Here is a 57671-nt window from a genome sequence, read left to right on the forward strand (position 1 = left end):
AATGCATAATCATTTTATTATTATTGGATCTTCGGCACTGGCTTCACAATTAGAAAAAGGATTAAGAGAGCAAGGAAAACCAGTTATTGCGATTTGTACTGATAAAAGTAAAGCTGTCTATGATGCGCAAGCTAATATTATTGAAGGTGATCCAACTAACCTTAAAACGTTGCAATCCGCTAATATTGCTAAAGCCAATTGGGTAGCAACTTTATCTGAAAGTGATGCTGAAAATACGTTTATCTTACTTACTATCCAAGAGTGCTCTAATGTCGATGCCAAGTTAATTACTATTATTAATCAAGATGAAAATAGAGATAAGATCAGTCGATTACGTCCTGATATGCTGTTTTCTTTAGCGTCGTTAGGTAAAGAAATTATGATGAAAGTTTTATGTGGTGAATCTATTTCTTCATCAGATGTGACGAATTTGCTTTTAAATAAATATTTAAAATCATAATTTTGAGCAGAGTATCTTTACGAACGATAATGATTGCCATAAGATGTATTTAAAATGCATCTTAATTGAGGTTGGATTATGGAACTTGTTAGTTATAAAACAATGCCAGAGTGGACACGAACATCAATTCCTTTAGCGTTATTAGAACGTCACAATACAAAGGAAGGTACTTATGCTCAAATGCGTGTCCTACAAGGGAATATGACATTTGTCGTATTTAATGAGGATGGTTCACAAATTTCGGTGGACTGTGATACAGAAAATCAACCCCCTTTAATCCAACCTCAACAGTGGCATAAAATTGATAAAGCGAGTGATGATGTACGTTGCCAACTGTCGTTTTTATGTGCGCCAGAAGATAAACTCTTTAAAGAAAATGACTTGTCACTACCGCATTCTGAAGTGCGCTATATGGCAACATTAACTCACCCTTGTAAGGTCTTGGATTTAGGTGCAGGGCGTGGGCGAAATAGTTTTTATTTGGCGTCTCAAGGGTATGATGTCACGGCATTAGATATTAATGCCTCTCATATTGAGGCGATTGAAAGCGTTAAAACTAAAACAGGTTTGTCAGTAAAAAGTGGTTTATACGATATCAATGAAGCTTCACTGACTGAAAAATACGACATTATTATTTCAACTGTTGTGTTGATGTTTTGTCAACGAGAACGTATTGCAACTATTATTAAAAACATGCAAGCATGTACCAATAATAATGGTATTAATGTGATTGTTTGCCCAGTTGAAACAGAAAATAGTGATCCTGCTGAAATTCCATTTAAGACCTTTTTACGCCAAGGAGAATTAGCGGATTACTATAAAGACTGGGAAATCATCAAATATAATGAAAATCCGGGTCATTTACATAAAACCGATGCCAATGGTAATCGTATTGCTTTGAATTTTGCGACGTTAATTGCCCGTAAAAAATAATTCAATTCATATCATTTATTTTTAAATACCCCAATTTAGTTGGGGTATTTTTTTATCTGTTTGAGCACGTTTATTGTTGTAGTGATTTAGTATTTTTTATGTCATTAACTTGGTCTGTTTGTTCTTTTGCTTCAGACTTTTGTAAAATGCGTTCTAATAAAACGGTGTAGATAGGGCGGCCACCTAATAGCTGTGCCAACATAGTAGCACCCAAGCAGGTGATTATCATAGGCAGGATAAGCTGATAATTATCTGTCATTTCTAATACTAAAACTATTCCTGTCAGTGGCGCTCTTACCGTTGCAGCGAATAAAGCACCCATACCGGCAATGGCAAAAGTACCGATTTGAATTTGATAATCAGGAAAAAGTAATGTTGCCATTAATCCGAATGCACTACCAAATAGAGTACCTAATGCGAGAGTGGGGGCAAATATGCCACCAGGGGCGCCAGATGCAAAGCTAATAATGGATGTGATAGTTCGTAAAATAAAGAAAAGTAACACTGCAATAAGTGAATATTGTCCAGTGCTGAGTGCTGGAATAATGCTGAATCCACCGCCAGTAATTTCAGGCATAATTAGTGCTAATAGGCCACAAAGCCCACCAATAATACCGCCGGTTAAAACAAAACGTGAAATTTTATCTTGATAAAAATGCTGAAATTGAGTTTGAACATAAAAAAGTAATTTACTGAATATGACACCGATAATGCCAAATAGCATACCTAAAACTAAATATAACCAAAGCGTATTGAGTGGGGCGGATGAAAATTTACCAATATGAATCACACCGCCTTCGCCATTAAATAAGCGAAAGACAATGCACGACATAATAACACCGATAAAAACTGCTTTAATTGAAATAAGGCTGTATTTAAATTGAGGTCGCATCTCTTCAATAATAAATAAAATACCCGCAAGAGGAGCATTAAAAGCTGCGGTTAACCCAGCGGCTGCACCTGTTGCTAATAATGTGTGGCGTGATTCTTTATCTTTTAAGTGAGAAATGTCATTAACCAATTGGCCAATATTGGCACCCAATTGAACTGTCGGGCCTTCTCGTCCTAATACCATCCCTGAACCCAATGTTCCAATACTGGCAATGAATTTTACCGGTAATACTCGCCACCAACGAACAGGGCGAATATCTATCATTGCTCCTTCAATTTCAGGGATACCAGAGCCACCTGATTCAGGCGAGAATTTCTTGACTAAATAGTAACCTAACATGGCTAAAATAGAAGAAAAAAGTAATGTGCTAATAGCTAGAATATAAGGATTAGTGAAGGTTTTGACGAGTTCTTCTTGCCTGAAGTTTATAACCCAGCTCACACTTTTTTCAAATAAAACACCCACTAACCCAGCAAGCGAACCGACTATGGCAGACAGTAGCAGGACTTTCAGTGGTGCGAGATTGGTTTCTTGTGCTTTTCTGAATAAATTAAAACGTCGTTCATTTTGGCTATTTTGGATAGATTTACGGTTATGCATAACTTTGATTTATGTATTGTAACAATGAACATAATGATAGCGTAATTTTGTATTGAAGTGATATTTCTCACATAACGTAATCAATTTTAGAGTTAGTCGTTTTTTTTTCTAGCATATTTCCACTTTTTCATCTTTAGTGTAATTGATAACAAAAAATACATATTTATATAACATTTGGACGAGAAAGGGTAACTTATGGATTTCATCACGAATATATTAAGTGCTATAAATGGCGTGGTATGGGGAGTACCGATGCTTGTCGGTATTCTTGGTATTGGTCTTTTTATGCAGTTCCGGCTCGGTTTTTTACCTATACGAAAATTGGGTACAGGGTTTAAGCTTCTATTTGAAAAAAATGATAAAAGAGGTGAAGGACAAATATCGCCCTTTAATGCCCTGATGACTGCACTTTCTGCAACAATCGGAACAGGTAATATAGCTGGTGTTGCAACAGCTGTTGTATTAGGTGGTCCCGGCGCGTTGTTTTGGATGTGGATGACGGCATTAGTGGGGATGGCAACGAAGTATTCAGAGGCCGTATTAGCAGTACGTTTTCGTGAAGTTGATAAATACGGAAACTATGTTGGTGGCCCAATGTATTATATCAAAAATGGTTTGGGTAAAAATTGGATTTGGTTAGGTACACTGTTCGCTATTTTTGGTAGTTTTGCTGGCTTCGGTATTGGTAATACAGTACAAGCTAACTCTGTCGCGGATGTATTACAGAGTAATTTTGGTATTTCAACCACGATTACCGCTATTGTGTTAGTTGTCTTAGTCGGAGCGGTGTTAATTGGGGGAATTAAACGTATTGCTGATGTTGCAGGTAAATTAGTTCCAATTATGACTGTCGGTTATTTTGGTGCAGGTATTGTGGTTTTAGCACTCAACGTGACAGCCATTCCTGATGCCATTGTTCTTATTGTTAAATCAGCATTTACACCAATTGCTGCTCAAGGTGGATTCGCCGGTGCCGCGGTTTGGGCTGCTATCCGTTTCGGTGTCGCGCGTGGTGTTTTCTCTAATGAAGCTGGATTGGGTAGTGCACCGATTGCACACGCAACGGCAAAAACACAAAACCCTGTTCGCCAAGGTTTGATTGCGATGTTGGGAACTTTTATCGATACCATTATAGTGTGTTCAGTTACAGGCTTAACCATAATTATTACTGGCCAATGGTTAACCGGGCAAAGCGGGGCAACGTTAACTGCGGCTTCATTCTCTGCTGCTATTCCTGGCGGTAACTACATTGTGGCGATTGCATTAGCTATTTTTGCATTCACTACGATTTTAGGATGGAGTTTTTACGGTGAAAAATGTGTGCAATATCTTTTTGGGCCTAAAGCGATTATGCCATTTCGTGTTGCATGGCTGATTGCGTTACCCGTGGGGGCTACACAATCATTAGAGTTTGTGTGGTTACTAGCCGATACTCTTAATGCAATGATGGCTATTCCTAACTTAATTGCATTAGCCTTATTAAGCCCTGTTGTTTATCGCTTAACAAAAGATCATATAAAAGATGTTAACGCCGATCATATTGGGTTAGATAAAGAAACTGATGCAGTGAGCAAAAAAAAAGCTGAAGTAGAGTAACTCGTTCTTACTTATTGGCTAACAACACAACATAAAACCGCATGCTTTATAGAGAGAAGTATGCGGTTTTTTAGGATCACAACTTGAAATATGACGGGTATAGATAATAAAAAGCCTTCTGGGGAGAAGGCGAAGAGATGAGTATAGATATTATATTTATAAGAATTTAGAAAAAAGAGAAAATTTATTCTTTCATACTGATGAAGATGTTTTTCACTTGACTATAAGCATCTAGCATCATTTTGTGTGTTTCACGACCTAAACCTGACTTCTTGTAGCCTCCAAATGGAGCATGGGCAGGGAGTTCGTGATAAGTGTTAACCCACATACGGCCTGTTCTTACCGCTTTTGCAACACGTAAAGCACGGTTAATATCTTGCGTCCAAACACCACCACCGAGACCATATTCAGAGTCATTAGCCATTTCGATTACTTCATCTTCGTTATCGAATGGAATAACACACAATACAGGTCCAAAAATTTCTTCGCGAGCAACACGCATTTGGTTAGTTGCATTGATGATAATGGTCGGACGAACAAAGAAGCCGTCGTCGTAACCTTCACCTGTAATGCGTTCACCTCCTGTTAAAACGGTGGCACCTTCTTTCTTCGCGAGTTCAATATAGCCTAAGATAGTATCCATTTGATCTTGGCTAACTTGTGTACCCATTTGCGTATTAGGATCAAGCGGATCACCAACACGAATACTCTCAAATTCAGTTTTTAATGCTTTCAGAAATTCATCATGGATATCTTTATGTAAGAACAGACGTGAACCTGATTCACACGCTTGTCCTTGGTTCATTAATATTGCCAATGCTGAATATTTGACTGCTTTTTTCATATTTGCATCAGGGAATACGATATTGGCTGATTTACCGCCTAATTCCAATGTCGCAGGAACCATTTTTTTCGCAGCCGCTTCTGCCACGGTATAACCCACATTGGTAGAACCTGTAAATGCAAGTTTATCAATATCTTCGTGTTCTAAAATAGCTTGTCCTACAACAGAACCACGTCCTGTAACAATATTAATCACACCTGCCGGTAATATTTCATTTAAAATACGACCTAGCTCTAATAATGAAAGGGAAGTCAATGTTGCTGGGTTAATCACAACAGTATCACCTGCTGCAATGGCTGGTGCTAATTTCCATGCTGCCATTAATAGTGGGAAGTTCCATGGAATAATTTGTCCTACAACACCAATCGGTTCACGAATAACAAGACTAATGGTATTTTCGTCTAGGACGGCACTTTCATCGGTATGAGAGCGTATCACGCCTGCAAAATATCGAAAATGGTCAATAGAGGCAGGTAAATCGATGTTTTTCGACTCATTGAGTGGCTTACCATTATCTAATGATTCAATCCAAGCAAAGCGTTCTTGTTCTTGCTCTAAGCGATCTGCAATTTTTAATAAGAGGGCTTGGCGTTCTGCCGGAGAAGTTTTACTCCATGTTTTGAATGCGTTACGTGCAGCCGTGACTGCACGGTTGACATCTTCTGCACTTCCAGATTGGTATTCACTTAATAATTCACCGGTTGCAGGGCTATAGGTTTTGGTTGTTTTTTGTGATGTGCTAGTTACCCATTCTCCACCAATTAGCATTTTGTAGCTTTCTAGAGGACGAAATTCTGATGGAACATTATTTAATTTAATCATTTTTAATCTCCAATGTAGGGGTGAGTATCATTTAAATTTATAGTTTCATTTTGTAATACTCGTGCTAATAACATATATCAAATGAAATAATTTGATTAGCTATTGATGCAATAGGTGATATTAACGATAAAAAATAGTAATGAATATTACTGATTTAACAAAAATGAATAAACTTAATCGTTTCATCTCTCAGCTTTTATATGATTAAACAAAAAACACCCATCAGTTATTCTTAAATATTCTTTCTTATTTACTCATTAACGATTTAATGCGATTAATCAATTTGTTTAAAAAAAAGGTTTTAGATTTATGTGAAATCAAAAGATAAAAAAAGAGATATTGAAAGATTTGCTAGAAATTGCGTTAGATCAAACAACATTTAAATTGTTCAATATTGCACTTTCGCTCTTATAAAAATGGCGTATTCTTATGTTGCATCTGTAATGCAACTTATAAAAATAAAGCGTTATCTCTTATTAGAAGGAATACGATATGTATTGTGTGCAATGTGAACAAACAATGAAAACGCCTGTAGGTAATGGTTGTGCCTATGCGCAAGGTATGTGTGGTAAAACAGCAGAAACTTCAGATCTTCAAGATTTACTGGTTGCAGTATTAGAAGGACTTTCAGCGTGGGCATTAGCAGCACGTAGTGTTGGTATTATTGATCATGATGTTGATAGCTTTGCGCCTCGCGCTTTTTTCTCTACGTTAACCAACGTCAACTTCGATTCTGATCGCATTGTCGGTTATGCGAAAGAAGCTATCTATTTCCGTGAAAGTTTGAAATCTCGTACTGTAGCGAAAAATGCCGCAATTCAAGTCACTAATCCAAGAGCTGAAATTCAATTAGCAGGTAACGATTTAGACAGTTTACAAAAACAAGCCCAGCTTTTTGCCTTAAATGGTGATAAAGCACAAATCGGTGATGATCTTCATGGCTTACGTATGCTGTGTTTGTATGGTTTAAAAGGGGCTGCTGCTTATATGGAGCATGCGCATGTTTTAGGTCAATACGATAATGAGATTTATGCAGAATATCACCGTTATATGGCGTGGTTAGGAACGGATCCTGCTGATATGAATGAATTGTTAGAAAATGCGATGGGCATTGGCCAAATGAACTTCCGCATTATGGCGATTCTGGATAAAGGCGAAACTCAAGCTTACGGTAACCCAACGCCAGTTACTGTTAATGTGCGTCCTGTTGCGGGTAAAGCAATATTAATTTCAGGCCATGATCTGAAAGATTTACAAATGCTACTTGAGCAAACGGAAGGTAAAGGGATCAACGTTTATACTCATGGTGAAATGTTACCAGCTCATGGCTATCCAGAACTTAAAAAATATAAACACTTAGTGGGTAACTATGGTAGTGGCTGGCAGAATCAGCAAATCGAATTTGCGAAATTCCCCGGCCCTGTACTAATGACATCAAACTGTATTATTGATCCTAATGTCGGTAATTATGGCGATCGTATTTGGACTCGCAGTATTGTTGGTTGGCCGGGTGTAAAACACATCACTGGCGATGATTTCTCTGAAATGATTGAACAAGCACAATCATTAGAAGGTTTCCCATACAATGAAATTGAGCATTTAATTACTGTCGGTTTCGGTCGTGAAACACTATTAAATGCTGCTGATACTGTGATCGATTTAGTCTCACAGAAAAAATTACGTCATGTTTTCTTGGTTGGTGGTTGTGATGGTAGCCGTGGTGAACGTAGTTATTACACTGATTTAGCAAGAGAAATTCCACAAGATTGTTTAATCATGACCTTAGCTTGTGGTAAATATCGTTTTAATAAATTAGATTTTGGTACTTTAGAAGGGTTACCACGCTTACTTGATGTGGGTCAGTGTAATGATGCTTATTCTGCGATTATGCTAGCTGTTAATCTAGCTGAAAAATTAGGTTGTGGTGTCAATGATTTACCACTGTCCTTAATTTTGTCGTGGTTTGAGCAAAAAGCGATTGTTATTTTATTAACTCTGCTTTCATTAGGCGTAAAAAATATTTATACCGGTCCTACAGCCCCTGCGTTCTTAACAGACAATTTGCTTGCGGTTTTAAATGAGAAATTCGGTATGCGCTCAATCACTACACCAGAACAAGATCTTAAAGAGATCCTGTCAGCTTAATCGTTTAATTCATCATCATTGCCGAAGCCTGAGGGCTTCGGTAAGGAATAAATATCCATGACGATGCCTAGTTCCCTTTGCCCTAATCGTATGCAAGTTCACTCAATTGTTCAGGAAACCCCTGAAGTGTGGACACTAAATTTAATTAATCATGACTTTTATTCATATAAACCAGGCCAATTTGCGTTGGTGAGTATTAATAATAGTGATGAAGTAATGCGAGCTTATACTATTTCATCTTCGCCAGGGCTAAGCCCTTTTGTCACTTTAACTGTTCGCCGCTTAGAAAATGGCGTCGGTTCGGGTTGGTTAACATCACAAGTAAAACCGGGTGATTATCTTTGGTTATCTGATGCACAAGGTGAATTTACATGTGCAGGTAAAGAAGATGCCCGCTATTTAATGTTAGCCGCAGGGTGTGGTGTTACCCCTGTGATGTCAATGACACGCTGGTTGCTTAACAATCAACCTAAAGCGAATATCACCGTTATTTTTAATATTCGTGAGCAAAGTCAGTTTATCTTTGAGAAAGAGTGGATCGAATTAGCCAATGCGTATCCCTATAATCTCAATTTTATTATGATGCCTAAATTACCTGACAATAAAGGGATCTTTAGTGGTCGTATTTCTCAAGAAAAATTAGCTGTATTAGTCCCTGATATTGCGAGTCGCATTGTTATGTGTTGTGGCCCAAATAGTTATATGGAAGACACTGGACGTTTTGCAAGAAATCTTGGTGTACCTGCTGAGAATATCTTTATGGAACGTTTTGGTGATGAACCCGTTTGTGTTGATGAAAATGAACAATTAACCATGACTATTCGTCATCCATTATCGCAAATTAAAGTTCCTGTTGGTGTCACTTTGTTAACGGCAATGGAAGAGAATAAAGTACCCGTTTTTGCTGCTTGTCGTGCAGGTGTTTGTGGCAGTTGTAAAACGAGAATTGTTAGTGGTGATTATGATGTTTCCAGCACCAGTACATTAACGCCTGAAGAGATTGCGCAAGGTTATGTGTTAGCGTGTAGTTGCCGTTTAAAAGGTGATGTTGAGCTAGCATAATCGCTTTTTATTAAACTCTTTCCTTCTATTCTTCTATTTTTTGCCCTGTTAATTTATTAACGGGGTTTTTTATGTCTATTCTTCCCATTAAATGTGGCATTAATCTGGAAAATACCCCCCTTTATTTTAATTTAAACTCCATTTTTATTTATTCAGAATAATAAGAATATTGAAATGGGAGAGTTAATAAAAATATATTTTAATCAGTGTGGAGTTTCCTTATAAACATTCTGCTATTATTTAAACCATTGATTGGGTAAGGGGGGATATATGAAAAAATTGTTAGTTATTTGTTTATTTAGTGTCATGTTATCTGGCTGTGAAAAACCTCAACAAACCCTTGATGGCTCTAATGTAGAGTCATTACGTATGTCAATTGTTGAAATGCGTAATTCTCTCCCCCTCGATGAGCAAGCGCGTTTTGACGAAGCAATAGAGTTGGCTATTCTTAATGATATTAATTTTAATGATTTAGTGATTGCGGGGCGTCATAAGAATGGCGATATGATCACCCGCAAAATGTGCCAATCATTAGATGGTAAAACAGTAAAAGAGATATTTTCACAGGCAGAAGAAATAAGAGTGCAAAAATTAGCATTTAAATAATCAATTAATAAACAGATTATCTCTGATTATGCGATTTTCACTTTCGTAGAAGAGGTTTATTTCTTTTTTATATATTAATTCCAAATGGAATTATATTATTTAGTTGTATGATGAATATTCTTGGCGTCATTTTCAATAGAACTTAAACAAAATCGTTATCGTGCTTTCCATTATAGTGTGAGTGGTTATAATGCGCGCCGCATTCGCAAGAAAATGGCAGTATCTCGTTAGGCGAGGCTCCTATACAAACACAGGTTACTGATCTGACGACGTCGAGAGACGCCCAAGATTAGGACAGGATATATCGACCGAAGGTATATCCCCATGTAACTTCCAGTATTCATCGGATACGTTGTATAGTGCTAAAACCGAGACGTGTAGATAGCTTTTGCATTCTCGCTTCTGGTTTCGCCCCTATGGAGAACTGATTTGCTAAACACAAACAGTAATAGGGAACCACAAAATGACTTTCAATACTCAAAACAAAATGGATGCTGTCTTAGTTGCAGATGCATCCTTAAATACACCACAAAATAATTCCACTCAAGACCAATATCATCGTTTAAAAGACGATGCAACTGTTAGTGCGTATATGAGCCAGTCTTATATTGCGGTTTCAGTTGCAGATTCGGTTGAAAATGTAAAAAACCAACTGGTTAATGATTTAAAAGATGAATTAATTCCAACCTATCTCTATGTTGTTGATAAAGATAATTATCTTAATGGAATTTTACCTGTTAAATCATTATTAACCGCGACAAATGATCTGTTTGTGTCTGATGTTATGCGTCAAACTTTTTTCTCTGTATCACCTGAACAGAATCGACATGATGTGTATCAATTGATTAGCCATAGCGGTTTAGACAGTGTACCGGTGATGCATTTTGGAAAATTAGTGGGTGTGTTACGTCCTCAAGATATTGCGGAATTGATTGAAGATGAAAATACCCTTGATGCACAGATGCAAGGGGCAACGTCACCATTAGAGCAGCCTTATTTAGAAACCAGTCCAGTAACATTATGGCGTAAACGTGTTGTATGGTTATTGATGCTGTTTGTGGCAGAAGCGTATACCAGTACGGTATTACATGCTTTTGAAGATAGACTAGAAGCCGCTATTTCATTGGCATTCTTTATTCCATTACTGATTGGTACTGGGGGAAATAGCGGAACACAAATTACCTCAACGCTTGTTCGTGCGATGGCGTTAGGTGAAGTGAGCTTACGCAATGTGTGGTCTGTTTTAAGAAAAGAGATAACAACATCTATCATGGTTGCGTTAACCATGGGGATCGCGGGTTTTGTCCGAGCTTGGTTCTTAGGTGTTGGAATGGAAGTGATGATTGTTGTTGGATTAACGCTTATTTCAATCACTGTTTGGAGTGCTATTGTTTCATCTGTTATTCCAATGGTATTAAAGCGTTTAGGTATTGATCCAGCCGTTGTATCAGCACCGTTTATCGCAACGTTAATTGATGGTACAGGTCTTATTATTTACTTTGAAATTGCATCTCATGTGATGAGCGAGTTTGCTTAAGACGAATTAACCTATTCTTTTTAAGATCAAGCCGATGTGATTTAACCAATACATCGGCTTAATTTTTATCAATTGGCTTTAATCTTCTATAAATTGCAAAATAGCCTGACAATGGCGACAACGGTACTGTGTTTCCCCACGTAATACCTTGTTATGACGACGAATGGTGAGTTGATGCCCTTCTTCACAATGACAAGCATAGGGAAAGGTTTTGGGTTTAACGGCTGTAACATCAAAATGATGAGTACGTTTAGCTGAAACTTGTAATACTGTTTCCATCATCCACTTCCACTCTTTTCCATGAGGTGCTACACGACCGAAATGGCGACTAACTAGTAAATGCGCTAATTCATGAGGAATAACTTCTTCAATAAAATTCTGTTTATTTTCAATCAATAATGTAGGATTAATACGGATTTCCCAATTTGCATAATAGGCACTGCCTGCAATAGTTCCTCTCTGATTATAATGTAGAGTAGGTTCTGGGTAATTTGTATTAAGATAAAGATTCGCCTGCTGCAATTTTTCACGCAGTGTTCGCATAACGCTTTGCACTAAGGCGATGGGGACTCTTACCGTTTTCATGTCACAGAGCATATAGCGCCTTATACAAACACGCAATAAAAAGAAAACTTGCACAATATATAAATTAACATATTATTAAAAAGTATATTGATTATGGAGTTTACCATGACACAACGAGTTCAACCTGATTTATTAGATGCAATGAAACTGGCAGCCAATGAAGCGTCTAGCATACTTAAGACCTTAGGAAATGGCGATCGCCTCTTGTTATTGTGTCAACTAAGTCAGGGCGAAAAAAGTGTGAGTGAATTAGAAGAGAGTTTAGGGATCCGTCAGCCTACGCTTTCTCAACAGCTGACTGTTTTACGCAATGAAGGATTAGTGAATACTCGTCGTGATGGGAAACGTATCTTCTATTCTATTGCTGATGAAAAAGTATTAGTGCTTCTCAATACGCTTTATCAGCTTTATTGCCCTATAGCAGGTTAAGTTATGAATATAGATTGGGTTCACTTTACGCCTTTAAGTGCGGCAATTGGTGGGCTTATGATAGGTGCAGCCGCCGCTATTTTTTTGTTATTTAATGGTCGCATCGCCGGAATAAGCGGTATTTTAGGCGGGGTTTTAACAACAAAACAACAGGGGAATGGTTGGCGTTGGGCATTTTTACTTGGCATGTTAATCGCGCCCACACTCTTTTATTTTTTTGATAAGCCTTTAGCGCCAGTGATTGAAACATCACCTTGGATGTTAATTATTGCTGGTGTACTGGTGGGAGTTGGTACACGTTTAGGGAATGGTTGCACTAGCGGTCATGGTATTTGTGGATTAGCACGATTATCACACCGTTCTATAGTGGCAGTTTTAATCTTTATGGTGATGGCATTTATCACCGTTTATATTCAGCGTCATGTGATAGGAGGCTAAAAAAATGACAAAGCTTGTTGCTTTTTTTTGTGGTCTTCTATTCAGTGCAGGATTGATTGTTGGTGGAATGAGCAATCCGCAAAAAATCTTAGGATTTTTAGATATTACTGGAAATTGGGATCCTTCTTTATTGATAATTATGGGCGCTGGACTGGTTGTCAGTGTTATTGGCTACCAATTAACACGCCATAGACAACAAAGCGTATTAGCGTGCCCTTTGAATATTCCAACGAATAAAGCTATTGATAAACCATTAGTGTTAGGCAGTGTACTATTTGGTATTGGTTGGGGATTAGCAGGGATTTGCCCTGGTCCTAGTTTAGTATTAGCGGGGGCTGGATTTTATCAAGGTATTTTATTTGTTCTTGCCATGATTGCTGGGTGGTTATTAGTCGGACTTTTGCATAAAGCACCGTAATGATAATTTAATATCGTAATCGCAGTATTCGCGAAAAAGTTAAACGGGAAGCCTAGTGCCTCCCGTTTGTGTCTTACTATTTGAATATTATTTAAAGTCAGCGTAAGGAATAAGTGGATTAGGAGGTAAATCTAAATCTCCGTTCCAGCCATCAAACGAATAGCGTAAATACATTAATGCATGGCTTGGGGTATAGTTTTTAGCTTGTTGAATATCGATAGCTGCACCAATAAACCAGTGTGGTGTAATACGATGTTCAACTAATGCTCTTGCGGTATAACCAAAGCCAGTACTGGAGTCACCATCATCAACCTCATTATGTTCTTGATAATAAAGCCTCATCATTTCTTCTCGATCTTCAGGGCTAAGTTCATTCATATAGCGATTAAACTTATCGACGGAGACGAGATTGTGTAAGGGATAGCGTTTTCTGTCATCAGTTTGAGAGTATGACCAAGAAACGGATCCTGATAACTCCCAAGACCAATCTTCAGTGCGTTCACGATAATTAATAGGGATCCCTAAAGAAACATATTTTTGAGGACTATAATAGCCACCTTGACCTAAGGTATAGCCACTTAAATCTTTATCGTAATGCCAGAGCATTGAACTTAATCCAATGGAAACTAGACGGTTATTTTCATTGATCACTTTATAATAGTAGCCCCCCATTCCTCGAAGACTACTATTATCTTCAACATTTTTTCCCGTCAATTTATCGACAGAAACCTCGCCCCAATAACCGTCTTTTCCACCTAAATCATAGCTTCCACTTAAACGAATACCGGTTCTTCTAACTCCGCCCCATGTTTTATTTGTCCAAATATCTCGTTGACCACCAAAAGCAAGCAAAGAGCTATTAACTGGGCGGCGGTGAACATCAAGTGTCCAACCCACATTAAAAAGATCATAGCTATAGGCAATTCTACCGACCCAATCAGTGACTTCAAAACCTAATGGTGTTGTTCCCAGATCCCATTGCCATTGTTCATTTTCCCAACCAATTGCAGGGCTGACGCCAAAGGCTTGTTGTGCTAGAGGAGAACAACCGGTACGGTAGCAAGTCCCAAATTTAGAGTCATAAGGTGATGTGCCAAGTTTGCCACTATTGAGGTTGACTAAATCTGCCCGCCAAAAAAAACGGCCATCATAAACAGGATGATCAAGTTGTAACATCGTAGTGTGGGCGCGTAGTTTTGAATAGCCTTCGCTACCACTAGCGCCCCAATAATCATGCTCAAGAGTAAAACGCCATTCTTGTTGACGATAAAGAGAGTGAGTATCAGCTCGTAGACTTCGAGACAGCCAATTATCTTTATCGTCATTACGCATTAATGTCGTGTACTCAATATTATCTTTTGGCAACTTATCTGTGATCCCATCCTTGATCATCGCTTGTTGATAATAATAGTGAGCTTGCTGACGATGTTGGCTATCACGCTGAAAACGGGCAATATCGCGTAATACTAAAGGATCAACACTCTCTGGCTCTTTTTCAATTTGCTGTGTTAAATACGCAAAATAGTGTTGTGATTTTTCTGTATTACCCACCTCTTTTTCTGCATTAGCAACACGTCTAAGAGAATTACTATCAAACTGGTTGGGGGAAAGGGTTTCTATTTTCGCAAGATAGTATTTTGCCTGTATTTTTTTCCCTTGTGCTAAGGCAATATCTGTTGCGCCTAATAATGCTGCTTCGTTGTTAGGTTCTAAATTTAAGGTGGTATGGTAATAACTTAAGGCTTGTTCAACGTTATTTCGCTCTTGAGCCCAGTCAGCTAAGAGTAAATAAGTCTGTGCTTTTTGTTCTGGCGAGATGTGAGCAAAAAGGTAATCAACAGCTTGTTGTTCTTGTCCTTTTTCGCGCAAAGATCCCGCGTGTGCTAATGCTTCATCAAAACGTAATTGGCTGTCTAACGCTTTCATGCTTTCACTACGTTGAGATAAGGGAATTTTTTTTAGCGTATCGAGCGCTTGTGTTTCTCGATTTGTTTTGTTCAGGTATAGCGCATAAGCGTAAAGGCGAGATACGTCATTAGGGAGGCGACGATTTAGTTGATTAAAATATTCTTCGGCAATTGGTGCTTGTTGCGTCATTAATAAATCATCAGTAAGACGATAAATATTCCATACATCATTAGGGTAATCTTTAGCGATGGCTTTACGCTTTTCAATTGCACTAAAATATTGCTCGTTATGCTCATCATCGGCCGCTACATCTTGCTTTATACCTGAAATTATATAGCTATAATCTTCTGCTAAATTTTTATATTGTCTTGGCGTTAAATGAGAAATAAATTGTAGTGCTTTTTCATGGGACTGTTGGCGATAAAGTTTCGCTAAACTATGTAAAGTGGCTGGGTGATTGGGGTGATATTTTAATGCCTGTAAATAATAATTTTCAGCTATTTCCAATTGGTGCTGTGCAACAGCAATATCACCTAAGCCAATATAAGGCTCACTCTGATAAGGGCCTAACTTATTGAGTTGGTTGAAATAGCGCTGTGCTAATTCATAATCCCGTTTTAGCAGGGCATCATCTGCTTTTGACAGCAAATACCAATATTGATTAGAGTGCAATATTGCTTGCCATTGACCGCTATTATCATGATTAGGTGCTAATTTCAGCGCCTGAGAAAGATAATAAATTGCAGCGCTACGTTGATCAGCGCGGGAATAGCGTACCCCCAAGGCACCCACAATATCGGCATTATCAGGTTGTTGCCGTACTTTTTCCCTCAATGTAACAAGAGGTAATGACGAGACATCAGATTTGGACTTTATACTTGCCATGGTGCTTGTTGTCGCCATGGTTGTTTGTTGCTGATAAATACTCGCAATTTTTGCATTTTGAGAGTATTGACTGTAAATATGATTAAGTCGGTCTATTTTATCCTTGTGTGAGGATTGCATTAGCACTTGGATATACTCTAGTGCTAAGGTTTCATCAGGTGGTATCCCCTGATAGATTTCATCGTATAAAGTTAAGGCATCATCATAACGCCCAGCGGTACGATAAAGCTGAGCTCTTTGCTGTTTTTGCCGATTTACATCTGTTGTTAATGATAACGTTTTTATTGCACGTTGATATTGCTCTGATTGTGGGAATTGAGTGCCTAATTGAGTAAATAACAGTTGTGCTTTTGCATTGTCTTTTTGTTTTACAGCAAATTGAATTTGCATTAATAGGATATGAGGATCATTGGGTTTAATTAAAGATAAACGATGTAGAGATTGAGCCACCAAAGCTTCATTTCCTGTGGATGTCCCTAATCTCACTTGCTCTTGCAAAAAGGCTTCGGTTGTCTCATTGCCCGCTTGTGTGACAGGCAAAAAGCCTGTCAGCAAAAAGAGGGTAATAATAGACTGTCGATGCGAGTGACCAAAATGCCACATAGCTTAATCCTTAGCCGCTAAACGACGTTGGCTTCTTATTTTCATTGCTCGCCAAATAAGAAGAGAGACAAGAATAATACCGATGATTGCCGCTAAGCCAAGCCATACAGGGTGAGAGGCAAAGACGTACCAAACTTCTTCCCACCAAGGTAAGTAACCGACGTAATAAGTATCACCGACACGTAAGCTATTGACGCCAGATCCTCTGACTAATACTACGGAGCCATGCATTGCATCACGCTTACCACTATCACTGATAGCTTCATTTAATAATTTGTAACCTTGAGTGCTATCAGCTAACAGAGCGACTACGCTACGTTGCGAAAAGAAGGGTGATTGGAATCCAATAATGGCACCCATGGATCCTTTTGAGGTCAATGAAACTCGGCTATCAGAGCGTTTATCTGTAGGTTGATAGCTTGTGTGGCTAAATATGCTGATTTCACGAGAAGGTAATATGATTTCACTGCGTGCCTTATCGATCAATACGTTCATCTGTTTGTCATTATTTAATGCGGGTGGAATGGTTCCTATTAGTAATAGATCCGCATCTCTTTTTTGTACCTCTTCTAATGAGTCTGTTAATGAGACATTAAGAGCAGGATAGCCTGTCTGAGCACCTATATTTCCCATTGATATCAATAAGGTTGATAATTGAGTTGGAGAAGGTTGCTGATTAACAAAAATGAGAGTTTCAGAAAGGTCAGCATAACGACTAAATGGAAAACCTGCGTGGCTATAAACACGTAAATCAGGTAAGGCGATATAATGCCGATAATCGCCTGTAAAATTGAAACTTGATAACTCATCAATAGCAACTGCGTTTGGAACAGGTTGATAAGTAATGCATTGATCTAGTGAACCACCCGGAATTGGGTTGGTGTAATCAAAGGCAAATGTAATTTGGTTACGTTCCCCCAGTTTTACTGCAGGAATATTCAATAAATTCTTATGCTCAATCCAGCCTTGAATAAGCGGTAAATAAGCGATAACAAGGTTATCTTTTTTATCTTTTTCAAGAGGATAAGCTTTAATGAAATGGTCGTTTACTGAGATAGACATACGAGAGTCATCTTGAAATGCAGGTGCGGTATAGCGATAACGCAATTGCATTTGTAATCCCGTATTATTAAACATAAAGAGATCAGGCGGTAAGGTCATATTTAACGTAATCGGATTGGGTGTTAATCCCCGAGATTGCAATTGACCTTCATAATCTTGTAACGTATTAAAATAAATAGGTTTATTTAATTGTACCCATTTTGGAGCATCGTAAGGCTCACGAGGGATTAATGCTTCTACTTCATTAATCGTGACAACATCACCTCTAAAAATAACTTGCCCACGAGCAATACCATTTACAGCCGTGATCAAATCATTATCATCACGTCCCATAATAAGAAGTAACTTAATATAAGGATTAGTTGGATGTGTCAGTATTTCGATGGTTGGCTCTTTAACATCAGGATGCTGTTTTAAAAATGTGGGTTTTTGTTGATTCGTTGCGAAAATAATGCTGTGTTGATTTGGTAACTCATTGTAATAAACAGGATAATTTTGTTGACGCCAATCAACTTGAGTACCAAACCAAGAAGAGAGGATCGCAGCTGCTTTTTGTTGGGTTAAATGAGGTGACTGACTAAACACCATCGGCAGTGTTAACTCACCAAAATCACGGTTATCAAAAAAGGGTTCTGGGAAATACGCTAATTCATTACCTAAACGGAGTGATTGAAAGGTCAGATTTAATTGACTGTTTTTACTCACATCAAGCCAGAGTGTTGTATTCGCTTGGTTTTCACAAATTTCACGATAATGGCCAATAAAAGAGAGTTTTATATGGTTAAAATCTTGAATAAATAAGGGATCAATCGGTATCGTAATTTGATTTTTCTTACCTAAATCTTCTTGTTTTAAGGTAATCACGCCCATCATTTCATCATTCAAATAGACATTAAGATGAGACTCTACTGGAAGTAGTGATGGAGAGGGGGTAAATTCTAAATCAAGAGTTGCCTTTGAAACATATTCATCACTACGCACACCGAATTCTAAATAGCCATCAGGGCTAACACCAGTTAAATGCATGGCGCCATAACTCGGTGCTGCATTTGCAAATTTTAATATCTTCTGACGAGTAGACGACGTGAGCTCACCAGAAGGTAATTGTGTATTTCCAGGCTCTGCTTGAGAAGTAACATCAAGAGCCACTTCAGTTAATGTAACAGATGGTTTTGAAATGGTTGTTTGCACTTCTTGTGTTTCATCTCCATAAACTGAAGAAGTGAGCATAAATAAGGCAAATATGAGAAAACGTTTTTTCATTATTGTTACCCATGATCTTATTGTTTATTAATAAACTCCCAGAAAAGTGAGTTTTTCCTTCAAGATTGATGAAATATTTGTGAAACATTAACGCGTTGAGGGAGTAATGATGAAAGCCACAGTAAAAAGAGACCGAGTAAGCGAAAAGTGGCGTAAATAAAGTAAGGAGCACGCTTTAACAAGGTGTTATAACCTTGCATGCTGATAAAAATAATATTTTTGAGGCTACTTAACGGTTTGTCGGCTGGAAGTTCGTTTTGCCAATCAGCCCAAGTATCAGCCCGCTCAAAAGTACAGGCGGTAAAATCGATCGCTTTTTGCGTTGTCATCTCAAGGAGTTGCAACCCGATGATTTGCCCTTCAATACGTGAAATATTGGCTTTAAATGCATGTTCACGCTGATTTTGAGTGAGCAATAGTGTGATGTTTTCATTTTGAGAAAGTGAAAGTATGACGTTATCAGGCAATAAAATGGCACAGCTATTATCTGAAAAATCATAAAGATAGCAGCGGTAGAGTGCACCATTGTTTAACAACAACATAGCAGGCGCTTTTATTCGAACTCGAGGAAATCGGCGTTGTTGTTTGGTTTCAACAGAAACGGCAATAGCAACACCTAACAAGATAAGGTTATAGCAAACCCATAATAAACACATGACAGTCGCCCAAGCTTCGTCAGGATCGCCTGTTGCAATGCGCCAAAAAGCAAACAAAATTCCCAGTAAATTCAAATTGAAAAAGAGTAAGTAAGGGCGATTAATGTTCCAATCCACAAAACCTTCTTCCATCACTCCACCTTTTTCAGTGACGTTAAATTTGCCTTTATACGGGGAAAATAGTGTGCTTAATACAGGGCGAGTGGTGTACCACGCCAAAATTGTTTCATAGATCTCTCCCCAAAATGAGTGGCGATAGGCACCTTGTAATTTTGAACTTGCCAGAGAAATGTGGATCAAATACGGCACAACATATAAGGCTATAGCGATAGCAGGCGCATAAATGATATAGGCGTGAAAAATAAGAAATGTCAGGGGGGCGAGTAAGAAAATCATACGAGGAATGCCCGAGAAAAAATGCAACATAGCATTTAAATAACAGAGGCGTTGAGGAATGCTTAATCCTTTACCGAAGAGAGGATTATCAAGGCGGAATATTTGTACCATGCCTTTTGCCCACCGAATACGTTGTCCGATATGTGCCGATAATGATTCAGTTGCGAGACCTGCAGCTTGTGGTATGCGAATATAGGCAGATCGCCAGCCATGACGGTGTAAACGTAATGAGGTGTGTGCATCTTCGGTGACTGTTTCAACGGCAATACCACCAATTTCATCTAATGCAGTACGACGTAAAACTGCACACGATCCACAGAAAAAGGTAGCATTCCAAGTATCATTGCCATCTTGAACTAACCCATAAAAGAGTGTGCCTTCATTAGGTGTTTCGCGAAAATTACCTAGATTACGTTCAAAAGGATCGGGGGAGAAAAAATGGTGAGGTGTTTGTACTAAGGCCATTTTTTCATCTTGTAAAAACCATCCCATGGTAAATTGTAAAAATGAACGTGTTGGAATATGGTCACAGTCAAAAATGGCGACAAATTCACCAGAGGCGAGGGATAAAGCATGATTGATATTACCTGCCTTGGCAAAATTGTGTTTTTCTCGTGCGATATAACGAATGCCGACCTCTTGTGCAAACGCCTTAAACTCAGGACGATCACCATCATCAAGCAGATAAATAGTGAGTTTATCTTTAGGCCAATCTAAATTTAAACTGGCATAAATGGTAGGTTTAACGATTTGTAGATCTTCGTTATAGGTAGGAATGAAAATATCAACACTTTGCCATTTTGTAATATCCTCAGGCATAGAAATCGGTTTTCGATGCAGTGGCCAAATACATTGCATAAAACTGAGAAATAGCACACACCATGCGTAAGTTTCAGCAAGTAATAGTAGTAAACCGAAAAAAAGACTAATGTTATCAACCCAGTACAGGGTTGATTGATAACGCCACCAGATATATCGACATGCAATCGTTAGAGCCAACATAATTATGGCAATTGAAGCAAAACGCCCATGAATATCGCGGAGCGCTAAAGCCACTAACCAAAGAACAATCACAAAAACAAATTGAAATGTGAGATCAAAAGGTTGGGTAATACTGAGTAAAATAAAGAAAACAGCCAAAACAGCAATAGCTGAATAAAGCAGATATTGCCAAATGGATGTATTTTTTTTCTTATGCTCAATAAGTTCAATAGCGATAGGTGAAACATGGACAAAGAGTTTTTTGTACAGATTTCTGACATAAGAAATAAATTGTGTTGGTTTTTTCACTAATAATTGCACAAGGTAGTGGCAAATGAGCCAAATGCTTTGTAATAAATAGCGTAGAGGATCGAAAACTTTAGGGCAACGAGGATTGATGTGAGGAAATAACAAACGTTGTTTTCTGGCAATTTTTCGCCAAAAAGGTGATTCCATTCGTAAGAATATCCACATAATGCCCATAAATAGCTCACTAACAATGGTAGCGCTACGAGAGGCACCGTTATGACGATAGAACTTGTAGTATCGAATAAGAATGTGTTGTGGCACCTTCTTTTCTTTTTTTTTCGTGGCATCGAAAGATGATGGCATTATGGCTGTCCTTCTTTCCTCTCAAATAATGGGAAACACCATTGGGTCAGATGTGTGATTTCTTCCACTAACATGCAATTAGCTTGATAATCATATAAAGGTAAACGTGAGGCACATGCTTCTACTGACGCCTCATCTCGATGAAGAACAATAGGACATAAGGGAAAAGAGGTTGTTTGCCAAAATTGATAAAAGTCTTGGTGAATTTGGCTAGTTGCACGAAATTGATTAATGAGTATGTATTCATTTTTAACAAACTCATGTTGATTCAGACGGATATGGCAGTTGCTTTCAGCCATTGCAACGGTGAAAAAAATAGCTGCTTTTTCTATCCAAGGGGTAAATAACGTATCTTGTGTATGTTGCAAGTCCATTAAAATAATGGCGTCTGGATGCAGTTGAATAAAGGATGATAAAAAATGATTGAAATGCTGTTTTGCTGAAAATGATAACTGCAAGAGTAAATTATCCTTCGTATTAACCAAACCAAACGGTAAAACTTGATAGTGTGGTTGATAGTTAAAAATACACTCCTCTACGGGGGTTTGAGCCAATAATGCCTGACTTAATGGGGGCATTTTTTGTTGTGCAGGGAAATAAAAAGGTAAAATATTTTCAGTACAATTATCAATAATAAGGACTTCTTTGTTTTGTTGATTAAATTGTCGAGCAAGCGTAATTGCCGTGGATGTTGTACCCACTCCGCCTCGTATTCCTTTTAATACAATAAGTGGCATAGTTAGCCTCATTTAGTCATGTAATGAAATGCATTAAGTAATGGCCATCGATAAACAAGCACACTATTTTCCTCTTCTTTATTAATATCCTGATAGTGATAGTTATTTAATGAAAATAATTTTTTTAATTTATCTACATCCTTATTTAGATTATTTTTTTCTATTTTTATATTTGAGTTAATAAAAATTTCATTTTTCACATCAATAATCTCCAGATAAAAGAAAAATAAATTTCATTCCGAATTTTAACTTCCGTTAAAAGAGTGTTTAATTAATTTTTATTGCTGGTTTTTTTTAGGTTTTCATATTTAGGGTATGCTTTAAAAATAATTATTTCAATTACGTAAAAACACATAAAATAGATATTTATTATCTTTTGAATGTGAAGTTAATTGTTGGTTTTGCTTTTCGTTTTTTTATTTTTATTTCTTTTATGAAAATAATTAAAAGTAATAGAAAAGGCGCTTTACTGCAAAGTAAGGGGATAAACAATAATTGTAAATTAGTTGTTTATAACAATGTATTAAATTATTTAATTTAAATTCTAGTTATTATATATTGATTTTAATCATTTTTAATAAAATAATCATTAATTGATAATCTCCTGTTGATTATTTATGTTTTTATATCAAGTTATATATTTCTTTATTGTTGTTTATGTTGGTAGCTTGTTGTTAATTGTTATTTATATGTGGTTTATTTTGTTTTTGTTTCGAAATATAAAAATAAGATAACTCTGTGTTTCATTATTTAATGTAAATAATGAGCTGTTTTTAAAAATAGTAGCTATTATATAAATAGAAGCTTGAGTATTTTCTTTTAAATTTGAATTAAACAAGTTGGATTTTATTATTGTATTTATCAGAGAAATAGTGTTCCTCTGTTAGTTTTATTTTTTATTGATTTTTATTTAAGGGGTTTTACTAAGTGGTTAAATAAATATTCTATTATATCTTTATTTAGTAGTTAATTTAATATCAGAGGTAATGAAAAGGCAGATGTGAGTTATCATATAATTGTCGAGTTGGATTTATTTATACTAATAAGTAGGAAATCAAAATGAACAAGTCTAATTCAACCCAGTTCGATTTTTTACATTACTGGCATGGGTTGGGAGCATGGAATTTCTATTTTTTACTAAAGTTTTTTTTCCTTTGGTATGGTTATTTAAATTTTGATGCTTTTAGTAATCTACTTTTTCTCGCATTTTTATTGTTTCCATTACCTAAAAATATTTGGCATAAAATGCGTAATTGGATTGCTATCCCTATTGGGATCATTTTATTTTATCATGATACTTGGTTACCCAGTTTTTCAACGGTATTAGCGCAAGGAGGGCAACTTAAACAGTTTTCGTTTGATTATCTTGTTGAATTAGCGGTTAATTTTATTAATATCAAAATGATAGGTGTCGCCTTTATTTTGCTGGTAGCCTACCTTTTTATTGAACAGTGGATAAGGGTTTCTGTTTTTGTCATTGCGGGAGTGCTGTGGTTAAATATTGGAGGATTCACCCATTTTTCACAAGGTATGGTGCCTGCCGTTTCAGCAAATAGTTTTACCCAAGAAAATGATATTAATCCTGAAAAAATGACTGCATTAGCAAATGTCACTGAAGTCTTGCCTGAATCAGTCGAGCCAACTGCTGTTCCTGAAAACACTGTAGACATAGCATCAGTAGGAACCATTTATCCGCCCCAAAAACAGAAGGTCAATAATAAGGTATTGGATGATTGGTTAACACAATTTTATAGCTATGAGAAAAAACGCATAACACCTTTTCCTACACAGTTGTCTACCAATGCCCAACCATTCGATATTTTGATTATTAATATTTGTTCGCTTTCGACTGCGGATGCCGCCGCCGTTGGCTTACAAGAGCACCCTATTTGGGGTAATTTTGATGTGCTATTTAGTCACTTTAATACGGTTTCATCTTATAGTGGCCCTGCATCATTACGATTATTACGATCAAGTTGTGGGCAGGCTCACCATTCTGACTTATACGATCCGGCTGATACACAGTGTTTGTTAATGGATAATTTATCTTCACTCGGTTTTGCGAAGAAATTAGTATTGGATCATAACGGAAAGTTTGGTAACTACCTCAAAGAAATTCAGCAACTCGGTAATCTTAATGTCACTTTGCAAGATCAAGAAAATCTTTCTCATCAAATAACGGCTTTTGATGGTACTAAAATTTATAACGATAAAGAGACATTGATGCGTTGGTTGCAAGGCCGTGAACAATCGAATGAGAGTCGTAGTGTGACGTTTGTGAATTTAGTGTCATTACATGATGGTAATCGTTTTGTGGGGGAAAATAATACGGCTGATTATGGTAAACGCGCCAGCACTTTATTAGATGATTTAGATAACTTTATGAATGAGTTAGATAAAAAAGAAAGAAAAGTGATGGTCGTCATTGTGCCGGAGCATGGCGCCGCTTTACAAGGTGATAAAACACAAATGTCAGGTTTAAGGGACATTCCTAGTCAAAGTATTACTACAGTACCCGTCGGTATTCGGTTTACCGGGATCAAAGATAGAGCACAATTTTATCCACCAGTGATTATTGAAGAGCCAAGTAGCTATTTGGCCTTATCTGAATTTATTTCTCGTAATGTGAATGGTGATGTTTTTAATCAATCCGCTATTGATTGGAATGGATTAGCGAGTGAATTACCGCAAACAGCCAATGTCGCAGAAAATCAAGCTACTGTTGTGGTTGATTATCAAGGTCTGTCTTATATCAAGTTAAATGGTGGTGAGTGGATTAATTATCCTAATTAACCTGTAGCAGAAATAATTTCGTCATAACTCTATGTTCTTGTTTTCTCCTTTTGAGATCCCCGTATTGATTACGGGGCTTTTTTATGGAGTTAGACATAAAACAAAGAGTAATAAAAAAACCACTTCTAAAAAGAGGTGGTTTTATCAAACAATCAATAGCGTGATATTATGGATAGAGATTTATTTTAAACCTGCTGCTTCACGTAAGATTTCTGCTTTATCTGTTGCTTCCCACGGGAATTCAGCACGTCCAAAGTGGCCATAAGCGGCTGTTTTTTGGTAGATAGGATGCAGTAAATCTAACATTTGAATTAATCCATAAGGACGTAAGTCAAAGAATTCACGCACTAACAAGATCAGTTGTGATGTTGGCACTTTTTCTGTACCAAAGGTTTCTACCATAATTGAGGTTGGCTCTGCTACCCCGATCGCGTAAGAAACTTGGATTTCACAACGATCTGCTAAACCAGCAGCCACGATATTTTTAGCAACATAACGAGCGGCATATGCGGCAGAACGGTCTACTTTTGATGGATCTTTACCAGAGAAAGCACCACCACCATGACGTGCCATACCACCGTATGTATCAACAATGATTTTACGTCCCGTTAAACCACAGTCGCCCATTGGACCACCGATAACAAAACGACCCGTTGGGTTGATGAAGTATTTAGTTTGTTCATTTAACCATTCTGTTGGAAGAACCGGTTTAATGATCTCTTCCATCACCGCTTCATGCAGGTCTTTTTGTGAAATATCTTCAGAATGCTGAGTTGATAATACCACGGCATCAATACCGACAACTTTATCGTTGTCATATTGGAAGGTAATTTGGCTTTTCGCATCAGGACGTAACCAAGGTAAAGTGCCACTTTTACGAACTTGTGCTTGGCGCTGAACTAAGCGGTGAGCATAAGTAATTGGTGCAGGCATTAATACGTCAGTTTCATTCGTTGCGTAACCAAACATTAAACCTTGGTCACCGGCGCCTTGTTCTAAAGGATCTGCTCGGTCAACACCTTGGTTGATGTCTGGTGATTGTTTACCAATCGCACTGATAACTGCGCAGGAATTAGCATCAAAGCCCATATCGGAACTGGTATAACCGATTTCACGAACGGTATTACGTGTAATTTCTTCGATATCGACCCAAGCTTTGGTGGTAATTTCTCCGCCTACCATGACCATGCCTGTTTTGACGTAAGTTTCACAGGCAACGCGTGCTTTTGGATCTTGTTCTAAAATAGCATCCAAAACAGCATCAGAAATCTGATCTGCAATTTTATCTGGATGACCTTCTGAGACTGATTCAGAAGTAAATAGGTGTGTAGTCATTATATCTCGTTACCTTAATACAAACGGTTTAAGGATGGATGTTTTAACATCTAGACGTCCATTTTATGACTCTTCTCTCTTTAATTCCAGCTTTTTTTAATCAAATATAGGGATAAAGCAGAATCAAACAGTCAATCTTATTTTTTATTACGCGCTATTTTCTGATGATGAAAAATTAGAAATAAGAAAAAAAAGGTTTTTGTGCATTTTGCTTTTGCATTTTAAGTTAACTACAGGTATAAACTCGCGGTTACTGTGAAATCTGAACACAGTGTAAACCGCAGAATTTCGAATTCTGTTTCTCTGTTAGGGAAATGGCTTATAGGTTTAAGTCATGTGTGGAGTGAATGGGTAATGATCCATTGTCTACAGGTTAATCTTTTCAAAAACCAAAACAGTACTCGCCAATACTATACACGTAGTATATCTAGAGTGATTTCCTCTTTGAGCTCTTTCTCTTTAGAGCGAAGTTGTCTGTTACTTGCCAATAGGTGATTGTGTTAACTCGTTATAAGTTAACTCAAGAACTTTCTACTATTATGTCCTGCGAATAGCTGGATAATCATATAAAAATATAGTGAGTCATTACTTCCAACTGTTATTTATCAGTCGTTTCAGATTTTCAATAAATTATTGACTACTATAGTGACAGGCAAGGTATAAACTCATACTCCCTAAGGAGAATGTCATGAATGATAACATCGCTCGTAAGATGCAGCAGACCTATAATATTGCATATTGGGGTGGCGGTTACTATTTAGCGAATAATCGGGGAAATATTAGCGTTTGCCCTAATCCTGATGTTCCTGATGCCACTTTTGATTTAACTGAATTGGTTAAACGGGTTCAAGAAGAGCAATCCAATCTGCGCTTACCTGCACTTTTTTGCTTTCCTCAAATTTTACAGCATCGCTTACGTTCGATTAATGCGGCGTTTCATCGTGCACGTGAATCTTATGGTTATAAAGGTGACTACTTTTTAGTTTACCCAATTAAAGTTAACCAACAACGTCGTGTTATTGAGTCATTAGTCAATGCTGGAGAGCCTTTAGGTTTAGAGGCTGGTTCTAAAGCCGAATTAATGGCCGTGCTTGCTCATGCCAATATGACAAGCTCTGTGATTGTGTGTAATGGTTATAAAGATCGTGAGTATATTCGTTTAGCACTTACAGGCGAAAAACTTGGACATAAAGTTTTCTTAGTGATTGAAAAAATGTCTGAGATAAAAATGGTACTTGAAGAAGCTGAACGTTTAGACGTTATTCCTCGTTTAGGGGTTCGCGCTCGTCTTGCCTCTCAAGGATCCGGTAAATGGCAGGCAAGTGGTGGTGAAAAATCAAAATTTGGTTTAGCTGCGACACAAGTTCTGCAATTAATTGATATGTTACGTCAAGCTGATCGCCTAGAGAGTCTGCAATTACTGCATTTCCATTTAGGTTCACAGATGGCGAATATCCGTGATATTGCAACCGGAGTGCGTGAATCTGCACGTTTTTATGTTGAACTGCATAAATTGGGTGTGAATATTCAGTATTTTGATGTGGGTGGCGGTTTAGGTGTGGACTATGAAGGGACTCGTTCACAATCTGATTGCTCGGTTAACTATGGTCTTAATGAATATGCAAATAATGTTATTTGGGCGATAGGTGATGCGTGTGATGAAAATGACTTACCACATCCAACCGTTATTACCGAATCAGGTCGTGCGTTAACGGCACATCATACCGTATTAATTTCTAATGTTATTGGTGTTGAACGTAATGAATTTACCGCGATTACGCCACCTGAAGAAGATGCCGTAAGACCTATCTCTAGCCTTTGGGAAACATGGGAAGAGATGCAAACCAAAGGGCATAGCCGTTCATTACGTGAATGGTTACATGATAGTCAATTAGATTTACACGATGTGCATACTCAATATGTTCATGGCATGTTAAGTCTGACAGAGCGTGCATGGGCAGAAGAGTTATATCTAAATATTTGTCGTCGTATTCAATACGATTTAGATCCAAGTAATCGTGCTCATCGCCCAATTATCGATGAGTTACAAGAACGTATGTCAGATAAGTTCTATGTTAACTTCTCATTGTTCCAATCTTTACCTGATGCATGGGGCATTGATCAATTATTTCCTGTATTACCGATTGAAGGGTTAGATAAACCACTGGATCGTCGTGCGGTGCTACTCGATATTACGTGTGACTCAGATGGTATTATTGACCATTATGTGGATGGTGATGGTGTTGAAACAACCATGCCTATGCCAGCCTATGATCCTGAATACCCGCCTATGATTGGCTTCTTTATGGTTGGGGCTTATCAGGAAATTTTAGGCAATATGCATAATTTATTTGGTGATACTGCGGCTGTTGACGTTTATCTTGATGAAAAAGGTAATCTTACTTACGTCCAAAGCGAAGAGGGTGATACTGTTGCCGATATGCTTCAGTACGTTAAGTTAAATCCAACGGTGTTGTTAGAACGTTTCCGTACTCAAGTAAAAAATGCGCAGTTAGATGAAGCGTTGCAAGAACAATTCCTGACTGAATTTGAAAGTGGTTTATACGGTTATACGTATCTGGAAGAAGAAGAGTAATTCTTAATTTTCCAATGCAAGAGTGATGTTATTAAACATCACTCTTTATCTATCATATTGATTTGTATGTTACTTATTTTAAATAAGTGACAGAGGTAATAGCATGAAAAATAGTACGTTAGGTAATGAGACAGATAATTCATTGATCTCTAATGCATTTGGTTTTTTACGTTTTCCACTGAATTTTCAGCCTTATAGCAGTGATGCAGATTGGGTTATTACGGGTGTACCTTTCGACATGGCAACATCGGGTCGTGCGGGAACTCGCCATGGACCGGGTGCAATCCGCCAAATCTCAACCAATTTAGCGTGGGAAGGAAATCGCTGGCCTTGGGATTTTGATATGCGTGAGCGCTTAAGCGTAGTCGATTGTGGTGACTTAGTTTTTAACTTCGGTGATGCGCAGGATATGAGCGATAAACTACAAGCTCATACAGAGAAGCTATTAGAAGCCGGAAAAAAATGTTTAACTTTTGGTGGTGACCACTTTGTCACATTACCTTTATTACGTGCTCATGCTAAACATTTTGGTAAAATGGCATTAGTCCATTTTGATGCGCATACAGATACTTATGGTAATGGCAGTAAATTTGACCATGGTACCATGTTTTTTCATGCGCCAAATGAAGGGCTAATTGATCCTAGTCACTCTGTTCAAATTGGTATTCGCACTGATCACGATAGTGATAATGGTTTTACCGTGTTAGATGCAGCACAAGTTAATGATCGTGGCGTGGCTGATCTTGTTGATCAGATCAAAAGTATTGTTGGTGATTTACCTGTTTACCTGACTTTTGATATTGATTGTCTTGATCCTGCATTTGCGCCAGGAACGGGTACACCCGTTGTCGGTGGCTTAACAACCGATAAAGCCCTGAAGATCTTACGTGCATTACAACCGTTAAATATCGTCGGTATGGATTTAGTTGAAGTTTCTCCTGCTTATGATCAATCTGATATTACAGCACTTGCAGGGGCGACGATTGCGCTTGATATGTTATATCTGCAAGCAGCAAAAAAATAATTTCTGTTAATCTTAGAAATTAGAAGTAAAGCGATATCTTTTTAGGTATCGCTTTTTTATTTTTTACTCTATGAATTAATGAGTTAAGCATTTTTTGCTAATAAATTAATCTACTGCTCAAATGTCTTTTCTGCTTTTTTTAGTGTTTATTTTATCTTTTATTGAGCGCTTATTCTAAATGATAATTATTTATAGAGTGTTTAATCACTATTATTGCGTTTACTAGTGAATGATCGTTATTTTGTCACTCGCCTGTTTAATTGCTACTGTTAATCTATTAACAAAGTTCTTTTTTTAGAAGAGCTTTTTCATCTGTGAATATTCAGGAGAAAGACAATGGCTTTGAATGGTAAAGTAATTTTGGTTACAGGCGCTGCTCAGGGAATTGGCCGTGGCATTGCATTGCGTTTAGCAAAAGAAGGTGCTGATATTGCTCTGGTTGACTTGAAGGCAGATAAGCTAGCAGATGTGGCAAAAGAAATTGAAGCACTAGGACGTAAAACAACAATTTTTGCTGCTGATATTAGCCATCGTGATGAGGTTTTTGCTGCTGTTGAACATGCTGAAAAGACGTTAGGTGGTTTTGATGTGATGATCAATAACGCCGGTATTGCACAAGTTAAACCTCTGGCTGACGTAACACCCGAAGATATGGATAGGATCTTCAAAATTAACGTAAATGGTACTATGTGGGGGATCCAAGCAGCATCGGAGAAATTTAAAGCATTAGGCCATAAAGGTAAAATTATTAATGCATCTTCTATTGCCGGGCATGATGGTTTTGCAATGTTAGGTGTTTATTCAGCAACTAAATTTGCTGTGCGTGCGCTTACACAAGCTGCAGCAAAAGAGTATGCCAGCGCTGGCATTACTGTAAATGCTTACTGCCCAGGTATCGTGGGCACAGATATGTGGGTTGAAATTGATGAGCGCTTTGCCGAGATAACCGGAGCACCAAAAGGCGAAACCTATAAGAAGTATGTTGAAGGTATTGCATTAGGGCGCGCTCAAACTCCTGATGATGTTGCAGCCCTCGTTGCTTTCTTATCGAGTGATGATTCTGACTATATTACAGGCCAAGCGATTTTAACTGATGGCGGTATTGTTTATCGTTAATCACTAAAATAGAGTGTGACTTGTTAATACCCTGTGTTATTTAAGATAATGACACAGGGTATTTTTTGTGGGTGATTTATAACGAAATCAAAGCTGAAAATAACGGGCAAGCAACGGGGCTGTAAAATTCTTTTTCAAATAAAATCCTCTAGGTAATGTCATGATGCGTTGCCCATTTTCACCGATAGCCTCGGTTAAGGCTTTACTGTTTGCGGCTTTGGGGCGAATTTGTAACACCTGTCCATGACGTGCCGTAATACTTTCTACTTTGCCCAGTACAATCATATCCATTAATTCTTCCCAATCATGGCGTAATAATTCTTCTTCTAGATGATTGGGACTCCAGAGTAGTGGAGAGGCAACGCGACGTTGTGCTAATGGGATCTCTCTTTCACCTTCAACAGGCACCCATAATACTTTAGAGAGTTTACGTTTTACATGGCTATTTTCCCATGTAATACCACTGTTTCCGGTTAATGCGGCAACACACACAAAGGTGGTTTCTAAAGGCATACCGAATCTATCAATTGGAATTGTTTTAAGTTCAATACCCAATTCACTGAAGTCTTGCTCAGGTTTGCTACCTGCACTTGCACCTAAATAATACTCCAACAACATGCCTACCCAGCCTTTATCTCTTTTAAGATCAATTGGGATAGGCAATTGTGCAAAAGCTGCAAGTTCACCAAAAGTGTAACCTGCAAGTGCTTTTGCTCGTTCAAATAAAACGTGCTCATTTTCAGGTGCTACAGGTGGCGTAAACATAGTTATTATCTTCTTGTATAAATAATAGACAGAAAAAACAGGTTGTTGGTAACGTATTTAGCTTTATTTTATTTAAATCATAATAGCATGATATATCATCATTTTTTTGGGTTAATTCTCGCATTGAAATTTATAATTTCAAGTTGTGCACGGTTATCCTGAAATCATAAACAGGCTTTTACACTAGGTTATCCACAGCTTTATGGGATAACTCACAGAAAGTGAGATCACTGTTCTGATTTACAGCCTTGACTTTTGCAGATATTTGCCAAAATTATCCCATTTTGCCTAACTAATCGGCATAACCTGTGGATAAAACATTCTGTGGTTGTTTTTTGTACGATTTAAGCGAGAGGGGCTTTTAATTGTTTTATCCAATCGTAGAAATAGGCATTAAAAACTAGCTACTAATTTGAATTATAAGTGATATTTTAAAATTTATATCAACAACCTTTTTAACAATATAAAAACTATACCCTGATTATCTCACCCTTTTTCACATAGATATCCACAGAAAAAGTGAATAAATCCCCTAAGCATTTGTGTGGGTGTTTATAACTTTCAAGATTTCTGTGAATTAACACAAATAATGACTCATTGAATTATCGTAAGAGGTCGGTAGCTTATGTTAACTTTGGCGTATCAGTATCAGTATCAGTATCAGTATCAGTATCAGTATCAGGTGTAAACCATGCCGATTTGAAATCAAACCAACCAAAAGTATTCATTTTGACACCACGTATGGTTCTTTGCCCTTGTAGCTCAAGTAAATGATGAAATAAAGGATAAAGCCAAATATCGTGTGTCAGTTGACGACACCACGCTTCTAGCGGTAGTGCTTTTTGATGCCATAAAGAGAGGTCTTGTGTAAACGAACGCCCTAAACATTGATGAAAAAGGGGTAATTCATAGAGGGTTGCAAAAATAGAAAACGCTAAGGGTTTATAGAAATTTACTGTCGCTAACCAGATATCACTTTCTGCTTCACCATAATACCACTGTTCGTAATCGAGGACTTGAATAGTAAGTTCAATATCATATTGAGATAAAATACTTTCTATTAAATCTGCAATAGTACTGTATTCATGATGCTCTTTATAAAGAGTGACAGTCAGTTTGGTTAATGAAGTTGGTTTAGGATGTTGGCGGATTAATTTACTGTGATGCCAATGAAGTAATAATCCATAAGCAGGAGACCAATGGCGTTGATAGAACGGATCGCAATGCGTCAGCATATTAACCGGGGTTAGTACGCTACTTAACCAAGCTCTTATTTCTGTTTGTTGACATTGCGCTGAGCGACTGTCGTAAAGTAAAAAATAACATCCTTCTTCTTTACGGCTTTCTAGGGGATCTTTGTTGGTATCATCATCTGTTAAATGAATGGTTGAACAGACCATTTTTTTATTTAGTTCAGGTACAACCCATATATCAATTTCATCTAATAATGCACGCAAGCCAAAATAGCGATTAAAGGCTTTGATTTGCAGTTTATGTTGATCATTAGCCATGACTTGATAAGCACCAGTTCCTATTGGGTGCTGTGCAAAGGTCGGAAGTGATGCCCATTCCTTTGGCAAAATAACCGCTTGTGGACTTCCTAATAGCGTTGCAAATTGTTTGTCGGCTTCGTTTAAGAAAATATCAAGCACATAAGGTTGGGGCGAGGAAATACGTTCTATATGTGCATAAAGTGGGTTGCAGTGTTTCATGCGCATTAAAGAAGAGCTGATATCTTCAAGTGTGAGCTCGCGACCATGATGGAAATAAATAGAAGGGCGTAAATAAAATCGCCAATGTTGCTCTGTGATCATCTGCCAATGATGAGCTAATTCAGCTTCGACTTCCCCATTTTCCTCTTTTAGATGGACTAATGAGTTGAATATTTGACTCATTAAATGTAATTCAGAACGTCTTAATGGTGTTCCAGGTAATAAATTCCTAAAAGGGCGATAGTAAATAATGCGCAGTAATTGTTGACCGGGGTGAAAGCTTTTTTCAATTTGTGAGAGTACCATTTGGCGTACAGAGTCTTTATCACCCATCAGTGCAACAAGCTTTTCAATATCGTTCTCTTCTATTAAACGCTCAGCACGATTTTGTTGAATTTCTTGTGCATTAGATTGAAAACTCAGTGTGGATTTTTTGCCTCTACCTACTTCTGCTTGCCAATTTATCCAGCCTATTTCTTGCATTTTATTTAATAAAGAACGGACATGACGACGCGTACAATGTAGCGTTTGTGCTAATTCTTGTAAGGTAGTTTCAGATGTCTTTCCCTGAAAGGCTTGCCATAGGCGAATAAATTGCAACTCTAAGCGGGGGGTGGTCATAAAAGAGGAAATCCCTTAATAAAGTGATCAATTTTAATTTCCTTATATTAGACCGATAATGTTTGTGTTTAAAGTTAGCTCTTATGTTAGTTATCACAAATTATGAATACTGACAGACTCCCCATTTGAGCATTCGGTGATTGCCGGCCAGTGATAATTGATCGCTGGCTTTTTTATTTGGTAAAAAAAGCCGTAAATGAATTTACGGCAAGAATAACAAAGTAAACATCACAGAAAGTAGAAGAAGGTGAAAAATTGCCCTTATTAGCGCATAAAGGCAGGTTGTTTTGCCTCATAAACGCTAATGTCATCTTGGTGTTGCAGTGTTAATCCAATACTGTCCAATCCTTCAATCATGCAATGACGGCGAAATGAATCAATTTCAAAAGAGAAACATAATTCACCCGCTCTGACCTCTTGTGCGACGAGATCTACGGTAATTGGAATACCTGCATGTTCTTTTACCCAATCAAATAATTGTGAGACTTCATCATCACTTAATTTGATTGGCAATAATTGGTTATTAAATGAATTACCATAAAAGATATCAGCAAAACTCGGAGCGATAACAGCGTGAAAACCATAATCTGTTAATGCCCAAGGAGCATGTTCACGTGATGAGCCACAACCAAAATTTTCTCGTGCTAATAAAATAGAAGCACCTTGGTAAATAGGCTGATTCAAAATAAAAGCTGGATTAGGCTGTGTACCTTCGTCATCCAAAAAACGCCAATCGTGAAATAGATGTTTACCAAAGCCAGTACGGGTGACTTTTTGCAAAAATTGCTTAGGAATAATGGCATCGGTATCCACATTTGCAGCATCTAAAGGAACCGCAATACCTGTATGTTGAGTAAATTTATTCATCATGCTCTCCTTTAAGATGCCACTGCAAATGTACGAATATCTGCAAAATGACCATTAATGGCCGCAGCTGCTGCCATGGCTGGGCTAACTAAATGCGTTCTGCCTCCACGACCTTGGCGACCTTCAAAGTTACGGTTGCTGGTGGATGCACAACGCTCGCCTGGATTTAATCTATCGTTATTCATGGCTAAACACATTGAACAACCCGGTAAGCGCCATTCGAAACCCGCTTCAATAAAGATTTTATCTAAGCCTTCTGCTTCAGCTTGTGCTTTAACAGGTCCTGAGCCAGGAACAACAATCGCTTGAACATGAGAGGCAACTTTATGGCCTTTCGCAATTTCAGCTGCCGCACGTAAATCTTCAATGCGGGAATTGGTGCAAGAGCCAATAAAGACTTTATCAATAGCAACGTCTGTTAAATTGATGCCTTCACTTAATCCCATATAAGCCAAAGCTTTTTCAGCCGAAGCTCGTTCAACAGGATCATTAAAGCTGTTTAATAAGGGAACAATTTGGTCAATAGCAATAACTTGCCCCGGGTTAGTGCCCCAGGTGACTTGTGGCGCAATGTTAGCAGCATTAATGGTAACAGTAGCATCGAAGGTTGCATCGTCATCAGATTTTAAGGTTTTCCAATAAGCGACAGCCTCATCCCATGATTGACCTTTAGGAGCAAATTGGCGATCTTTTAAATACGCAAATGTCGTGTCATCAGGTGCGACTAATCCTGCTTTTGCTCCCATTTCAATGGCCATATTGCATAAGGTCATTCGACCTTCCATGCTTAATGCCTCAATTGCTTCGCCTGCAAATTCAACGATATAACCTGTACCACCTGCACTACCTAATTTACCAATAATGGCTAAAACGATATCTTTTGCAGTGATCCCAATGGCGGTCTTGCCTTGAACTTCAATTTTTAATGTTTTGGCGCGAGATTGTTTTAAGGTCTGAGTTGCTAAAACATGTTCAACTTCTGAAGTACCGATCCCAAAAGCTAATGATCCAAAAGCACCATGTGTTGCGGTATGTGAATCACCACAAACAATCGTCATTCCCGGCAAGGTCAAGCCTTGTTCTGGGCCCATCACGTGGACTATTCCTTGATAAGGATGGTTTAAGTCATACAGTGTGACACCGAATTCTTGGCAGTTTTTCATCAACTCTTGCATTTGGATCCTAGCCATATCACCACAAGCGTTAATATCTTTTGTTTGTGTTGATACGTTGTGATCCATCGTTGCAAAGGTTTTATTAGGTTGACGAACAGGGCGACCTTTTGTTCTTAATCCATCAAAGGCTTGAGGTGATGTCACTTCATGCACTAAATGTCGATCGATATATAAAATGGGTGTTTCATCACTCACTTCTCTGACAACATGTGCATCATAGATTTTTTGATATAATGTTTTACCCATATTATGCCCCTTCACGAATATATTGTGCGATACGATCACCCATCTCGGCGGTTGTGATTGCGTTACCATCTCCAGCTAAGTCTGCGGTACGATGGCCTTCTGCTAATACTTGAGTGATAGCATCTTCAATGGCTTGGGCCGCTTTGTCTTCATTAAAGCTGTAACGCAGTAATAACGCAGCAGACAAAATTTGTGCAATAGGATTAGCAATATTTTTACCTGCAATATCTGGTGCTGAACCACCGGCTGGCTCATATAAGCCAAAGCGTTTTTCATTAACGCTTGCGGATGGCAACATCCCCATTGAACCGGTGATCATGGCGCATTCATCAGATAAAATATCGCCAAAAATATTGGAGCACAGTAATACATCAAACTGAGAGGGATCTTTAATTAACTGCATTGTTGCGTTATCGATATACATATGCTGAATTTCAACATCTGGGTATTCTTTGGCAATGCCTGTTACGACCTCACGCCATAAAATAGAGCTTTGTAAAACGTTCGCTTTATCAATTGAGGTCACTTTATGGCGACGTTTACGCGCTGATTCAAACGCAAAACGGGCAATACGTTCGATTTCATAACGATGATAAACTTCAGTATCAAAAGCGCGCTCTTGAGCACCTTCACCTTCACGGCCTTTAGGTTGACCAAAATAGATACCGCCAGTTAATTCGCGAACACATAAAATATCGAAGCCACGTTGTGCAATGTCAGCACGTAATGGGCAATAAGCTTCTAAACCTTCATATAAACGAGCTGGGCGTAAATTACAGAACAATTTAAAATGTTTACGCAAAGGTAATAGCGCGCCACGTTCAGGTTGCTCATTTGCGGGCAAATGCTCCCATTTAGGGCCACCGACAGAGCCAAATAAAATAGCATCGGCTTGCTCGCAACCGGCTAAGGTATTTGTTGGTAAGGGGGTGCCATGATTATCGATGGCAATACCACCGATATCGTATTCTTTTGTGGTGATATTAAGTGAGAAACGTTCACTTACCGCCATCATTACTTTTTGTGCTTGGGCCATGACTTCAGGGCCAATACCATCTCCGGGTAATACTGCAATATGATAATTTTTTGACATAATTAAACCGCTTCTTGTGTTGTATGTTGTTTGCGTTTTTCTATTTCGACTTGCTCTGAGCGCCAAATGCTATTGATAACGTGGATCATGGCGTTGGCGGATGAGCCGACAATGTCCGTTTCTAAGCCCATCCCATGAAATTTACGTCCTTGATATTCAACGACAATATCAACTTGTCCTAAAGCATCTCGACCTTCACCCTTAGCCGTTAATTGGTAAGTCACTAACTTTAATGGGTAACCTGTTGCTCGGGATATTGCTTGATATACGGCATCTACGGGGCCGTTACCTGTTGCCGCTTCGGTAATTTCTTTATTGCCATGAGTAATACTAACGCTTGCGGTGGCAACGGTTGATGAGCCTGACTGTGTATTAAAATAGTTCATAACAAACTCATCAGGTTCTTGTTGTTGCTGACCAATAAACGCTAGCGCTTCTAAATCATAATCAAAGACTTGGCCTTTTTTATCGGCCAAACGTAAAAAGGCCGCATATAAATTATCCAAGTTATAATCTTGTTCGCGATATCCCATTTCCTCCATACGATGTTTGACAGCCGCTCGGCCAGAACGCGAAGTTAAATTCAATTGTACTTCTTTTAATCCGATAGATTCCGGAGTCATAATTTCGTAGGTTTCGCGGTTTTTCAGTACACCATCTTGGTGAATACCAGAGGAATGTGCGAATGCATTGGAGCCAACAACTGATTTATTCGCATGAATGGGTGTATTACATAATTGGCTTACTAATTGGCTGGTTCGATAAATTTCTTTGTGATTAATGCGTGTTTGAACATTCATCATCTGTTCACGCACCTTTATCGCCATAATAACTTCTTCTAATGCACAGTTGCCCGCGCGTTCGCCTAAACCATTAATCGTGCCTTCTACTTGTCTTGCTCCTGCTTGTACTGCGGTAATAGAGTTAGCAACCGCCATACCTAAATCGTCATGGCAATGAACAGAGATAATGGCTTTATCAATATTGGGTACACGCTCAAACAAATTCGTGATAATGCCACCGAATTGATAAGGTGTCGTATATCCCACCGTATCTGGGATATTAATTGTGGTTGCACCCGCATTTATTGCGCTTTCAACGATTCGACATAAATTATCAATATGAGTACGACCTGCATCTTCACAAGAAAACTCTACATCATCAGTATAACGACGGGCACGCTTTATTGAACTTACCCCCATGTCAATAATGTCTTCAAATGATTTTTTTAATTTATGTTCAGCATGTAATGCTGACGTTGCCAAAAAAACATGAATACGAAAAGCGTCTGCGATTTTTAAAGATTCTGCGGCAACATCAATATCGTTATCAACGCAGCGTGCTAATGCACAAATACGGCTGTTTTTGATTTCACGTGCAATAGTTTGCACCGATTCAAAATCGCCCGGAGAAGAAACAGGGAAACCAGCTTCAATGATATCCACACCTAAACGCTCTAAGGCATAAGCAATTTGTAATTTTTCTTTCACACTTAAGCTTGCTTGTAACGCTTGTTCACCATCTCTCAATGTGGTATCAAAAATAATCACGTTGTTGCTCATAATTTGTTCCTTCTCTTTTTATTTAGTGTTTGCGCTCTCCCAGGTATAAAAAAACCCGCGACTAGCGCGGGTTTTCTCTCTAAGGGCAGGTGTGTTTCACTTTTTACCCATAAGCCGACCGCGCATAAACGTTGCGAGTAGTAGTAGGCTTGATAGTAAAATTGCGTTCAGCATGAAACATCCCTAGATAAGTTCTCAATAATCTTTATTTATTGATACCTAATACCAATAAAGATGTCAAGTGTTGGAATTTATTAAATCATTTGACCTGATTATTTATAAGTTTTTCATAGTGATTCTGACTAATATCTAAATTTTTACTAATGATTATGACTATCGGTGAATCATTGATTGGGTTAATGTTCCGTGCATGGTTTAAAAAGGAGTGAAATACAAAATTAAACAATTGTTTGCTTTTTTTTTCACCAACTAAGCAAGTCAGAAAAAAAGAAAGGTAAGAGAAAGAGGAGAAGAGGAATGTGAGCAACGTTTTGAATGTAAGAATAAAAATCATTGTATTATAAAAGATAATCACTATTGATTGCCTATTTTAGGAATGAAAGTACATTATTTTATTATGATTTTTATCATACTTTGTTTTATTATTTGCAAGGCAGAAGGTAAAACAGGTTGTAATATATATTGATATAATCATTTTCTATACATTTAATTTCGATATCAATTTAAACTTTTTATATGAAGTATGTTTTTTTATTGATATGAAACTTATATGTTTAGTTATATGCATGGATGATGAATAATAAATTTTAATAAATAGTTAAAGTAATAGTTAAAACATATCTATTATTAATAATATTTTAGTTAATAATATTTATTTAGTTATTATGATAACATAGTGGAGTAAGAAATGACGGATTACACATCAGCAACAGTTACCAACAGAGAATCAACAGATATGCATTTACGTAATGTTGATCTCAATTTATTAACGGTATTTGATGCTGTCATGCAAATGCAAAATGTTACCCGTGCCGCACAGGTGCTAGGTATGTCACAACCCGCAGTAAGTAATGCTGTTTCTCGACTTAAAGTTATGTTTAATGATGAATTATTTGTCCGTTATGGACGTGGTATTCAACCAACATTAAGAGCTAAACAACTTTTTGGCCCAGTAAGACAAGCTTTACAATTGGTTCATAATGAACTTCCTGGTGCTGGATTTGAACCCGAGCAAAGTGAACGTATATTTAATTTATCTATTTGTAGCCCTCTAGATATAAAATTAGCACCCAAAATAGTTGAACAAATTAAAAACAAAACACCTAATATTAATGTTAATATTAAATCTTATTTAAATAGCAATATAGAACACCAGTTAAAATATCAAGAAGTCGAATTCTTTATTAATTATAAAGAATTTGAAAGAACAGAGTTTCATTCTCAGCCTTTATTTAATGATGAAGTTGTTTTAGTGGTTTCAAATAAACATCCTCGTATTAAAGAGAGTGTCACTCAAGATATGTTATTAAATGAGCAACACTCAATTGTTTCTTTAGATGATATTGGTTCATTTAGCACACCTTATTATAAAGATACTCATTTAGAAGATTTAATCACTTATCAGGGAACCGATTTAAATAGCGTATTAAATATTGTCTCTAAAACTTATTTGGTTGCTATTGCACCAAGATGGTTAGTTGAGTATTACTCTGAGCAATTAGATATTAAAGCAGTGTCATTACCTTGGGAAAAAACAGAACGTCCATGTTACTTAATTTGGCATGAGTCAACAGCACGTGATAAAGGCCACTTATGGATGAAAAACTTATTAAGTGAAGTTTGCCAAAACTAGAGTGTTTTCGCTCATAATTAGTATTTATTACTAATTATGCAGAAATAGTGGCAGATAACGTTAGCCATTCGGCTAATGACCAAGATAGCATTTAAAATTGGATTGCTGTCACTATTTTTGCCCTTTATTTGTCATAATAACTCTTATTCGTATTATTACTACGTTAAACCTGTTTTTTACAAGAACCTATGCTTCTTTATATTATCACTGATTAAGTTGTAACAATTACTTATTGTTATTTATCAGCTTTTCCTTTTTTCCTTTCATAAAAAATAAGATCTTAAGATCTCGTTTTCTTACTTTTGTGAGATAGCGTCTTTTGACAAAACTTTTCATAACTCACAATTTTACAAATTTATGTAAAATTGAATTCCTTTATTTTGGTGGATCACTTAGACTTTTATTCGAGTCAGCGAACATGTGTAAGCTGAAATTGTAAGTGGCGTGTTTTACCCATTTCAGTTTCATAACACGGTCGCTTTTCCATAAATAGCAGGAAAATTATGATAACTAATAATAATCTTCATGATTATCATATAATTAGAAGATTGCAAATGCAGTTTTTACACCGCGGGAATAATATTGCTTATCGTCAGTGGGATGTTAAGCACAATATCGAAATGTCATGGGAAGAGGTTGAAAAGAAAACACGCGCGCTCTCAAATGCATTATTAGAAATGGGTGTGAGTGTTCAAGAAAATATTGGGATCTTTTCTCAAAATACCATTGATTGGTCTTTGGCTGATATTGCTTCTTTGCAATTGCGTGCGGTAACGGTTCCTCTTTATGCTACAAGCAGTGTTGAACAAGCCGCTTATATTTTAAATGATGCAAATATTCGCATTCTTTTTGTTGGTGACCAAAAACAATACGATATCGCTTCTGCATTATTAGCGTTATGTCCTCAACTTGAACATATTATTGTGTTTAATTCTGATGTTGTATTAAACGCAAATACACCTTCATGTTACCTCGATAGTTTAATAAATAATACACAATATCAGCATGATGACGTGTTAGCACAACGTATTCATGAATGTAACTTAGACGATCTGTTTACCTTGATTTATACATCAGGAACAACTGGCGAACCTAAAGGTGTAATGCTCGATTATACGAGCCTTGCATCTCAACTCTATCTCCATGACGAACGCCTTTCGTTATCAGATGAAGACGTTTCATTATGCTTCTTACCACTTTCTCATGTTTTTGAACGTGCGTGGAGCTTCTATGTTATGCACACGGGGGCTGTTAATGTGTATTTAACGGATACACATGCTGTTAGAGAAGCAATGAGTACCGTTAAGCCTACCGTGATGTGTGCTGTTCCGCGTTTCTATGAAAAAGTGTATAGCGCAATTCAAGACAAAGTGTCTCAGGCTTCAATGTTGCGCCAATTTATCTTTAAATGGGCAATCAAACAGGGTGAGAAGCAGCGCGAAGCACAGCTTAGTCAGCGCAAGCTTGGTTTTATTTCTCGCTTATGTTATCGCTTTGCTGATAAGAAGATTTTAAAACCATTACGTCAAATTTTAGGTGGACGTGTTCGCTTTTTACCCGCGGCAGGTGCACGTTTAGATGATACGGTTATTCGTTTCTTTTTAGCAACGGGCATTAATATTAAATACGGTTATGGCATGACAGAAACCTGTGCCACGGTTTCATGCTGGGAAGAAAATACGTATAAGTTAGGCTCTATTGGCACACCATTACCTGGTGTTGAGGTACGGATTGGGGCTGAAAATGAAATCCAAGTCCGTGGCAGCATTGTGATGAAAGGGTATTTCAATAAGCCAGAAGATACGGCCGCAGCTTTTACAGAAGATGGTTGGTTACGTACCGGTGATGCCGGCGCACTTGATAGTGATGGTGTACTATTTATTACTGAACGTTTAAAAGACTTAATGAAAACGTCGAATGGTAAATATATAGCGCCACAAATGATTGAAGGTACTTTAGGACAAGACCGTTTTATTGAGCATATTGCGGTGATTGCTGATACGCGTAAGTTTGTTTCAGCGCTCATTGTGCCTTGTTTTGATGCACTAGAAGAGCACGCTCGTGCATTAAATCTAAAATACCAAGATCGTATCGAATTATTGCGTCATACCAAAATTAAAGAGCTGTTTGATGAACGTTTACGTGAAATGCAAAAAAACTTTTCAAGTTTTCATCAAGTGAAGCGCTTTACATTACTTCCTGAAGGTTTTTCAATGGAATCTGGTGAATTAACACCAACATTAAAACTTCGTCGTAAAATTATTTCAGAACGCTATCGAAATGAAATCGAATTGATGTATCAAGATTAAATTTAAGTGATAAAAAAGCACCGTAGAGGTGCTTTTTTCTTGTAAAATCGTTGGCTGATAGATAATGATGATTGAAATAATTGATAAAAGACATAAACGGAAACGTTGACGCATACGGTTTTATCAGTAAATTGTGTTAAAATGCAAAATCAGATCAGCATAATGACTGAAATTCATAGCAATATGTAATAAATAACACATTTAATAATTAAAAGAGGCTAATGTGAAACTGGATGAAATCGCCCGCTTGGCTGGTGTTTCACGAACAACGGCAAGTTATGTCATTAATGGTAAGGCGAAACAGTACCGTGTAAGTGACAAGACTGTTGAAAAAGTGATGGCGGTGGTCAGAGAGCATAATTACCACCCGAACGCTGTTGCCGCGGGATTACGTGCTGGTCGTACGCGTTCTATTGGTTTGGTTATTCCTGATTTGGAAAACACCAGTTATACCAGGATCGCAAATTACCTTGAACGACAAGCACGCCAACGCGGTTATCAGTTGCTGATTGCGTGTTCAGAAGACCAACCTGACAACGAAATTCGTTGTGTTGAGCATTTATTACAACGCCAAGTTGATGCTATTATTGTTTCAACAGCATTACCACCTGAACACCCTTTTTACCAGCGTTGGGCTAATCGTTCGTTACCGATTATTGCGCTAGATAGGGCATTAGAAAGTGAGCATTTCATCAGCGTTGTCGGTGATGACTTAGAAGATGCTAAAATGTTGGCAACTGAACTAAATGCTTTTCCTTCGCAATCTGTACTCTACTTAGGGGCTCTTCCTGAACTTTCCGTGAGTTTTTTACGTGAACAAGGTTTTCGTCAGGTTTGGAAAGATGATCCTCGTGAAGTAACCTACTTGTATGCAAATAGTTATGAACGAGAAGCTGCCGCGGCTGCTTTTTCTGAATGGCTAAACAACAATCCAATGCCTGATGCATTATTCACGACTTCTTTTGCTTTGTTGCAAGGAGTTATGGATGTGACATTACAACGAAGTGGCCGTTTACCAACACAATTGGTTATTGCGACTTTTGGTGATCATGAACTATTGGATTTCCTTGAATGTCCTGTTTTATCTGTTGCTCAACGACATCGAGATATTGCAGAGCGTGTATTAGAACTTGTTCTTGCTAGTCTTGAAGAAGAGCAAAAGCCACAAGCAGGTATTACGCGTATTCGTCGTGACTTATGTCGTCGTGGTAGTTTGGGGCGAGCGCGTTAATTGATATCCCTTAGTTGGCCATTATCTGCATTTATACTCATCCCTGTTTTATTAAATTAAAACAGGGATGCTTTATTTGATTTAAGAATGTCGAATAGCTTAGAGAATATTAAATTTGAGATTAATCTTAAGCCTTTTTTTACTATTTCTCTTATTTCATTAAGTGAATAGATTAAATTTTGACTTACCCATAAGTGATATTGCTTAAATTTAATAAGTAAGTAATTTTATTTTTGGAGGGATAAGAAGAAAACAAATAATTATCTTCATGATATTGAATTGTTTTTTTTAGATTGTTCAGCTTTTATTTATATAAAAGTACCCCCAAATTATTATGTTGGCTAAAGGTAAATGAACTGCAATAAATTAGTTTTTTATCATTAAAATTATTATTTACTCATTATGATTTCTTTATCTGTTTTTCTTCCTTGTAATCGTTATAAATAATTACTTTTCGTAACTAAAAATAGAAATTGAAAAATAACCTCTATTAATCATGATGTTAATATTTCTCTTTTCCTCTTTGTCGATAATTTAAACATTTCGGTACGCCTATCAAATTACTGTAAATATAAATAAAGCTTCCTATATCTGGCTTGACAACGTTTTCATACCATCCGTAAACTCTATTTGTGGGGATTTGTGGGATAATGTGGTGTAAATTATAACGCTGGGGGTAATGAGGATGTTTCGTGGAGCAACACTCGTTAATCTTGACAGCAAAGGGCGAATAACAGTTCCTTCCCGTTATCGAACAACGCTGAGTGAGATTTCTGAAGGTCAAATGGTTTGTACCATTGATCTCAATCAGCCGTGTTTATTGCTTTATACACTGCCTGAATGGGAAAAGATTGAATTAAAATTGGCCGCTTTGTCTTCCATGAACCCGTCTGAGCGTCGAGTTCAACGTTTGTTATTAGGACATGCCAGCGAATGCCAAATGGATAGTGCAGGACGTCTTTTGTTAGCTAGCACGCTAAGACAGCATGCCGGGCTAACCAAAGAGGTCATGTTAGTCGGTCAATTCAATAAATTTGAATTGTGGGATGAACAGGTCTGGTATAACCAGATTGAAAAAGACATTGTTGCCGAGCAAACCTCACAGGAACCGTTATCGACACGACTATTGGACTTATCACTTTAAATAATGACAACAAATAATTTTAGTCATACCAGTGTATTACTGGATGAAGCAGTGAATGGCCTGAACATTAAATCTTCAGGTATCTATATCGACGGAACATTTGGTCGCGGAGGCCACTCCCGTTTAATTTTATCGCAATTAGGTGAGAAAGGTCGCTTGATAGCGATAGACAGAGATCCACAAGCTATTGCAGTTGCTAAAGAAATAGATGATGCACGATTTTCTATTGTTCATGGGCCTTTTTCAAATATTGAACAGTATGTCAATGAGTTAGGTTTAGTGGGGAAAGTTGATGGTGTTTTACTGGATCTAGGAGTGTCTTCTCCTCAACTGGATGATCCTGAACGTGGTTTCTCTTTTATGCGTGACGGGCCTCTTGATATGCGGATGGACCCAACATCGGGCCAATCAGCAGCACAATGGCTAATGACAGCAGCAGAAGATGACATTACTTGGGTATTGAAAACATTTGGTGAAGAGCGTTTTGCTAAACGTATTGCTCGCGCCATTGTTGCTCGTAATAAAACAGAAGAGCCGTTGACTCGAACTAAGCAATTGGCTGATTTAATTAGTGAAGCAAGCCCTGTAAAAGAACGCCATAAGCATCCAGCAACACGAAGTTTTCAAGCAATTCGAATCTATATCAACAGCGAATTGGATGAAATTGAAAAAGCATTAAAAGGTGCCGTTTCAGTTTTAGCGCCAGAAGGGCGCTTATCGGTGATTAGCTTCCATTCGTTAGAAGACCGATTAGTAAAACGATTTATTCGTGATGAGAGCAAAGGGCCTGTGATTCCAGCGGGGATCCCACTCACAGAAGCTCAGATAAAAGAGTTAGGAAGTGCTCGCTTATCGAGTATTCACAAGATGAAACCGACAGGTATAGAAGTGGAAGAAAATCCACGAGCACGAAGCTCTGTATTACGTGTCGCGCAACGTATTGAGGAATAAATGTCTACAGAACGACACACACTACCAGGAGTTATATGGCAGGATTTACTGCGTCATAGCAAATTACCTGTATGTTTACTGATTGCTGTGATTATTTCTGCGGTGTATGTCGTGACGACAGCACATAAGACGCGTTTATTGACAGCAGAGAAAGAGCGCTTAGTGCTAGAAAAAAATGTATTGGATATAGAATGGCGTAACCTCATTCTTGAAGAAAATGCACTGGCTGATCATAGCCGAGTAGAACGTTTTTCAAGTGATAGTTTGGGAATGATTCATGTTGATCCAACAAAAGAGAACATCGTGGTTACTAAATAAATAAGGTAAGTATGAAATTTTCACGTTCGGCAAAAGCGAAAGCAAAGACAAAGTCAAATGCCAAACTACGCAAACCTGAGGAAAAAACAGGGTTTGTGAGTTGGCGTTTTGCGTTGCTTTGTACTGGTATTGGTATCGCTTTAGTCGCGCTATTAATCCGTGTTGCTTATTTACAAATTATTAATCCAGATCCTCTTATTCGTGAAGGGGATATGCGTTCTCTACGTGTGCAAAAAGTCCCAACAGCAAGGGGGATGATCAGCGATAGAATGGGTAGGCCTCTTGCAGTCAGTGTTCCTGTGTATGCCATTTGGGCGGATCCTAAAGTTGTACTAGATGCTAACCCTGATATGACCGACTCACGTTGGTTAGCCCTCGCTGATGCACTAAAAATCTCCGTGAATCAAATTGAACAGAAAATTGTCGCAGCGCCTTCTGCTCGTTTTATCTATCTTGCCCGTCAAGTTAACCCTGAAATTAGCGATTACATCAGTAAATTAAAAATTACAGGGATTAACATGCGTCAAGAATCGAAACGTTATTATCCATCAGGTGAAGTTACTGCTCACATAATTGGTGTAACGAATATTGATGGTGATGGTATTGAAGGTGTTGAAAAAAGCTTTAATCAATGGCTGACAGGGGCTCCTGGCGAGCGAGTCGTTCGTAAAGATGGTTTCAACCGTGTCATTGAAAATATCGCTCAAACGGATAGTCAAGCTGCCCATAACTTGATGTTAAGTATTGATGAGCGCCTGCAATCCGTGGTTTATCGTGAATTAACCAATGCCGTTATCAAGAATAAAGCCGAATCTGGGACAGCCGTTTTAGTTGACGTGAATACAGGCGAAGTTTTGGCGATGGCAAATAGCCCATCTTATAACCCAAATAATTTAACGGGTACGCCTAAAGATGCGATGCGTAATCGCGCTATTACCGATATTTTTGAGCCAGGTTCTACAGTAAAACCGATGGTTGTGATGAGTGCACTTAACAATCATATTATTGAAGAAAATAGTGTTATTAATACTGTTCCTTATCGACTTAACGGGCATCAAATCAAAGATGTTGGGCGATATAATGAGCTGTCGATAACAGGAATATTACAGAAATCGAGTAACGTTGGTGTTTCAAGACTGGCGTTAGCGATGCCTGCATCTGAACTTGTGGATGTTTATTCACGCTTTGGATTCGGGAAGCCAACTAACTTGGGGCTAGTTGGTGAAAGTAGTGGCATATTTCCAATAAAAAAACAACGGTGGTCCGATCTTGAAAGGGCCACCTTCTCATTCGGATATGGGCTTATGGTAACGCCGTTACAATTAGCGCGTGTCTACGCAACGATTGGTAGTTTTGGTATTTATCGTCCGCTCTCAATTACGAAAGTTGACCCTCCTGTACCGGGAACACGCGTATTCCCTGAGCCTGTGATGAAAACTGTCGTACATATGATGGAAAGTGTTGCATTGCCTGGTGGCGGTGGCGTAAGTGCGGCTATTAAAGGTTATCGTATTGCGATTAAAACGGGTACGGCGAAAAAAGTAGGGCCAGACGGAAAATATATCAATCAATATATCTCTTATGCTGCGGGTGTTGCGCCTGCGAGTCGTCCACGTTTTGCGTTGGTTGTGATAATCAACGAACCTAAAGCGGGTAAATATTACGGGGGCGCAGTATCTGCACCGGTGTTTGGCACAATTATGGGCGCAGTTTTACGAACGATGAACGTAGAACCTGATGCATTGATGCCAGACGATAAAAATGAATTTGTAATTAAAAAAGAAGAGGATACAAGTGGCCGATCCTAACTTAAGTGACCTATTAGGGGCACTCGGGATACAAGCACCGTCATTGATGCTCAAAGACATGACACTCGATAGCCGAAAAGCGGCAAGCGGTGATCTTTTTATCGCCATTAAAGGTCATGAAACTGATGGTAGACGCTATATTCCTCAAGCTATTGCTCAAGGTGTTTCAGCGGTATTAGCGGAGGCACAAGGTGTTGCAACGCATGGGGAAATTCGTGAAAGCCACGGCGTTCCTGTTGTTTACATTGATAATCTTAATGCAGAGTTATCAAGATTAGCAGGTCATTTCTATCATCAACCCGCTGAAAAATTAAAATTAATAGGTGTTACTGGGACTAACGGAAAAACGACAACAACACAATTGTTAGCGCAGTGGGCTCAAGGATTAGGCGAAACCAGTGCTGTGATGGGAACAGTCGGTAACGGACTGTTAGGTCACGTTGTTCCAGCTATGAACACCACGGGCTCGGCAGTTGATATTCAATTAGAGTTACAACAACTATTCAATCAAGGCGCGACATTAACCGCGATGGAAGTCTCTTCTCATGGCTTAGTACAAGGTCGCGTTAGTGCTTTACCTTTTGTGGCGAGCGTATTTACTAATTTAAGCCGTGACCATCTCGATTATCATGGTGATATGGCAAATTATGAAGAGGCAAAATGGTTACTTTTCTCTACACACCATAGTGGTGAAAAAATCATTAATGCTGATGATACCGTTGGTCAAAAATGGTTATCACGTGTGCCAGATGCTGTTGCAGTGACAATGGACAATAAATTGCCAGCAAATTGGCAAGGTCGCTTTGTTAAAACAACAAACATTAATTACCACGATGAGGGGGCAACCATTCGCTTTAGTTCAAGCTGGGGGGAAGGGGAAATTGAAAGTCCATTAATTGGGGCATTTAATGTCAGTAACCTTTTATGTGCTTTAGCAACATTGTTGGTTTTGGAATATCCACTAGATGCCGTGATTAACGCGTCATCAGCACTTACTCCTGTTTGTGGGCGAATGGAAGTATTTAGTGCTGATAATCGCCCTACCGTTATTGTTGATTATGCTCATACCCCTGATGCGCTAGAAAAAGCACTTCAAGCTACTCGCTTACACTGTAGCGGTAAATTGTGGTGTGTGTTTGGGTGTGGGGGTGATCGAGATAAAGGTAAGCGCCCACTAATGGGAGCGGTTGCAGAAGAATTGGCTGATAAAGTTGTTATCACTGATGACAATCCGCGTAGTGAAGAGCCACAAGCTATTATTCAAGATATTCTTTCTGGTCTAATGGATCCCGGCCGTGCAATTGCTATTGAAGGTCGTGCTGAAGCAGTGACTAACGTAATTATGCAAGCCGACGCGAATGATATGATTTTAGTCGCAGGTAAAGGACATGAAGATTACCAGTTAGTTGGTTCACGTCGCCTTGACTATTCAGATAGACTAACCGTTGCACGGTTATTGGGGGTGATTGCATGATCCCTTTATCCCTAGAAGCCATTGTACAAGTCACTGATGGTAAATTGAGCCACATGGCTCAAAGCCAAGCGAATCAATTAACGATTAAGTCAATTTCGACGGATAGTCGCAATATAGATGAATATTGCCTCTTTATTGCATTGGCAGGTGAGCGTTTTGATGCGCATGACTTTATTGCTGATGTCAAAGAAAAGGGCGCTGTTGCTGTATTGGTTAATCGTGAAATTGATATTGATTGCCCACAAATCATTGTGAAAGATACTCGTCTAGCAATGGGGGCGATTGCCACTCATATTCGTTCACTAAGCAATGCAAAAATCGTAGCATTGACAGGATCTTCAGGAAAAACGTCCGTCAAAGAAATGACGGCTTCAATTTTGCGTCATTGCGGTGAAACTTTATATACCTACGGTAATTTAAATAATGATATTGGTGTACCTTTAACACTGTTTCGTTTAACGCCAGAGCATCGTTTTGCTGTTATCGAGCTAGGTGCTAACCATATTGGTGAAATTGCCTATACCGTGGATATGGTTAAACCAGATAGTGCCTTGGTAAATAATCTCTTTTCTGCACATATTGAAGGTTTCGGTTCACTTGAAGGCATAGCTCAAGCGAAAGGTGAAATTTTTACTCATTTAAAAGAGCAAGGTACAGCCATTATTAATCTTGATAGTAATGACTTACCTCTATGGCAACACCATCTAAATGCGCGTCAAACGCAATGGTCGTTCTCTTTATCTGCGCAAAGCAACGCTGATTTTTATCCCACTGATATTGTTGTTAAGCAATTCGCCACTAACTTTACCCTACATACACCAGAAGGCTGTGTTGAAGTCACACTCCCATTGCCTGGACGTCATAATATTGCCAATGCTTTAGCTGCTAGTGCGTTAGCTCTTTCAGCAGGCGCAACGCTTGATACAATTCGCCTTGGTTTATCGACATTAAAAGCAGTACCGGGAAGATTGTATCCTGTGGCGTTAACCACAGGAAAAATGGTGTTAGATGATACCTATAATGCGAACGATGGTTCGATGATCGCGGGCTTACAAGTTTTATCACAATTGCCGGGATATAAGATTTTTGTTGCGGGAGATATGGCTGAGTTAGGTAAAGATTCAGAAAAATGTCACCGTGATGTAGGGCGTTTTGCACACAATGCAGGGATTGATTGTGTTTTTACCGTAGGGGAGCATAGCCACTTTATTAGTGATGAAAACCAAGGTGGTCAGCATTTTACATTTAAAGCCGACTTACTTGCTCAATTGATTCCATTATTACAGCAGCATGATGTTGTTTCAGTTTTAGTAAAAGGTTCACGAAGCTCCGCGATGGAAGATATCGTGAACGCATTAAAGGAGTGCTTTGAATGTTAGTTTGGCTAGCCGAATATTTGGTTAAATACCATACATTTTTTAATGTGTTTTCTTATCTGACATTCAGGGCGATTGTTGGTTTATTGACGGCTTTAATTATTGCTTTGTGGATGGGACCTCATCTCATCGCTTGGTTACAAAGAATGCAAATTGGACAAGTGGTTCGTAGTGAAGGGCCTGAGTCTCATTTTAGTAAACGTGGCACACCGACAATGGGCGGGATTATGATCCTGTTCTCTATCTCTATCTCCACGCTACTTTGGGCAAGATTAGATAACCCTTATGTTTGGTGCGTGTTGCTGGTTTTAATTGGTTATGGTGTTATCGGCTTTGTTGATGATTATCGCAAAGTTGTGCGTAAAGATACGCGTGGTTTAATCGCACGCTGGAAATATTTCTGGCAATCCGTACTGGCGTTAGTGGTTGCCTTTAGTATGTATGCCATTGGTAAAGATACATCTGCAACACAGCTAGTTGTTCCATTCTTTAAAGATGTTATGCCTCAATTAGGCATGCTTTATATTTTATTGGCGTATTTTGTGATTGTGGGAACCAGTAACGCTGTTAACTTAACGGATGGTTTGGACGGTCTAGCCATTATGCCAACTGTCTTTGTGGCGGCCGGTTTTGCTTTAGTTGCATGGGCAACAGGTAACGTTAATTTTGCAAGCTACTTGAAAATTCCTTATTTAATGCATGCGGGTGAGTTAGTCATTGTCTGTACTGCGATAGTGGGAGCTGGTTTAGGTTTCCTTTGGTTTAATACTTACCCAGCACAAGTCTTTATGGGAGATGTTGGTTCTCTCGCATTAGGTGGCGCGTTAGGCACTATTGCTGTGTTATTACGCCAAGAGTTTTTATTAGTGATTATGGGGGGTGTGTTTGTTGTTGAAACACTCTCCGTTATTTTGCAAGTTGGTTCATTTAAATTACGTGGTCAACGTATTTTTCGTATGGCTCCAATTCATCACCATTATGAATTAAAAGGCTGGCCTGAACCTCGTGTTATTGTCCGTTTCTGGATTATTTCACTGATGTTAGTGCTTATTGGTCTGGCGACGTTAAAGGTGCGTTAAGATGGCAAATTATCAGGGGAAAAAAGTCGTTATTGTTGGACTTGGAATAACAGGTCTTTCCTGTGTTGACTTTTTTATCCGTCAAGGTGTTACACCTAAAGTGATTGATACGCGCCAAAAACCAGGAGGTTTAGATAAGCTTCCTGTTGATGTTGAATATCATACAGGCAGTTTTCACCAAGTATGGCTTAACGATGCGGATTTAATTGTTTCAAGTCCTGGTATTGCCCTTTCGACACCCGAGCTCGTTGAAGCAGCAAGTCATGGTGTCGAAATTGTGGGGGATATTGAGCTGTTTTGCCGCGAAGCCCAAGCACCTATTGTGGCTATCACAGGCTCTAATGGTAAAAGCACAGTCACAATGCTTGTGGGTGAAATGGCAAAAGCGGAGGGTATTCGCGTTGGTGTTGGGGGGAATATTGGTGTTCCTGCTCTAACTTTGCTAACTGAGCCTTATGATCTTTATGTCTTAGAACTATCAAGTTTCCAACTAGAAACCACGTATAGCTTAAAAGCAGCTGCGGCAACAGTCTTAAATATTAGCGAAGATCATATGAATCGCTATCCATTAGGATTGGAACAATACCGCGAAGCGAAATTACGTATCTATGATAATGCCAACATTTGCGTTTATAACGAAGATGACAGACTTACATTACCTTTAGCGGGTAAAAATGAGCGTTGTGTTAGCTTTGGCGTAGGACAGGGCGATTATCAGCTTGATAACACAGAACGCATCTTAAAAGTAAAAGGTGAAAAAATCCTTTCAACGTCCGAAATGTATCTTTCTGGACAGCATAATTATACCAATGGACTTGCTGCATTAGCACTTGCTGACGCTGTGGGGATCTCTCGTAAAGCGGGCTTGGAAGTGCTGAAAAACTATCATGGTCTAGCTCACCGTTTTCAATTGGTTTATTCACATCAAAATGTGCGTTGGATAAATGATTCTAAAGCAACTAACGTCGGTAGCACAGAAGCTGCCTTACGTGGATTAGACGTCGAAGGTACATTGCACCTTTTATTAGGTGGTGATGGTAAATCAGCCGATTTTACTGCCTTATTGCCATATATTAGTGGCGACAATATTCGCCTCTATTGCTTTGGGCAAGACGGACAAGCATTAGCCCGTTTACGACCGGAAGTCTCTTTATTAACGGTCACAATGGAAGAGGCAATGCGGGCATTAGCGCCTACTGTCAAATCAGGGGATATGGTGTTGCTTTCACCTGCTTGCGCAAGCTTAGATCAGTTTAAATGTTTTGAACAACGCGGTGATGAATTTGCGCGCTTAGCGCGGGAGCTTGGCTAATGAGCATATTCGCAATGCGAAGACTAAAACAGTGGCTAGTGGGCAGTTATCAAACTGAGAATACGGCGTTTGTGCCGTATGATCGCACTTTGCTCTGGTTTACTTTCGGATTAGCGGTTATCGGCTTTGTGATGGTGACGTCAGCCTCAATGCCTGTTGGTCAACGCCTTGCAGAAGATCCTTTCTTATTCGCTAAGCGTGATGGCATCTATATTGTTGTCGCATTTTGTATAGCATTAGTCACTATGCGTATTCCAATGGCAATTTGGCAACGTTATAGCAGTTTAATGCTTTTCGGTTCGATAATACTTTTATTGTTGGTATTGGGGGTCGGGAGTTCTGTTAATGGTGCTTCACGTTGGATTGCTGTCGGGCCATTAAACTTCCAACCGGCTGAATTATCAAAGCTAGCTCTATTTTGTTATCTATCTAGCTATTTAGTTCGAAAAGTTGATGAAGTCAGAAATAACTTTTGGGGTTTCTGTAAGCCGATGGGCGTTATGTTAGTCCTGGCAGTTTTACTGTTATTGCAACCAGACTTAGGTACTGTGGTTGTTTTATTTGTTACTACATTAGCACTTTTATTTTTGGCGGGCGCTAAAATTTGGCAGTTCTTAGCGATTATCGGTTCTGGTATTGCTGCAGTGGTTATGTTGATCATCGTTGAACCTTATCGTGTTCGTCGTATTACTTCTTTCTTAGAGCCTTGGGAAGATCCATTTGGTAGTGGTTACCAGTTAACGCAATCTTTGATGGCATTTGGTCGAGGCGATTTGCTTGGACAAGGGTTAGGAAACTCAGTACAAAAACTGGAATATTTACCAGAAGCACATACCGACTTTATTTTCTCTATTTTGGCAGAAGAACTTGGTTATATCGGTGTGGTTTTAGTGCTTTTAATGGTATTCTTCATCGCTTTTCGCGCGATGCAAATTGGGCGACGCGCATTGATACTTGATCAACGTTTTTCAGGCTTTTTAGCGTGCTCAATCGGGATCTGGTTTACATTCCAGTCATTGGTCAATGTAGGTGCAGCAGCAGGTATGTTGCCAACGAAGGGATTAACTCTTCCTCTTATTAGTTATGGTGGTTCAAGCTTGATTATTATGTCAACGGCCATCGTGATGTTATTACGAATAGATTATGAAACACGTCTAGCACAAGCTCAGGCGTTTGTAAGGAGCCCGAAATGAGCGAGCGTAGACGCCGTTTAATGGTAATGGCCGGTGGCACAGGGGGACATGTATTCCCCGGGCTCGCTGTTGCTCATTATCTACAATCCCAAGGTTGGGAAATCCGATGGTTAGGAACGGCGGATAGAATGGAAGCTAATTTAGTACCCAAACACGGTATTGAAATTGAATTTATTCGCATCTCTGGCTTACGTGGTAAAGGTATTAAAGCATTAATAGTCGCGCCGATTCGTATTATTAAAGCTATTTTTCAGGCACGAGCCATTATGAAACGCTATCAACCTGATGCTGTACTTGGTATGGGGGGGTATGTTTCCGGCCCAGGTGGAGTTGCTGCTTGGATGTGTGGTATTCCTGTTATTTTACATGAACAAAATGGGATTGCTGGATTAACAAACCGTTGGTTATCCAAAATGGCTAAACGTGTTTTACAGGCTTTTCCGGGGGCATTTCCTAAAGCGCCTGTGGTTGGAAATCCGGTCCGTAAAGATGTATTAGCGCTTGAAACGCCATCGGTACGATTAAAAGAGAGACGTGGCCCTATTCGTGTGTTGATTATTGGCGGTAGTCAAGGCGCGCGAATTTTAAATCATACCTTGCCCGTGGTCGCAGGTTTGCTTGGTGAGCATGTTACAATCTGGCATCAAGCAGGAAAAGGTAGCGAAAGTGATACAAAAACACGCTATCAGAACGAATTAGCTAAAAATTCAGTTAAATCTGAATATAAAGTTACTGAATTTATTGATGATATAGCGCAAGCTTACCAATGGGCTGATGTTGTCGTATGCCGTTCAGGTGCATTAACGGTCAGTGAAATTGCCGCAGCAGGATTACCCGCTATTTTTGTTCCCTTTCAGCACAAAGATAGGCAACAGTATTGGAATGCACTGCCGTTAGAAAAAGCAGGTGCAGCGCGAATTATCGAACAAAAAGATTTAACTCCTGAAGTCATTGCTGAAACCCTGAAACAGTGGGATAGAGAAACATTGTTAGCAATGGCAGAAAAAGCAAAAAGTGTTGCGATTACGGATGCCACAGAACGTGTAGCGAATGTAATAATCGAAGTGGCAAAGAAATAAACGTAACTTGTAACCATTAACTTAGAGTGAAGAAGTAAATAGTGAATACACAACAACTGGCAAAATTAAGATCGTTTGTGCCTGAAATGAGAAAAGTTAAGCATATTCACTTTATCGGCATCGGTGGTGCTGGTATGGGGGGGATTGCTGAAGTGTTAGCGAATGAAGGCTATGAAATCAGCGGTTCTGATTTAGCGCCAAATGTTGTTACACAACAGCTTGTTGCCTTGGGTGCAACTGTTTATTTTAATCATCGCCCTGAAAATATTCGTGGTGCCAGTGTTGTTGTGGTCTCGACCGCAATTAGTGCTGAAAATCCTGAAATTATTGCAGCGAGAGAAGCACGTATTCCGGTTATTCGTCGTGCTGAAATGCTAGCTGAATTAATGCGTTATCGTCACGGTGTGGCGATTGCAGGAACGCACGGTAAAACAACTACGACAGCAATGATTTCAAATATTTATGCACAAGCGGGATTAGATCCTACGTTTGTGAATGGTGGATTAGTTAAATCAGCAGGCACGCATGCACGTTTAGGGTGTAGTCGCTATTTAATTGCTGAAGCTGATGAAAGCGATGCATCGTTTTTACATTTACAACCTATGGTGGCAGTGGTTACAAATATTGAAGCTGACCATATGGATACGTATCACGGTAATTTTGACAATCTAAAAGAGACCTTTATTACCTTTTTGCACAACTTACCATTCTATGGTCGTGCAGTGATGTGTCTTGATGATGATGTTATCCGTTCCATTATTCCTAAAGTCGGTCGTTATATTACGACTTATGGATTTAATGAAGATGCTGATGTTCGTATTACGCATTATGAACAAAAAGGTGCTCAAGGTTTTTTCACTATTTCTCGTGAAGATATGCCGGATTTACAAGTTGTATTAAATGCACCAGGTCGTCATAACGCGTTAAATGCAACAGCAGCAGTAGCGGTTGCTACCGAAGAAGGTATTGCAGACGAACATATTTTAGCTGCATTACTTAACTTCCAAGGTACGGGGCGCCGTTTTGACTTCTTAGGAAATTACGGTCTTGAGCATGTTAATGGTCAAGAAGGTGAGGTGATGTTAGTCGATGATTATGGTCATCATCCAACAGAAGTTGATGCAACGATTAAAGCAGCAAGAGCAGGTTGGCCAGATAAGCGCCTAGTTATGATTTTTCAACCGCATCGTTACACACGTACACGTGATT

At 38.5% G+C, this 57671-nt stretch carries 43 protein-coding genes and 1 riboswitch (2 of these 44 running past the window's edge); of the genes, 28 read left to right on the forward strand and 15 right to left on the reverse strand.

Translation table 11 applies throughout. The features are described 5' to 3' along the window. Positions 1-460, forward strand: partial view of an NAD-binding protein gene (locus tag GWI97_RS08575; protein ID WP_036935041.1) — the 3' portion only. Its footprint begins 713 nt before the window's first position; the window shows 460 of its 1173 coding nt (coding positions 714-1173); its start codon lies off the left edge, out of view; its stop codon occupies positions 458-460. 78 nt (positions 461-538) lie between these two features. Continuing rightward, positions 539-1393 carry an SAM-dependent methyltransferase TehB gene (gene tehB / locus GWI97_RS08580; RefSeq protein WP_036935038.1) on the forward strand — a complete coding sequence of 285 codons (855 nt, stop codon included), beginning with the start codon at positions 539-541 and terminating at the stop codon, positions 1391-1393. Positions 1394-1463: 70 nt separating this feature from the next. Here tehB and clcA read toward each other — a convergent pair whose 3' ends face one another. Further along, positions 1464-2885, reverse strand: coding sequence for a H(+)/Cl(-) exchange transporter ClcA (clcA, locus tag GWI97_RS08585; RefSeq protein ID WP_036935036.1), 1422 nt, complete (start codon positions 2883-2885; stop codon positions 1464-1466). Positions 2886-3080: 195 nt separating this feature from the next. Here clcA and GWI97_RS08590 point away from each other — a divergent pair, with 195 nt between their 5' ends. Further along, positions 3081-4481: an alanine/glycine:cation symporter family protein gene (locus GWI97_RS08590; RefSeq protein WP_036935034.1), complete on the forward strand. Its 1401-nt coding sequence runs from the start codon at positions 3081-3083 to the stop codon at positions 4479-4481. A gap of 184 nt (positions 4482-4665) precedes the next feature. Here GWI97_RS08590 and GWI97_RS08595 read toward each other — a convergent pair whose 3' ends face one another. After that, positions 4666-6147, reverse strand: a complete 1482-nt coding sequence (locus GWI97_RS08595) for an aldehyde dehydrogenase family protein (RefSeq protein ID WP_036935032.1) — start codon at positions 6145-6147, stop codon at positions 4666-4668. A gap of 492 nt (positions 6148-6639) precedes the next feature. Here GWI97_RS08595 and hcp point away from each other — a divergent pair, with 492 nt between their 5' ends. From hcp to mgtE, 4 genes are all read left to right on the forward strand, one after another. Further along, positions 6640-8292, forward strand: a complete 1653-nt coding sequence (gene hcp / locus GWI97_RS08600; protein ID WP_036935029.1) for a hydroxylamine reductase — start codon at positions 6640-6642, stop codon at positions 8290-8292. Positions 8293-8349: 57 nt separating this feature from the next. Beyond that, complete coding sequence (hcr, locus tag GWI97_RS08605) at positions 8350-9354, forward strand: NADH oxidoreductase (protein WP_036935027.1); 1005 nt, start codon at positions 8350-8352, stop codon at positions 9352-9354. A gap of 270 nt (positions 9355-9624) precedes the next feature. Continuing rightward, positions 9625-9960: a DUF6694 family lipoprotein gene (locus tag GWI97_RS08610; RefSeq protein ID WP_036935025.1), complete on the forward strand. Its 336-nt coding sequence runs from the start codon at positions 9625-9627 to the stop codon at positions 9958-9960. A 216-nt stretch (positions 9961-10176) separates the two neighbouring features. Beyond that, a riboswitch (M-box (ykoK) riboswitch) is annotated at positions 10177-10348 on the forward strand. A 75-nt stretch (positions 10349-10423) separates the two neighbouring features. Then, positions 10424-11497 carry a magnesium transporter gene (mgtE, locus tag GWI97_RS08615; RefSeq protein ID WP_036935022.1) on the forward strand — a complete coding sequence of 358 codons (1074 nt, stop codon included), beginning with the start codon at positions 10424-10426 and terminating at the stop codon, positions 11495-11497. Positions 11498-11575: 78 nt separating this feature from the next. On the opposite strand, the gene GWI97_RS08620 is transcribed toward mgtE, so the two are convergent. Further along, a complete protein-coding gene (locus GWI97_RS08620; RefSeq protein ID WP_141124184.1) occupies positions 11576-12082 on the reverse strand; it encodes a SprT family zinc-dependent metalloprotease in 507 nt (168 codons plus the stop codon). Positions 12083-12187: 105 nt separating this feature from the next. Between GWI97_RS08620 and GWI97_RS08625 the strand changes: the two genes are divergently transcribed. From GWI97_RS08625 to GWI97_RS08635, 3 genes are read left to right on the forward strand one after another with little or no spacing between them, the layout of a single operon-like run. Continuing rightward, entirely contained in the window at positions 12188-12511 is a 324-nt protein-coding gene (locus GWI97_RS08625) for an ArsR/SmtB family transcription factor (RefSeq protein WP_036935017.1), read from the forward strand. A gap of 3 nt (positions 12512-12514) precedes the next feature. Beyond that, on the forward strand, positions 12515-12949 hold the full coding sequence (locus GWI97_RS08630) for a YeeE/YedE family protein (protein WP_036935015.1): 435 nt from the start codon (positions 12515-12517) through the stop codon (positions 12947-12949). 4 nt (positions 12950-12953) lie between these two features. Then, positions 12954-13367: a DUF6691 family protein gene (locus GWI97_RS08635; RefSeq protein ID WP_087803177.1), complete on the forward strand. Its 414-nt coding sequence runs from the start codon at positions 12954-12956 to the stop codon at positions 13365-13367. Between the two features lie 87 nt (positions 13368-13454). Here GWI97_RS08635 and bcsC read toward each other — a convergent pair whose 3' ends face one another. The 5 genes from bcsC to bcsR are packed head-to-tail and all read right to left on the reverse strand — an operon-like array spanning position 13455 to position 22670. After that, positions 13455-16763: a cellulose synthase complex outer membrane protein BcsC gene (gene bcsC / locus GWI97_RS08640; RefSeq protein WP_161751908.1), complete on the reverse strand. Its 3309-nt coding sequence runs from the start codon at positions 16761-16763 to the stop codon at positions 13455-13457. Positions 16764-16766: 3 nt separating this feature from the next. Continuing rightward, entirely contained in the window at positions 16767-19088 is a 2322-nt protein-coding gene (bcsB, locus tag GWI97_RS08645; RefSeq protein WP_103004924.1) for a cellulose biosynthesis cyclic di-GMP-binding regulatory protein BcsB, read from the reverse strand. A gap of 59 nt (positions 19089-19147) precedes the next feature. Continuing rightward, positions 19148-21733 carry a UDP-forming cellulose synthase catalytic subunit gene (gene bcsA, locus GWI97_RS08650; RefSeq protein ID WP_087803183.1) on the reverse strand — a complete coding sequence of 862 codons (2586 nt, stop codon included), beginning with the start codon at positions 21731-21733 and terminating at the stop codon, positions 19148-19150. Beyond that, positions 21733-22470: a cellulose synthase operon protein YhjQ/BcsQ gene (locus GWI97_RS08655; protein WP_036935008.1), complete on the reverse strand. Its 738-nt coding sequence runs from the start codon at positions 22468-22470 to the stop codon at positions 21733-21735. Before GWI97_RS08655 ends, bcsA begins: the two co-directional genes overlap by 1 nt. Positions 22471-22478: 8 nt before the next feature. Then, positions 22479-22670, reverse strand: a complete 192-nt coding sequence (bcsR, locus tag GWI97_RS08660) for a cellulose biosynthesis protein BcsR (protein ID WP_036935006.1) — start codon at positions 22668-22670, stop codon at positions 22479-22481. A gap of 859 nt (positions 22671-23529) precedes the next feature. Between bcsR and bcsG the strand changes: the two genes are divergently transcribed. After that, the gene (gene bcsG / locus GWI97_RS08665; RefSeq protein WP_087803185.1) at positions 23530-25263 is read left to right on the forward strand and encodes a cellulose biosynthesis protein BcsG; all 1734 of its coding nucleotides are present in this window, start codon (positions 23530-23532) and stop codon (positions 25261-25263) included. A gap of 180 nt (positions 25264-25443) precedes the next feature. Here the strand turns inward: bcsG and metK are convergent, their stop codons facing one another. Continuing rightward, a complete protein-coding gene (gene metK, locus GWI97_RS08670; protein ID WP_036935002.1) occupies positions 25444-26598 on the reverse strand; it encodes a methionine adenosyltransferase in 1155 nt (384 codons plus the stop codon). Positions 26599-27286: 688 nt separating this feature from the next. Here metK and speA point away from each other — a divergent pair. The 3 genes from speA to GWI97_RS08685 all read left to right on the forward strand — a co-directional run bounded on the left by speA (position 27287) and on the right by GWI97_RS08685 (position 31334). Beyond that, positions 27287-29194, forward strand: a complete 1908-nt coding sequence (gene speA, locus GWI97_RS08675) for a biosynthetic arginine decarboxylase (protein ID WP_036935000.1) — start codon at positions 27287-27289, stop codon at positions 29192-29194. Positions 29195-29297: 103 nt separating this feature from the next. Beyond that, positions 29298-30218: an agmatinase gene (gene speB / locus GWI97_RS08680; protein WP_087803187.1), complete on the forward strand. Its 921-nt coding sequence runs from the start codon at positions 29298-29300 to the stop codon at positions 30216-30218. 336 nt (positions 30219-30554) lie between these two features. Then, positions 30555-31334 (forward strand): acetoin reductase, encoded by a 780-nt coding sequence (locus GWI97_RS08685; protein WP_087803189.1) that lies wholly within the window; start codon positions 30555-30557, stop codon positions 31332-31334. Positions 31335-31421: 87 nt separating this feature from the next. Here GWI97_RS08685 and mutH read toward each other — a convergent pair whose 3' ends face one another. From mutH to leuA, 6 genes are all read right to left on the reverse strand, one after another. Next, positions 31422-32099, reverse strand: coding sequence for a DNA mismatch repair endonuclease MutH (gene mutH, locus GWI97_RS08690; protein ID WP_036934998.1), 678 nt, complete (start codon positions 32097-32099; stop codon positions 31422-31424). Positions 32100-32722: 623 nt separating this feature from the next. Further along, a complete protein-coding gene (gene sgrR / locus GWI97_RS08695; RefSeq protein WP_115370719.1) occupies positions 32723-34432 on the reverse strand; it encodes an HTH-type transcriptional regulator SgrR in 1710 nt (569 codons plus the stop codon). 264 nt (positions 34433-34696) lie between these two features. Beyond that, positions 34697-35302: a 3-isopropylmalate dehydratase small subunit gene (gene leuD / locus GWI97_RS08700; RefSeq protein ID WP_036934997.1), complete on the reverse strand. Its 606-nt coding sequence runs from the start codon at positions 35300-35302 to the stop codon at positions 34697-34699. Positions 35303-35310: 8 nt separating this feature from the next. Beyond that, positions 35311-36720 (reverse strand): 3-isopropylmalate dehydratase large subunit, encoded by a 1410-nt coding sequence (leuC, locus tag GWI97_RS08705; RefSeq protein ID WP_161750151.1) that lies wholly within the window; start codon positions 36718-36720, stop codon positions 35311-35313. Between the two features lies 1 nt (position 36721). Further along, a complete protein-coding gene (gene leuB, locus GWI97_RS08710; RefSeq protein ID WP_036934995.1) occupies positions 36722-37813 on the reverse strand; it encodes a 3-isopropylmalate dehydrogenase in 1092 nt (363 codons plus the stop codon). 2 nt (positions 37814-37815) lie between these two features. Next, complete coding sequence (gene leuA, locus GWI97_RS08715) at positions 37816-39375, reverse strand: 2-isopropylmalate synthase (protein WP_036934994.1); 1560 nt, start codon at positions 39373-39375, stop codon at positions 37816-37818. An 868-nt stretch (positions 39376-40243) separates the two neighbouring features. On the opposite strand from leuA, the gene leuO reads away from it, so the two are divergent. From leuO to murC, 14 genes are all read left to right on the forward strand, one after another. Continuing rightward, positions 40244-41188: a transcriptional regulator LeuO gene (gene leuO, locus GWI97_RS08720; RefSeq protein ID WP_087803191.1), complete on the forward strand. Its 945-nt coding sequence runs from the start codon at positions 40244-40246 to the stop codon at positions 41186-41188. A 503-nt stretch (positions 41189-41691) separates the two neighbouring features. Further along, positions 41692-43497 (forward strand): AMP-dependent synthetase/ligase, encoded by a 1806-nt coding sequence (locus GWI97_RS08725; protein WP_036934991.1) that lies wholly within the window; start codon positions 41692-41694, stop codon positions 43495-43497. Positions 43498-43720: 223 nt separating this feature from the next. After that, the gene (cra, locus tag GWI97_RS08730) at positions 43721-44728 is read left to right on the forward strand and encodes a catabolite repressor/activator (protein WP_036934990.1); all 1008 of its coding nucleotides are present in this window, start codon (positions 43721-43723) and stop codon (positions 44726-44728) included. A gap of 685 nt (positions 44729-45413) precedes the next feature. Then, complete coding sequence (gene mraZ, locus GWI97_RS08735; RefSeq protein WP_036934989.1) at positions 45414-45872, forward strand: division/cell wall cluster transcriptional repressor MraZ; 459 nt, start codon at positions 45414-45416, stop codon at positions 45870-45872. Between the two features lie 3 nt (positions 45873-45875). Beyond that, complete coding sequence (rsmH, locus tag GWI97_RS08740; RefSeq protein ID WP_123822350.1) at positions 45876-46823, forward strand: 16S rRNA (cytosine(1402)-N(4))-methyltransferase RsmH; 948 nt, start codon at positions 45876-45878, stop codon at positions 46821-46823. Continuing rightward, complete coding sequence (gene ftsL / locus GWI97_RS08745; protein ID WP_036934986.1) at positions 46824-47141, forward strand: cell division protein FtsL; 318 nt, start codon at positions 46824-46826, stop codon at positions 47139-47141. Positions 47142-47152: 11 nt separating this feature from the next. Further along, positions 47153-48949 (forward strand): peptidoglycan glycosyltransferase FtsI, encoded by a 1797-nt coding sequence (ftsI, locus tag GWI97_RS08750; protein ID WP_036934985.1) that lies wholly within the window; start codon positions 47153-47155, stop codon positions 48947-48949. Next, a complete protein-coding gene (gene murE / locus GWI97_RS08755) occupies positions 48936-50423 on the forward strand; it encodes a UDP-N-acetylmuramoyl-L-alanyl-D-glutamate--2,6-diaminopimelate ligase (protein WP_036934984.1) in 1488 nt (495 codons plus the stop codon). Before ftsI ends, murE begins: the two co-directional genes overlap by 14 nt. Continuing rightward, positions 50420-51802 carry a UDP-N-acetylmuramoyl-tripeptide--D-alanyl-D-alanine ligase gene (gene murF, locus GWI97_RS08760; protein ID WP_123822349.1) on the forward strand — a complete coding sequence of 461 codons (1383 nt, stop codon included), beginning with the start codon at positions 50420-50422 and terminating at the stop codon, positions 51800-51802. The genes murE and murF overlap by 4 nt, the downstream gene beginning before the upstream one ends. Continuing rightward, positions 51796-52878 (forward strand): phospho-N-acetylmuramoyl-pentapeptide-transferase, encoded by a 1083-nt coding sequence (mraY, locus tag GWI97_RS08765; RefSeq protein ID WP_036934981.1) that lies wholly within the window; start codon positions 51796-51798, stop codon positions 52876-52878. The genes murF and mraY overlap by 7 nt, the downstream gene beginning before the upstream one ends. 1 nt (position 52879) lies before the next feature. After that, positions 52880-54190: a UDP-N-acetylmuramoyl-L-alanine--D-glutamate ligase gene (murD, locus tag GWI97_RS08770; RefSeq protein WP_087803195.1), complete on the forward strand. Its 1311-nt coding sequence runs from the start codon at positions 52880-52882 to the stop codon at positions 54188-54190. Continuing rightward, positions 54190-55383, forward strand: coding sequence for a cell division protein FtsW (gene ftsW, locus GWI97_RS08775; protein ID WP_036934977.1), 1194 nt, complete (start codon positions 54190-54192; stop codon positions 55381-55383). Before murD ends, ftsW begins: the two co-directional genes overlap by 1 nt. After that, positions 55380-56462, forward strand: a complete 1083-nt coding sequence (gene murG / locus GWI97_RS08780; protein ID WP_036934976.1) for an undecaprenyldiphospho-muramoylpentapeptide beta-N-acetylglucosaminyltransferase — start codon at positions 55380-55382, stop codon at positions 56460-56462. The genes ftsW and murG overlap by 4 nt, the downstream gene beginning before the upstream one ends. 41 nt (positions 56463-56503) lie before the next feature. Next, a protein-coding gene (gene murC / locus GWI97_RS08785) for a UDP-N-acetylmuramate--L-alanine ligase (protein WP_115370722.1) crosses the window boundary here: on the forward strand, positions 56504-57671 show its 5' portion. Its footprint extends 296 nt past the window's final position; 1168 of the gene's 1464 nt are visible here — the first part of the coding sequence; its start codon is at positions 56504-56506; the stop codon falls past the right edge of the window.

The organism is Proteus sp. G2300 (assembly GCF_009915965.1).
Lineage (GTDB): Bacteria > Pseudomonadota > Gammaproteobacteria > Enterobacterales > Enterobacteriaceae > Proteus > Proteus vulgaris.

What these genes read in the sequence shown, in the direction of transcription:
- tehB (WP_036935038.1), top strand. Translation starts at nt 539, where the DNA reads ATGGAACTTGTTAGTTATAAAACAATGCCAGAGTGGACACGAACATCA.
- clcA (WP_036935036.1), bottom strand. Translation starts at nt 2,885, where the DNA reads ATGCATAACCGTAAATCTATCCAAAATAGCCAAAATGAACGACGTTTT.
- GWI97_RS08590 (WP_036935034.1), top strand. Translation starts at nt 3,081, where the DNA reads ATGGATTTCATCACGAATATATTAAGTGCTATAAATGGCGTGGTATGG.
- GWI97_RS08595 (WP_036935032.1), bottom strand. Translation starts at nt 6,147, where the DNA reads ATGATTAAATTAAATAATGTTCCATCAGAATTTCGTCCTCTAGAAAGC.
- hcp (WP_036935029.1), top strand. Translation starts at nt 6,640, where the DNA reads ATGTATTGTGTGCAATGTGAACAAACAATGAAAACGCCTGTAGGTAAT.
- hcr (WP_036935027.1), top strand. Translation starts at nt 8,350, where the DNA reads ATGACGATGCCTAGTTCCCTTTGCCCTAATCGTATGCAAGTTCACTCA.
- GWI97_RS08610 (WP_036935025.1), top strand. Translation starts at nt 9,625, where the DNA reads ATGAAAAAATTGTTAGTTATTTGTTTATTTAGTGTCATGTTATCTGGC.
- mgtE (WP_036935022.1), top strand. Translation starts at nt 10,424, where the DNA reads ATGACTTTCAATACTCAAAACAAAATGGATGCTGTCTTAGTTGCAGAT.
- GWI97_RS08620 (WP_141124184.1), bottom strand. Translation starts at nt 12,082, where the DNA reads ATGAAAACGGTAAGAGTCCCCATCGCCTTAGTGCAAAGCGTTATGCGA.
- GWI97_RS08625 (WP_036935017.1), top strand. Translation starts at nt 12,188, where the DNA reads ATGACACAACGAGTTCAACCTGATTTATTAGATGCAATGAAACTGGCA.
- GWI97_RS08630 (WP_036935015.1), top strand. Translation starts at nt 12,515, where the DNA reads ATGAATATAGATTGGGTTCACTTTACGCCTTTAAGTGCGGCAATTGGT.
- GWI97_RS08635 (WP_087803177.1), top strand. Translation starts at nt 12,954, where the DNA reads ATGACAAAGCTTGTTGCTTTTTTTTGTGGTCTTCTATTCAGTGCAGGA.
- bcsC (WP_161751908.1), bottom strand. Translation starts at nt 16,763, where the DNA reads ATGTGGCATTTTGGTCACTCGCATCGACAGTCTATTATTACCCTCTTT.
- bcsB (WP_103004924.1), bottom strand. Translation starts at nt 19,088, where the DNA reads ATGAAAAAACGTTTTCTCATATTTGCCTTATTTATGCTCACTTCTTCA.
- bcsA (WP_087803183.1), bottom strand. Translation starts at nt 21,733, where the DNA reads ATGCCATCATCTTTCGATGCCACGAAAAAAAAAGAAAAGAAGGTGCCA.
- GWI97_RS08655 (WP_036935008.1), bottom strand. Translation starts at nt 22,470, where the DNA reads ATGCCACTTATTGTATTAAAAGGAATACGAGGCGGAGTGGGTACAACA.
- bcsG (WP_087803185.1), top strand. Translation starts at nt 23,530, where the DNA reads ATGAACAAGTCTAATTCAACCCAGTTCGATTTTTTACATTACTGGCAT.
- metK (WP_036935002.1), bottom strand. Translation starts at nt 26,598, where the DNA reads ATGACTACACACCTATTTACTTCTGAATCAGTCTCAGAAGGTCATCCA.
- speA (WP_036935000.1), top strand. Translation starts at nt 27,287, where the DNA reads ATGAATGATAACATCGCTCGTAAGATGCAGCAGACCTATAATATTGCA.
- speB (WP_087803187.1), top strand. Translation starts at nt 29,298, where the DNA reads ATGAAAAATAGTACGTTAGGTAATGAGACAGATAATTCATTGATCTCT.
- GWI97_RS08685 (WP_087803189.1), top strand. Translation starts at nt 30,555, where the DNA reads ATGGCTTTGAATGGTAAAGTAATTTTGGTTACAGGCGCTGCTCAGGGA.
- mutH (WP_036934998.1), bottom strand. Translation starts at nt 32,099, where the DNA reads ATGTTTACGCCACCTGTAGCACCTGAAAATGAGCACGTTTTATTTGAA.
- sgrR (WP_115370719.1), bottom strand. Translation starts at nt 34,432, where the DNA reads ATGACCACCCCCCGCTTAGAGTTGCAATTTATTCGCCTATGGCAAGCC.
- leuD (WP_036934997.1), bottom strand. Translation starts at nt 35,302, where the DNA reads ATGATGAATAAATTTACTCAACATACAGGTATTGCGGTTCCTTTAGAT.
- leuC (WP_161750151.1), bottom strand. Translation starts at nt 36,720, where the DNA reads ATGGGTAAAACATTATATCAAAAAATCTATGATGCACATGTTGTCAGA.
- leuB (WP_036934995.1), bottom strand. Translation starts at nt 37,813, where the DNA reads ATGTCAAAAAATTATCATATTGCAGTATTACCCGGAGATGGTATTGGC.
- leuA (WP_036934994.1), bottom strand. Translation starts at nt 39,375, where the DNA reads ATGAGCAACAACGTGATTATTTTTGATACCACATTGAGAGATGGTGAA.
- leuO (WP_087803191.1), top strand. Translation starts at nt 40,244, where the DNA reads ATGACGGATTACACATCAGCAACAGTTACCAACAGAGAATCAACAGAT.
- GWI97_RS08725 (WP_036934991.1), top strand. Translation starts at nt 41,692, where the DNA reads ATGATAACTAATAATAATCTTCATGATTATCATATAATTAGAAGATTG.
- mraZ (WP_036934989.1), top strand. Translation starts at nt 45,414, where the DNA reads ATGTTTCGTGGAGCAACACTCGTTAATCTTGACAGCAAAGGGCGAATA.
- rsmH (WP_123822350.1), top strand. Translation starts at nt 45,876, where the DNA reads ATGACAACAAATAATTTTAGTCATACCAGTGTATTACTGGATGAAGCA.
- ftsL (WP_036934986.1), top strand. Translation starts at nt 46,824, where the DNA reads ATGTCTACAGAACGACACACACTACCAGGAGTTATATGGCAGGATTTA.
- ftsI (WP_036934985.1), top strand. Translation starts at nt 47,153, where the DNA reads ATGAAATTTTCACGTTCGGCAAAAGCGAAAGCAAAGACAAAGTCAAAT.
- murF (WP_123822349.1), top strand. Translation starts at nt 50,420, where the DNA reads ATGATCCCTTTATCCCTAGAAGCCATTGTACAAGTCACTGATGGTAAA.
- mraY (WP_036934981.1), top strand. Translation starts at nt 51,796, where the DNA reads ATGTTAGTTTGGCTAGCCGAATATTTGGTTAAATACCATACATTTTTT.
- murD (WP_087803195.1), top strand. Translation starts at nt 52,880, where the DNA reads ATGGCAAATTATCAGGGGAAAAAAGTCGTTATTGTTGGACTTGGAATA.
- ftsW (WP_036934977.1), top strand. Translation starts at nt 54,190, where the DNA reads ATGAGCATATTCGCAATGCGAAGACTAAAACAGTGGCTAGTGGGCAGT.
- murG (WP_036934976.1), top strand. Translation starts at nt 55,380, where the DNA reads ATGAGCGAGCGTAGACGCCGTTTAATGGTAATGGCCGGTGGCACAGGG.